Here is a 57671-nt window from a genome sequence, read left to right as displayed (position 1 = left end):
TTTATGCCGCCGCTACATGCGCCGAATTCGAGCCGATATAGTTACGGATCGTTTCGATGATCCGGTCCTGGTCAGCCTCGCTCAGATAGGGATGCATCGGCAGGCACAGGATGCGCTTCGGCAACTCTTCCGAAACGGCAAGGCCGGTCGGCGTGCGCGGATAATCGCGATAGGCAATCTGGCTGTGCAGCGGTTTCACATAGTAGATAACCGACGGAATGCCCTTTTCACCGAGATGTGCCTTGAGCCCGTCGCGTTTCGGCGTTTCGATGGCGTATTGCGCCCAGGCCGAGCGGCCGCCGCCCAGATTGCGCGCCGCCTTGACGATATCGCCGAGACCTTCGGCATAGCGATTGGCGACCGCTTGCCGCGCCACCATCTCGTCCTCGAGGATGGCCAGCTTCTCGATCAGGATCGCCGCCTGCAGCGTGTCGAGCCGCGAGTTGATGCCGACGCGGACATTGTCGTATTGCGTTTCGCCCTTGCCGTGGAAGGCGAACGAGCGCAACTGTTCGGCCAGCGCATCGTCATTGGTGAACATCGCACCGCCGTCGCCATAGCAGCCGAGCGGTTTTGCCGGATAGAAGCTGGTCGAGCCGACGGTGCCGAACGAGCCGCACATCTTGCCGTCAGCCGAGCCGCCGGTCGCCTGCGCCGCATCCTCGATGACCATCAGGCCTTCGCGGTTGGCGATGGCCATGATCGCCTCGTAATCGGCGGCGAGGCCGAACAGGTCGACGGGAATGATTGCCTTCGGCCTCAGCCGGCCTTCCGCCTTGATCATGGCAATCGCCGCCTCGAGGCTGGCGACGTCGATGTTGTAGCTGTCGGCATCGACGTCGACGAACACCGGTTCGGCCTTGGTCAGCGCCACCACTTCGGCCGTGGCGGCGAAGGTGAAGCTCGGCACGAACACCGCGTCGCCCTGGCCGATGCCGGCGGCAAACAGCGGCAGCAGCAGCGCATCGGTGCCGTTGGCGCAAGCGACCACATGCTTGGTGCCGATATAGGCGGCGAGCTTGTTTTCGAATTCGGTGACCTGAGGTCCGAGAATATAGCGGCCTTCGTCGACGACCCGGTCGATTGCCGCTTTCAGCCTGTCGCGGATGCGTTCGCGCTGCGCGCCAAGATCGATGAACTGCATGTCGGCCTCAAACGGTTTAGCCAGGTAACCGGCCGCTGGTAGCAGACTTGGCACGGCCGAGAAAGCCGCAGGGCAAAACCCTGAATTGCTCAAGTGTCGCAGCCTGTTACCTCTGGTTTCCGATCTGCCCTCTTAAACGCGAGGAAATCCGGGCTTCGGCATGCTTGATGTGGCCTTTGTATCCCGCCCCACTGGCTGGGCGAAACATAAAGTGATCGCCGGCAAGCGGTCCGCGAGGCTGTTGCCAGCCGGTCAGGCGATTTCATGCCGCCATGGCGGGTTGGCGCCGGCCCGCGATACCGTCACCGCCGCGGCTTTGGCGCCGAGCGTCAGCGCCTTGTGGATGGCTTCTTCCGGCAAGCTGGCGATTGCCGTCTTCGAGAGCAGACCCTGCTCGTGCAAGGAGGCAAGAATGCCGGCATTGAATGTGTCGCCGGCGCCGACCGTATCGACCACCTCGACCTTGTCCGGCACGACGGTGACCCGGTGCTGGCTGCTGTAACCGACCGCGCCCTCGCTACCATGGGTGACGACGATCAGCTTCGGACCGCGCTCCAGCCAGTTCCGGACGACGTCCTCATGCGAGCCGGCTTCGCCGAACCAGTTCAGATCCTCGTCCGACAGTTTCACGATGTCGGCCATCGCCATCATGTTGCGGATGCGCCTGAGGTGCTTGGCCTTGTCCGGAATGAAGTTTGGCCGGATGTTGGGGTCGAGCATCATCACGCGGCGCTCATGCTCGCGTCGCATGAACTCTTCATAGGCCGACCCGGCTGGCTCCGAGATCAGGCTGATGGCGCCGAACAGCATGGCCTCGATCTCGCTGCCGAGTTCCGGCAGGTCCTCGATGGTCAGCATGCGTCCGGCGGTGTTCTCGTCATAGAATGTATAGGTCGCCTGGCCGTTGGTGAGCCGCACGAAGGCGAGCGTGGTCGGACGCGGCGAGGTGTGCGCATAGGTGGAACTGACCTTGCTGGCCTCCAGCGCCTCTCTGAACTGGCCCCCGAACAGATCCGACGACAGGCCGGAGAAAAAGGCAGCGGGCCCGCCGAGCCGGCCAAGCGCAATTGCCGAGTTGAAGACGGCACCGCCGACATAGGGCGCAAAGGCCGGCTCGCCCTCCGTCGTGGTGCGCGGCAGCATGTCGATCAGGGCTTCGCCGCAGCAGAGAATCATGAAGTCTTGCTTTCCGGCGGATAGATCACGCCCTTGCGAATGATGATGTTGGCATAGAGCCGCGGCTCGCTTGTCGCGACGATCGCGTGCGCGGCCTTGACCCGTGCATAGAAGTCGGCGCCGGCAAGCGCAACCACCTTGCGGCCCGGCGCACGTCTGGCGCAGATCGCTTCCATCTCATGGTGAACCGGATCGGCGAGCAGGGGATCGCCTTTGGCCGAGGCGCGAAACAGCGCCTGCGGCACGGCGTCGTCGACAGGCAATACGCTCAATACCGCATCGAGCACCGGGACGAGATGATGACCGTCGGCGCGGATCAGCCGCTGTGCCTGCTGTTCGGCCGGGTAGTTGCCGTCGACCAGCGCGATCTCGTCGCCATGGCCCATGGCGCGCAACATCGCCAGAAGCTCCGGGCCGAGCAGCGCCGGGATACCGATCAGCATGCTCAGAAGCTCCGGGAAATCGTGGTCGAGCCGATGAGGAAGCGCTCCGACAGCGGCAGGCTGGCGCCACCCAGCGCCCGCGCATGGATGCCGACCGTTCCCTCGCGAACGGCCGGCAGCCTCAGGCCTTCGCCGTCGATCCTGCCGATCGCCTGGATGACGGCATCGACAAGCCGCCTGCGCACGCCGAGCGGCATCCATCCGTCGATCACCGCGGCTTCGAAATCGATGACGGACGACGCCGCAACGATGGCATAGGCGAGCGCCTGCGAGGCGCTGGCGATCCAGTCGTCAAGCTCGGCACCGATCTCGCCCCAGTCCCCCGGTGAGGTCCACAGATGCGAGGCCTCGACGCCGCGTGCGTTGAGCGCCTTCTCCAGCATGGCGATCGACGCCACGTCAATCAACTGCGTCGGCTTGCCGTCAGGCCCGGGCACCGGCATTGAGCCCAGCGCGCCGGCATTGCCGGTTGGGCCGCCAAACAGCCGGCCGTTCAGCACGATGCCGCCGCCGGCAAAGGCGCCGATGTAGAAATAGACGAAATCGCGCGCCGCGCCCGCCGCGTGGCCGAACACGAGCTCGGCGCCGCAGGCCGAGGTGGCATCGTTCTGCAGATAGACTGGAAATTCGCATTGCGCCTGGATGTCGGCGCGGATGTCGCGATGGCGCCATTCGTCCATGATTTCACGCGGCGCGCCGGCGGTATCGGCCCAGTTCCACAATTCGAACGGCATGGCGATGCCAAGCCCGGCGATGCGTTTGTCCTGCGCAGGGGTGAGTTCGCCGCGCATCTTCTTCATGCCGCTCGTGACGAATTCCACCGTCTCGCGCGGCGCCGGATAGCGGTACGAATGCTGCAGCATCGAGCGCACATTGCCGAGGAAATCGATCAGCACCAGCTCGGCGCTGCGGCGGCCGATCTTCAGGCCGATGAAATAGGCGCCGTCGGGATTGAGCGCCATGGGTATCGAGGGCTGGCCGATCTTGCCGCGCAACGGCGCCTGGCGGACGAGCAGGTCGTCCTCCTCCAGCTCGCGCATGATGACGGACACTGTCTGCGCCGAAAGGCCCGTCATGCGCGCAATATCGGATTTGGCCAGGCTGCCGTGCTGACGCACCAGCGACAGCACCAGCCGCTCATTGTGGTCCCGCATGCCGCTTTGATTGGTGCCGCGGTGCAGACGGCTTTCGGCCGCATCGGGCGAACCGTGCCTCGTAACGCCGGTCTCCACCCCTGTTCCTCCCGTCGTTTCCCCTCAATGCTTTTGGTCTAGAGTGGGTGAACAATCCTGCGATGTCAATAATAAATAAGAGTGATTTAATTATTGACAGTGCTGGCGGACTGGTGTCTCTTGAGATCGGCGTCGACACTGGGAGATTTCGTCGGACGCGCTGCAGGTGCCGGTTGGCCGGCATCCTAAATGGTTCCATGGGAGGAAAATCGTGACCACGTCAAAACTGTTGAAATCCACCGTGTTTGCCGCGGCCGGACTGAGCCTGATGGCCTTTGCGTCAACGGCATCGGCCGCCGGGGTCGGCGCCTGCTTGATCACCAAGACCGACACCAATCCCTTCTTCGTCAAGATGAAGGAAGGTGCCGCCGCGAAAGCCAAGGAAATTGGTGTCGATCTGAAGGCCTACGCCGGCAAGGCGGAAGGTGACAATGAGGGCCAGGTTGCGGCGATCGAATCCTGCATCGCCGACGGCGCCAAGGGCATTTTGATCACCGCCACCGACACTGCGGCCATCGTGCCGGCGGTGAAGAAAGCGCGTGATGCAGGGGTGCTGGTGATCGCTCTGGACACCCAGCTCGAGCCTGCCGACGCCGCGGATGCGACGTTTGCGACCGACAATTTCAAGGCCGGCGAGCTTATCGGCTCCTGGGCAAAGGCCACCTTGGGCGACAAGGCCAAGGACGCGCACATCGCCTACATGGATCTTATCGCCAGCCAGCCCTCTGTCGACGTGCAGCGTGATCAAGGCTTCATGAAGGGCTTCGGCATCGACCTCGGCGACCCCAACAAGATCGGCGACGAAACCGACGCACGCAATGTCTGTCACGATCTGTCGAGCGGCAATGAGGATGGCGGGCACACTGCCATGGAGAATTGCCTGCAGAAGGATCCGGATATCAACGTCGTCTACACCATCAACGAACCTGCGGCCGCGGGCGCCTACCAGGCGCTGAAGGCCGTCGGCAAGGAGAAGGACGTCCTGATTGTCTCGGTCGATGGCGGCTGCCCGGGTGTCAAGAACGTTGCCGAGGGCGTGATCGGCGCCACTTCACAGCAATATCCACTGCTCATGGCCTCGCTCGGCATCGAGGCGATTAAGACCTTTGCCGACAGCGGCAAGAAGCCTGAGCCGTCGCCCGGTCTGAACTTCTACAACACCGGCGTGACGCTGATCACCGACAAGCCTGCCGCCGGCATCGAATCCATCGACACGAAGCAAGGCCTCAGCAAGTGCTGGGGTTGATTTGATCCCCTGATCGGCTCAACTTCAAAAGAACAATAGAGAATGTGGAGCGGTTTCGGCCGCTCCACATCACAGGCGGGAGGTCGACTTGAGCGTCGAAACAACCAGGAGCAAGGGACCGCAGGAATTCGAGACGGTCCTGGCCACTAGCGACACCAGCGTCGCTTCATTCGAGACGCATTCCCGCTCGACGCTGGAGAGCATCCAACACCGCTTGCACAAAAGCCCTGCCATGGTGCCGCTGATCATCCTGATCATCTCGGTGGCTCTGTTCGCAGTCGTCGTCGGCGGACGCTTCTTTTCTCCTTTCACCCTCACCCTGATCCTCCAGCAGGTGGCGATAACCGGCATGGTCGGCATCGCGCAGACACTGGTGGTGCTCACCGCCGGCATCGACCTGTCCGTCGGCGCCATCATGGTGCTGAGCTCGGTCGTCATGGGCCAGTTTGCCATGCACTACGGTGTCCCAGCGCCGGTGGCCGTTGCCGTCGGGCTGCTTGTCGGCGCGATTTGCGGCTTGATCAACGGCATTCTCATCGCCTGGGTGAAACTGCCGCCCTTCATCGTGACGCTCGGCACCTGGTCGATCTACGCTGCCATCAACTTCATCTATTCCGGTAACGAGACCATCCGCAGCCAGGATCTCGAGACGACGGCGCCGCTGCTGCAGTTTTTCGGCGGATCGTTCAGGATCGGGGGCGCCGTCTTCACCTATGGCGTGCTGTTGGTGCTGATCATGGCGGCAATTGCCTGGTACGTGCTCAATCACACCGCGTGGGGCCGGCATGTCTATGCGGTGGGCGACGACCCGGAGGCCGCGGAACTGTCGGGTGTGCGCGTCAGCCGGATGCTGGTCGCGGTCTACACGCTGACTGGTATCATTTGCGCCATCGCCGGCTGGGCCCTGATCGGACGCATCGGATCGGTCTCGCCGCAGGCCGGGCAGTTCGAGAACATCAATTCGATTACCGCCGTGGTGATCGGCGGCACTTCGCTGTTCGGCGGCCGCGGCTCCATCCTCGGGACCATCTTCGGTGCGCTGATCGTCGGCGTGTTCGCGCTCGGCCTCAGGCTTTGGGGGACAGACCCGCAATGGACGCAATTGTCCGTCGGAGCCCTTATCATCATCGCTGTTGGTATCGACCAGTGGATCAGGAAGATCTCGGCATGAACCAAACTCACGAACCGATCCTTACCGCGCGCAGCCTGGTCAAGCGCTACGGCCGCGTCACCGCTCTCGACAGCGCAGACTTCGACCTCTATCCGGGGGAAATCCTTGCTGTCATTGGCGACAACGGCGCCGGCAAGTCATCGCTTATCAAAGCCATTTCCGGAGCGGTCACCCCGGACGAAGGTGAGATACGGCTTGAAGGCAAGCCCATTGCCTTCAAATCGCCGATGGAGGCCCGCGAGGCCGGCATCGAGACCGTCTACCAGAACCTGGCGCTGTCGCCGGCGCTGTCGATCGCCGACAACATGTTCCTCGGCCGGGAGATCCGCAAGCCGGGGTTCCTCGGTGAATGGCTGCGCATGCTCGACCGTCCGGCGATGGAAAAGCGTGCCCGCGACAAGCTCACGGAGCTTGGCCTGATGACGATCCAGAACATCAGCCAGGCGGTGGAAACGCTTTCGGGTGGCCAGCGCCAAGGCGTGGCGGTGGCGCGTGCCGCCGCCTTCGGCTCGAAGATGGTCATCATGGATGAGCCGACGGCCGCGCTCGGCGTCAAGGAGAGCCGCCGCGTGCTCGAACTGATCCTCGACGTCAAACGGCGTGGCCTGCCGATCGTGCTGATTTCACACAATATGCCGCATGTTTTCGAGGTGGCGGACCGCATCCACATTCACCGGCTCGGCCGTCGCCTCTGCGTCATCGATCCGAAGCAGTATACGATGTCCGACGCGGTCGCCTTCATGACCGGCGCCAAGGTGCCGCCGGAAGCGGCGCTGGCGGCCTGAGCAAGAACTTGAGGCCCGTCGCGGAGGGCGCCCAACGCGGTGTTTCACGGCCAAATTGCCGCAGGGCAACCCGGCTTGCGATCACCCGAATCGATTGAACATCCGGTGGGATGCACTAGCATTGGCAGAGATGGTGAAAGCCGCATGATCCTGGCAACGTCACGAGAGGCAGCATGACGCGCGCGATGACAACCGAAGCTCCTCTGCCCACGCTCAAAAACCCGGATCCCAAGACGCTCGCCGAGGAAGTCTTGCAAGCCCTCAAATACAGGGTCGGCAAGGGCACCAACGTTGCAACCCAGTACGATTGGCTCACCGCCTCGATCAAGGTTGTACGCGACCGCATAGTCGATCACTGGATGCAGGCGACCCAAGAGGCCTACGCCCAGCAGGAAAAGCGCGTCTACTACCTGTCACTGGAATTCCTCATCGGCCGCCTGATGCGCGATGCCTTCTCCAATCTCGGCCTGATGGACAATATGCGCGAGGCGCTGTCGTCGCTTGGCGTCGACCTCGACATCATTGCTGCGCTCGAACCGGACGCTGCCCTTGGCAATGGCGGTCTTGGCCGGCTCGCCGCCTGCTTCATGGAAAGCATGGCGACCGTCAATATCCCCGCGCATGGCTACGGCATCCGCTACGCCAACGGCATGTTTCGGCAGGAGATCCATGACGGCTGGCAGGTGGAGCTGCCCGAGACATGGCTCGATCACGGCAATCCCTGGGAGTTCGAGCGCCGCGAACGCTCCTTCGAGGTCGGCTTCGGCGGCTCGGTAGAATCGGTCACGTCGAAGGACGGCCGGCTCGAGCGCCACGTCTGGAAGCCGACCGAACATGTTCTGGCAGTCGCCTATGATACGCCGGTTGTCGGTTGGCGGGCCAACCGCGTCAACACGCTGCGTCTGTGGTCCGGCATGCCGGTCGACCCGATCCTGCTCGACAAGTTCAACGCCGGCGATCACATCGGCGCGCTCGCCGAAAGCAACAAGGCCGATGCGTTGTCGCGCGTCCTTTACCCGGCCGATTCCCACAAGGCGGGCCAGGAGTTGCGGCTCAGGCAGGAGTATTTCTTCTCCACCGCCTCGCTGCAGGACATCGTCCAGCGTCATCTCAGCCAGTATGGCGACCTGCAATCGCTGCCCGACAAGGCGGCGATCCATCTCAACGACACCCATCCGGCGATCGCCGTAGCCGAGCTGATGCGCCTGTTGATGGATGTCCACGGCATGGATTTCGACCAGGCCTGGAGCATCACCAAGCGCACCTTCGGCTACACCAACCACACGCTCCTTCCCGAAGCGCTGGAAAGCTGGCCCGTGCCGCTGTTCGAGCGGCTGTTGCCGCGCCACATGCAGATCGTCTACGCCATCAACGCCGAGGTGCTGCTCGAGGCGCGCGCCTCCGACCAGTTCTCGGACGAGCAGATCAGCCGCATCTCGCTGATCCAGGAAAATGGCGATCGCCGCGTGCGTATGGGCAATCTGGCCTTTGTCGGCTCGCACTCGATCAACGGCGTGTCGGCATTGCATACAGAATTGATGAAGGAGACGGTGTTTGCCGACCTCCACAGGCTCTACCCGGATCGCATCAACAACAAGACCAACGGGATCACACCGCGGCGCTGGCTGATACAGTGCAATCCCGGCCTCACTGCACTCACCCGAGAGGCGATTGGCGACGGCTTCCTCGACGACATCGACGAGATAAAGCGGCTTGATCCTTTCGCTGAGGACGCAGCCTTCCGCGACAAGTTCGCCGCCGTCAAACGGGCGAACAAGACGAGGCTTGCCAAGCTCGTTGCCGACCGGCTCGGCATCAAGGTCGACCCATCGGCGCTGTTCGACATCCAGGTCAAGCGCATCCACGAATACAAGCGCCAGCTCTTGAACATTCTCGAAGCGGTCGCGCTTTACGACCAGATCCGCTCGCATCCGGAGCGCGACTGGATGCCTCGCGTCAAATTCTTCGGCGGCAAGGCGGCGCCCAGCTATCACAACGCCAAGCTGATCATCAAACTTGCCAATGACGTCGCCCGGGTCATCAACCGCGACCCGGCGGTGCGCGGCTTGCTGAAAGTGGTATTCGTGCCGAACTACAATGTCAGCCTGGCCGAGATCATGATGCCGGCCGCCGATCTTTCGGAGCAGATATCGACCGCCGGCATGGAAGCGTCCGGCACCGGCAACATGAAGTTCGCGCTGAACGGCGCGCTGACCATCGGCACGCTCGACGGCGCCAATGTCGAGATCAAGGAATGCGTGGGCGACGACAATATCTTCATCTTCGGCCTGACCACCGATGAGGTCGCCGAGCGACGCAACAATGGTTACGATCCGCGCGCTGTGATCGAGGGATCGCCTGAATTGGCGCAGGCGCTGGCCGCGGTTTCATCCGGAGTCTTTTCACCTGACGATCCGGACCGTTATCGCGACCTGATCAACGGTCTTTACCAGAGCGACTGGTTCATGGTCGCCGCGGATTTCGATGCCTACGCCGCCACCCAGCGCGACGTCGATGCCGTCTGGCGCAACAGCCCGGACTGGTACGCCAGAGCCATCCGCAATGTCGCGCGCGTCGGCTGGTTCTCGTCCGATCGAACGATCCGCCAATATGCGAAAGACATATGGCACGTGCCCGCCTGATATGATTGCATGAGGCCACGAACAATGTGGTCCTAGTGGAGTGGATTTGACCCTCGCATCCCTTGGAGGGTAAGGCGGCATGCGAATGTCGAATTCAAAACTCCACTAGAAACATACACTTGGTGCCCGGGGAGGGTCACTGCCTGATGAGCAAGCCGCGCGCGACCGTTGCAACAAGCGGGCCGGACGGACTGGCGCCAGCCGGCGATGTCGCGGCGATTGTCGCCGGCACGCACGGCGATCCGTTTGCCGTGCTTGGCGTGCATGAGGCGGGAAAGGGCTTTGTCGCCCGCTGCTTCGTCCCTCATGCCGAGTTCGTCACCGCCTATACGCTGACCGGCAAGAAGGCCGGCGAGCTGTCGAGACGCGACGACCGCGGTTTCTTCGAAGGCAAACTGTCGCTGCGCAAACGCCAGCCGCTGCGCTATCACGCCAGGAATTCCGGCGGTGACTGGTGGCTGACCGATCCATATTCCTTCGGTCCCGTGCTCGGCCCGATGGACGATTATTACATCGCCGAAGGGTCGCATCTCAGGCTGTTCGACAAGCTCGGCGCCCATCTCATCGACCATGAAGGTGCATCGGGTGTGCATTTTGCGGTGTGGGCGCCCAATGCAAGGCGCGTCTCGGTGGTCGGCGACTTCAACGAGTGGGACGGCCGCAGGCATACCATGCGCGTCCGCCGCGACACCGGCATCTGGGAGCTGTTCATTCCCGACATCGGCGCTGGCCGCCCATATAAGTATGAAATCATCGGGCCGGATGGCGTGAGATTGCCGCTCAAAGCCGATCCGTTCGCCTTCAAGTCCGAACTGCGCCCGGCCACCGCCTCGGTGACGGCACTGCCGCCGGCGCATGAATGGGGTGACGAGGCGCACCGGAACTACTGGCGCAATGCCGACCACAGGCGCGAAGCCGTATCGATCTACGAGGTCCATGCCGGGTCATGGCGGCTTCACGACGACGGCAGCTTCCTGTCGTGGGATGAGCTCGCCGACAGGCTGATCCCTTACGTGGTGGAGACCGGTTTTACCCACATCGAATTCATGCCGATCTCCGAACACCCTTATGACCCGTCCTGGGGCTACCAGACGACGGGTCTCTATGCGCCGACTGCCCGCTTTGGCGATCCGGACGGTTTTGCCCGCTTCGTCGACGGCGCCCACCGTGCAGGCATCGGCGTCATCCTCGACTGGGTGCCGGCGCATTTCCCGGTTGACGAACACGGTCTGGCAAAGTTCGACGGTACCGCGCTCTACGAACATGCCGATCCGCGCAAGGGCTTCCATCCCGACTGGAACACCGCGATCTATAATTTTGGGCGCCGCGAAGTGATTTCGTTCCTGGTCAACAATGCGCTGTTCTGGGCCGAGAAATATCACGTCGACGGACTGCGCGTCGATGCGGTAGCCTCGATGCTTTATCTCGATTATTCGCGCAAGGCCGGTGAATGGATTCCCAACGAGAAGGGCGGGCGGGAGAACCTCGAAGCGGTCAGCTTCCTGCAGCGTATGAACAAGGAGGTCTACGGCCACCATCCAGGTGTGATGACCATCGCCGAGGAATCGACCTCGTGGCCGAAAGTCTCGCAGCCGGTGCATGAGGGCGGACTGGGCTTCGGTTTTAAGTGGAACATGGGCTTCATGCATGACACTTTGGAGTATTTCTCCAAGGAGCCGATCTTCCGCAAGCATCACCACAACGACATCACCTTCGGTCTGGTCTACGCCTTCAGCGAGAATTTCGTGCTGCCGCTGTCCCATGACGAAGTGGTGCACGGCAAGGGCACGCTGCTCAACAAGATGGCCGGCGACGACTGGCAGAAATTCGCGACGCTGCGCGCCTATTACGCGTTCATGTGGGGTTATCCCGGCAAGAAGCTGTTGTTCATGGGCCAGGAGTTCGCACAGCGCCGCGAGTGGAGCGAGGGGCGGGCGCTCGACTGGAACCTGCTCGATTTCCGGCTCCACCGCGGCGTCTGGCAGACGGTGCGCGATCTCAACTATCTCTACCGCTCGCGCCCCGCGCTGCATGCCCGCGACTGCGAGCCGGAGGGCTTTTCCTGGCTGATCGTCGACGACAGCGCGAACTCAGTATTTGCCTGGCTGCGCAGCGCGCCGGGCGGCAACCCGATCGCGGTCATTTCCAACTTCACGCCGGTGCCGCGCGACAATTACCGCGTGCCGTTGCCGCACGCCGGAAAATGGCGCGAGATCATCAACACCGATGCCACGGATTATGGCGGTTCCGGCAAGGGCAATAGCGGCGGCGTCGAGGCTCAGGCGGAAGGAGGAGGCATTTCGGCGACGATGCTTTTGCCGCCGCTGTCGACGATCATGCTCGAATTCGTCCCGGACTGAGCTATGTCTGGAGCATCTAACCTGGGAGGATAGGAATGGCTGAAATAAAACGAACACAGCCGCTGGCACGCGACGCCATGGCTTATGTGCTGGCCGGCGGCCGTGGCAGCCGGCTCAAGGAACTGACCGACCGCCGCGCCAAGCCGGCGGTCTATTTCGGCGGCAAGACCCGCATCATCGATTTCGCGCTGTCCAATGCGCTCAATTCCGGTATCCGCCGCCTCGGCGTCGCCACCCAGTACAAGGCGCATTCGCTGATCCGCCATCTGCAGCGCGGCTGGAACTTCCTGCGGCCCGAGCGCAACGAGAGTTTCGACATTCTGCCGGCCAGCCAGCGTGTGTCGGAAACGCAATGGTATGAGGGCACCGCCGACGCCGTGTACCAGAACATCGACATCATCGAGGCCTACGGGCCGGAATACATGGTCATCCTGGCCGGCGACCACATCTACAAGATGGACTACGAAATGATGCTGCGCCAGCATGTCGAGGCCGGCGCCGACGTCACCGTCGGCTGCCTCGAAGTGCCACGCATGGAAGCTACCGGCTTCGGCGTCATGCATGTCGATCCCAAGGACACCATTATCTCCTTCATCGAAAAGCCCGCCGATCCGCCAGGCATTCCCGACAAGCCGGATTTTGCGCTGGCCTCGATGGGCATCTATGTGTTCAAGACCAAGTTCCTGATGGAGCAATTGCGTCGCGATGCGGCGGAGCCCGGCTCGAGCCGCGACTTCGGCAAGGACATCATCCCCTACATCGTCGAGCACGGAAAGGCGATCGCCCATCGCTTCGCCAAATCCTGCGTGCGCTCGACCGCCGAGAACGAGGCCTATTGGCGCGACGTCGGAACGGTCGACGCCTATTGGGAGGCCAATATCGACCTGACCGACATCACGCCGGAACTCGACCTTTACGACCGCGACTGGCCGATCTGGACTTATGCCGAGTTGAAGCCGCCGGCAAAGTTCGTGCATGACGAGGATGGCCGCCGCGGGTCGGCCGTGTCGTCTCTCGTGTCGGGCGATTGCATCGTTTCGGGCGCTTCGCTGAAGCGAAGCCTGATCTTCACCGGCGCGCGCATCAATTCCTATTCGACGCTGGAGGAGGTCGTCATGCTGCCGGACGTCCATGTCGGCCGCAACGCCAGGCTGAAGCGCGTGGTCATCGATCACGGCGTCAGGATCCCGGAGGGGCTGGTGGTCGGCGAGGATCCCGTCCTCGACGCCAAGCGTTTCCGCGTTTCGGAAAAAGGCATCTGCCTCGTCACGCAGGACATGATCAACAGGCTGGGATCGTAGTGCATGCAGGTTCTGTCGGTGGCGCCCGAGATCTTTCCGCTGGTCAAGACGGGCGGGCTCGCCGACGTGACCGGCGCCTTGCCCGTGGCATTGGCCGGCAAGGGCGTCACCATGCGCACGCTCGTCCCCGGCTATCCTCAGGTGATGGGCGCCTTCAGGAAAAAAAAGCCGGTTCAGCAATATCCGTTGCTGCAGGGCGGCAAGGCCTCGGTGCATGCCGTCCAGATCGCCGGGCTCGACCTGTTCGTGCTTGACGCGCCGCATCTTTTCGACCGTCCCGGCGGCCCATACGGCAACGCGACCGGCGCCGACTGGCCGGACAATTGGCGGCGGTTCGCGGCCTTGAGCCAGGTAGGCGGCGATATTGCCGGCGGCGCAATCTCGGGCTACCTGCCCGATATCGTCCATGCCCATGACTGGCAGTCGGCAATGACGCTTGCCTACATGCGCTACGGCAAGGCGGTCGGCACGCCGTCGATGATCACCGTGCACAACCTCGCCTTCCAGGGGCAGTTCGGCGCCGGCATCTTTGGCGAGCTTGGCCTGCCGGCGGCGGCGATGGCGCTCGACGGCGTCGAATATTACGGCGGCGTCGGCTTCCTCAAGGCCGGCCTGCAGGCGGCGTGGGCGATCACCACGGTCAGCCCGACCTATGCGCAGGAAATCCGCTTGCCCGAATTCGGCATGGGCCTCGACGGCCTGATCAACATGCGCTCCGTCGATCTCCATGGCATCGTCAACGGCATCGATACCGAGATATGGAACCCGGAAACCGACAAGCATCTGGTTTCCAACTACACCGCAAAGACGCTCAAGGCACGGATGCCCAACAAGGCCGCGGTCGAGGACCGCTTCAGCCTCGATCGCGATGACAGCCCGATCGTTTGCGTCATCAGCCGTTTGACCTGGCAAAAGGGCATGGACATATTGGCGGCGGCCGTCGACGGCATCGTTGCAAGAGGTGCGCGGCTGGCGATCCTCGGCTCCGGCGATGCCGGGCTCGAAGGCGCATTGCTTGCCGCCGCAGCCCGCCATCGCGGCCGCATCGGCGTCGTCGTCGGCTATGACGAGGGACTCTCCCACACCATGCAGGGCGGCAGCGACGCCATCATTATCCCATCGCGCTTCGAACCTTGCGGGCTGACACAGCTTTACGGCCTGCGCTATGGCTGCGTGCCGGTGGTCGCGCGCACCGGCGGCCTTGCCGACACGATCATCGATGCCAACGAAGCCGCCATCTCTGCCGGCGTGGCGACCGGTTTCCAGTTTGCGCCCGCCAATGCCGGCGCGTTGCTGCACGCCGTCCGCCGCCTTGTCGAGGCGCATGCCAATCCCGCAGTGTGGACGTCGATGCAGCGGCAAGGCATGAAGGCCGACGTTTCGTGGGACAAAAGCGCCGAAAAATATGTCCAACACTATCGCTTGCTGCTTTCGAAAAGGGCTGCCTGACTGATGATCCGCACCGTCGCCACCAAACCCTATCCCGACCAGAAGCCCGGCACCTCCGGGCTGCGCAAGAAAGTCCCGGTGTTCCAGCAGGAGCACTATGCCGAGAACTTCATCCAGTCGATCTTCGATGCGCTGGACGGGTTCGAGGGCAAAACCCTGGTGATCGGCGGCGACGGCCGCTTCTATAACCGCGAGGTCATCCAGAACGCCATCGCCATGGCCGCGGCAAACGGCTTCGGCAAGGTGATGGTCGGGCAGGGCGGCATCTTGTCGACGCCGGCCGCTTCGCATGTCATCCGCAAATACAAGACCTTTGGCGGCATCATCCTGTCGGCTAGCCACAATCCGGGTGGCCCGCATGAGGATTTCGGCATCAAGTACAATGCCGGCAATGGCGGCCCGGCGCCGGAAAAGCTGACCGACGCGATCTTCGAAAAAACCAAGGCGATTTCAAGCTTCAAGATCGCCGATATCGGGCAGGTCGACATCGACACGATCGGCACGGTCAAGACGGGGGACATGACCGTCGAAATCATCGATCCTGTCGCCGACTATGCCGAACTGATGGAAAGCCTGTTCGATTTCGACGCATTGCGGGCGCTGTTCAAGTCGGGCTTCCGCATGCGCTTCGACGCCATGCATGCGGTGACCGGCCCCTACGCCAAGGAGATCCTCGAAAACCGGCTCGGCGCGCCCAACGGCACCGCCCGCAATTTCATTCCGCTGCCGGATTTCGGCGGCCATCATCCCGATCCCAATCTGGTGCATGCAAAACACCTCTACGACGAGATGATGGGGCCGGATGCGCCAGACTTTGGCGCCGCCTCGGATGGCGACGGCGACCGCAACCTGATCATCGGCAAGGGAATTTTCATCACCCCGTCTGATTCGGTGGCGATGCTCGCCGCCAACGCCCATCTGGCGCCGGGCTACAAGGCCGGGCTGAAAGGCATCGCCCGCTCGATGCCGACCAGCGGTGCTGCCGACCGGGTCGCCGAAAAGCTCGGCATCGGCATCTACGAGACGCCGACCGGCTGGAAATTTTTCGGCAATCTGCTCGATGCCGGCATGGCAACGATCTGCGGCGAGGAGAGTGCGGGGACCGGCTCCAACCATGTCCGCGAAAAGGACGGCCTGTGGGCTGTGCTTTTATGGCTCAACATCCTTGCCGTGCGCGGCGAAAGCGCCAAGCAGATCGTCACCCAGCATTGGGCGGCCTATGGCCGTAACTATTATTCGCGCCACGACTACGAGGAGGTCGAGATTGATCGTGCCAACGCGCTTGTCGACGAGCTGCGCGCCAAGCTCGGCTCGCTGCCTGGCACCAGCGTGCGCGGCATGACGATCGCCAGCGCCGATGATTTCGCCTATCACGATCCGGTCGACGGCTCGGTCAGCAAGAACCAGGGCATCAGGGTGTTGTTCGAAGGCGGCTCACGCGTCGTCTTCCGCCTGTCCGGCACCGGCACCTCGGGCGCGACGCTGCGGCTTTATGTCGAGCGCTACGAGCCGGACAAGAACCGCCACGATCTCGACACCCAGGAGGCGCTTGCCGATCTGATCGCGGCGGCCGACGACATTGCCGGGATTCGCAGCCATACCGGCCGCGCCAAACCGAGCGTCATCACCTGATGTCGTCGGGACTATCCGCCGGCTATCGTCCGCGATTTGGCGGGCTTGCCGGGGAGGGCGGCATCCGCTTCGCCGCATGGTCCTCGTTGGCTCGGCGCATCTGGGTTTCGATTTTCGACGAACACGGCAACCGCGAAATCGACCGGCTGGAACTCCAGTCGGAAGGCGAGGGCGTCCACGCACTTTTTGTTGCCGGTCTCGCCGCCGGCACCCGATACGGGTTCCGTGCCGATGGCGACTACGCGCCGGAACACGGTTTCTGCTTCGATCCCGACAAGCTGCTGGCCGATCCCTATGCCGTCGAGATCGACAGGCCCTATGCCTATGACGGCCGGCTCGCCGCGCGCCGGGGCGAGGGGGCCGACACGGCGCCGCTGATGCCGAAAGCCATCGCCGGCGCCCTGCCGGAACCCTTGCCTGCCTTGCCGCCTCTGTTTCGGTCCGGCGGCCTCATCTACGAGGTGCCGGTACGCGCGTTCACAAAGCTGCATAAGGATATTCCCGAGAAGCAACGCGGCACCATTGGAGCGCTCGCTCACCCCCTCGTTGTCGAGCATCTGCAAAAACTCGGCGTGGCAGCCATTGAGTTGATGCCGGTGACTGCATCGATCGACGAACGGCATTTACCGCCGCTCGGTCTGCGCAACGCCTGGGGTTATAATCCCGTGACCTTCATGGCGCTCGATCCGCGACTGGCGCCCGGCGGTCTGGCCGAGTTGCGCGGAACGGTCGCCGCGCTGCGCGAGGCCGGCATCGGCACCATTCTCGACCTTGTGTTCAACCACACCGGCGAAAGCGACCGGCTCGGCCCGACATTGTCGCTGCGCGGCCTCGACAGCCGCGCCTATTACCGGCACGAGCCGGACGGCGCTCTGGTCAATGACACCGGAACCGGCAATACGGTTGCGTGCGATCATCCGGTCGTCCGGGAAATGGTCCTCGACACGCTTCGCCACTTTGTCCAGCGCGCCGGTGTCGACGGATTCCGCTTCGACCTGGCGCCGATCCTCGGCCGCGTCGACGGCGTTTTCGACGCCGATGCGCCGCTGCTGAACGCCATTCGCAAAGATCCTGTTCTTGGCGACCGGGTGCTGATCGCCGAGCCTTGGGATATCGGACCGGATGGCTATCAGCTCGGCAATTTTCCGCCGCCCTTCCTCGAATGGAACGACAAATACCGAGACGATATCCGCCGCTTCTGGCGCGGCGACGGCGGCATGATCGGTGCGCTGGCGACGCGGCTTGCCGGTTCGTCCGACGTCTTTTCCAAAGCAGGCCAGACAATGAGCCGCAGCGTCAATTTCATCGCTGCGCATGACGGCATGACGCTGGCCGATATCGTCGCCTATGAGCACAAGCACAACGAAGCCAATGGCGAACAGAACCGCGATGGTCACGACGACAACCTGTCCTGGAACAATGGCATCGAGGGCGAGACCGGCGACCAGTCAATCGTTACGGCCCGTTTCGATGACCAGTGCGCGCTGCTGGCGACGCTCTTTGCCTCGCGCGGCACGATCATGCTGACGGCCGGCGACGAGTTCGGCCGCACGCAGGGCGGCAACAACAACGCCTACGCGCAGGACAATGACATTACCTGGCTCGACTGGGCCGGGCGCGACCTGGCGCTCGAGCACCATACGGCTCTGCTCGCCAGGATGCGTCGCGCCGTGCCGGCGCTCTTGGACACAGCATTCCTGACCGGAGAACAGCCTGCGGGCTCGGAAATACCAGACGTAGCCTGGCTGACGGAAACCGGCGTGCCGTTCGACGAGGCAGCCTGGCACGATGCCAGGCGGCACCGGCTGGTCATGGTTCTCGGTAGCGGTGAGAACAGTCGCCTTGCGGTGGTCATCAATGGCGACCGCCGGGCCTGCATGTTCACGCTGCCGGAACGGGCGGGTTTTCATTGGCGCCCTGCCATCGAAACGGATACTGGCGACATCTCACGGCCGGTGCCTGGGCGAACGGTCATGTTCATGATCGAACGCCGGGCCGCGCGGGTGGGCGCAGGGGAGAGCCATGATGGCTGACAATGCCGAATGGTGGCGCGGCTGCGTCATCTACCAGATCTACCCGCGCTCCTTCCAAGACACGACAGGCGACGGCAGCGGCGATCTCAGCGGCATCACCTCGAGGCTGGCCCATGTCGCATCGCTCGGTGTCGACGCGGTTTGGCTGTCGCCTTTCTTCAAGTCGCCAATGGCCGATATGGGCTACGACGTTTCGGATTACTGCGCCGTCGATCCGATGTTCGGCACATCAGAGGATTTCGACGCGCTGGTTGCCGAGGCACACCGGCTCGGCCTGAAGGTGATCATCGATCAGGTCTTGTCGCATTCGTCGGATCGGCACGAATGGTTCGTCGAAAGCCGCACGAGCCGCGACAACCCCAAGGCCGACTGGTACGTCTGGGCCGATGCGAATCCCAACGGCACCGCCCCCAACAACTGGCTGTCGCTTTTCGGCGGCCCGGCCTGGGAATGGGACGCAACGCGCAGGCAATATTACCTGCACAATTTCCTTGGCTCGCAGCCGGACCTGAATTTCCACAACCCGCAGGTGCAGGACGCCTTGCTGGAAACGGTGCGGTTCTGGCTCGAGCGTGGCGTCGACGGTTTCCGGCTGGATACGGTCAACTATTATGTCCACGACCGCTGGCTGCGCAGCAACCCGCCTTTGGCGGAAAGCGTCGCCGGCACCAATACGGCAACCAGCCCCTATCTCTATCAGGAGCATCTGTTCGACAAGAGCCAGCCGGAAAACCTTGCTTTCCTCAGGCGCTTCCGGGCCTTGCTTGACGAATATGAAGGCCGCGTCGCTGTCGGCGAGATTGGCGACGAAACTCGTTCCTTGCAGACACTCGCCGCCTATACCGGCGGTGGCGACAAGCTCCAAATGTCCTACACGTTCGACCTGCTCGGCCCGCAATTCTCGGCGTCGCATGTGCGTGGCTGTGTCGAGGCCTTCGAGAGTAAGGTGTTCGACGGCTGGGTTTGCTGGGCGTTCTCCAACCACGATGTCGTGCGCCATGTCAGTCGATGGACAAGGCCGGGCGGCGATCCGGACAGGGTGGCGAAATTCTCGATCGTGCTGCTTTCTTGGCTGCGCGGATCGATCTGCCTCTACCAGGGCGAAGAACTCGGGCTGGAGGAGGCCGAACTGGCGTTCGAGGATTTGCGCGATCCCTTCGGCATCCGCTTCTGGCCGGCAATTAAGGGACGGGATGGGTGCCGAACGCCGATGGTCTGGGAGGCTGGCGCCGACAATGCCGGCTTTTCGACCGGCAAGCCGTGGCTTCCGGTCCCGGCAAGCCATCGCGCCCAGGCGGTCGACGTCCAGGACGGCGAGCAAACCTCCGTCCTGGCGAGCTACCGGGCGATGCTGGCCTTGCGCAAGCAGCATCCGGCGCTGGTTCGAGGCTCGATCCGGTTCCTCGATGCCGAAGGCGACGTCCTTGCTTTCATTCGCGAAGGCGGTGACGAAAAGCTGCTCTGTGTCTTCAATTTCGCCGACGAGCCGGCCGGCTGGCAATTGCCACCGGATCTGGAAGCGATAGAGCCGATAGACCTTGGCGGTGCTGCCGGCGTCTTGCACGAAAGAACTCTGTCGCTGCCGCCGCTGGGCTGCTTCCTCGGCCGGATCGGCTGAGCTCTATTTCATTATCTCATTGAACGAGCACGGAGCGCCCGCAAGTCGCGCCGACAACCCGCACATCGGCCTCGCCGACATGCACGCCGACAGCTGCTAGCACGTTATAGACCAGTTCGTCGACCGGCGCCGTCACGCCGTTCAGAACCGTTACCACCGCCGGCTTAACCGTTCCGAGCAGGGCCGTCACGTCCAGCCCGAGGCCCAGTGCATTGACCGAGAGCGAGAGGCCGCTGACCAGCGATGTCGTGAGTGATTGCGTCAGGTTTTTTGTGGCGACAGTTTTTATCGTCTTGTTGGCGATATCGGTGCTGTCGAACGTCAATGCGGTCGGATCGTTGTTGGTGATGGCAAGTGATGAAGAACCCTTCACATCGAGCAGATTGAGGGTGAGCAGCAGAAGCTTCACGCTTACCTGGGCAATCGTGGCATCGGAGAACGATTGCGGATTGCTGAAATCGGCGAAGGCCGATGGATTGTTGTCGGCGTCGCTGGCGGCAAGGTGCAGCGAGGCCACGCCAGGCTGCGCGGCGATCGAGACCTTGATGCTATCCGGCCGGCCCGTCGGGCAGCTGATGTCGGTCAGCTTGGCTTCCGCATAGGCGACTTGGACATGCAGAGGCAGGTTGACGGACAGCAGACTGATGCCGCCGCCCAGATTGGAATTGCCGATGCCCACTGTGGTGACCAGCTTGATGCGCGTCTGCGCGGTGCGCACCACGGTGCCTTTTTCCCCGACGGCCAGCCAGGGTGAGTATTGCATCGGTTCACCGATGGCGATGGCGAGCGTGGTGGAGGTAAGTCCCGGAATAGTGGCGCCGAGATCGACCTGGACCTGGTTTGAGCCATTGGCCAGCGAGGCGGCGGCACCCAGCATGCCCATCGCGCTTGCGTCGACGGAAAAGCCGGGAGACTTTTGTCCGAGGCCGAGCTTACCGATCGAGCCAAGATCGATAAGATGACTGAGGGGTATCTTGACTGTGTTGGTGGCCCTCGACGCGATCGTCTGCAGCACAAGTTTGCTGGCGCTGCCCGACCCGGACGCATTGGCCATGGCGGTCGCGATCTGGCCTACCGTCGCTTTTGACGCCAGAACGTCGGAATAGCTGACACCTGTCAGTTGCAACTGTACGGCAAGGGCATCGACGAACGAAAGCACGTTTACATCGGCCGAGATCAGCGCGTTGTAGTCCATGACGCTGAGCGAAATGTTGGCGCCCAGCAACTTGCTGAGAAGCGCGTTGAGGATGCCGCCATTGACGCTGAGGAGCCTGGACCCGACCGAGAACATTGCTTGCGGGGTCACACTGGCAATGGCTTCGGTGCCGACAACCGGAGTAGGGATGAGCGAACTGGCGAAATACCGGGCGGGGATTTTTCGCAGAGTGACGCGAACGGCGTTGTAAGGCGTTTTGCCGGCTTCGAAGCGCTTGTCGACACCAACGGAGGACGCCGCTGAGTATCGGCCGCCGGTGACCGACACGACGGTTTTGCCAACCGTGGGAACAATTGTCTGACCTGCCTTTTGAACAATGATGCCGGGCATTCGGTTGTCACTGAGCGTGGTTACCGCCGCGGCTTCCATATTGTTGATGTTCGACGCCGCGGTGATCGCCGCCAGATCGGTCATCGCCTGGGCTTCCCTGCGCTCCGTGTAGATCGAACCTTCGTCGACAGCGAAGGCCGCCAACCCCAGCGCGAACGGTGCTATCAGCGCCGTCATGACGGCAAAGTTCGCCTTCTCGTCGCCAACCATCGAGCGAGCGATCCGCCCGATGCTCCTCAGCAAGAACTGCGACATTTCAAATGCCTCCAATCCTGATGGTCGACCTGCGCGACATCGTGGTTTGCGGCATCGCAAGGCTTGGTAACAGGTTCCAGATCGGCAGGTTGCTGGCATCGTACTGGATCGACACGACGAACTGATTTCCGTCGGCCGTGCTGTCCGTCGCCTGATAGGTCAGCTTGCCGGAATCGACGAACGGGTATCCACTGGCATTGTTTTTGACGAAACTCGCCACCAGCGCCTGGCGCTCGGTTTGATTCAATCCGGCAATTGCGGTGCGGGCGGCATCGGCGGCGATTTGCTGCAAGGAGTTGCTTGCACCAAAATAGATACCATATGCAACCATTCCGAGCAAAAGAAGGATAAAGATTGGGGAAAGCAGGGCGAACTCGACCGCGGAAGTTCCGGACTCTTCTCCAATTTTGCGTAGATTCGTCCGTACGTGGCGCAATATTTGACGCTTCAATGCGACAGTATTACTGTCTATCTTGTTCATTGCCCTTGCCCGTTGGAACCCAAGGTCGATGTGCCAATTCCATCGAAATTTGTAACCCTTGGTTGCCTAAGAACCAATTAATACAATCCGGTAAACTGAAATGATCGGCCAGATTATTTCCCAGATCGGCGTTCTGGCCAGGAAACCCAGTCAAACTCATGGTTTCGACCATTGATTGGCCGCCCGCAAAACGACTGCCCCGGCCCCCTTACTTTGGGTGACCCCGAGAGTCTGTTGAAATAAAAAATCTCCACGTTACTGTTTGGCCACCAGCTGCCGGAAAGGGAACCGGCTGCGCGCTCGAAAGGAACCAACCAATCGGTTTCGGAGCGTCAACACTTAGAGACGTGGCCGAAGGGCGACGTCATTAGGGAGAACTCCATGCTGAAACATGTGCTGAAGGCGACGGTACTCGCCACGACCATGGTCTTGGCCGCCGGTACGTTCTACACGCCGGCTTTCGCCGAGACCGTCTACAACCGCGGAGCCGCCGCCGAAGCGGAGACGCTCGATCCGCACAAGACCTCGACGGTCTACGAAGCCGATATCATACGCGACCTGTTCCAGGGCCTCGTCATGCATGACCAGAAGACGAATCTCATTCCGGGCGCCGCCGAAAGCTGGACGGTGTCCGACGACGGCAAGGTCTACACATTCAAGCTGCGCAAGGACGGCCTCTGGTCGGATGGCAGCCCGGTGACGGCTGACGACTTCGTCTATTCTTTCCGTCGGCTGGAAGATCCGGCCACCGCTGCCGAATACGCTTCCATGCTCTATCCCGTCAAGAATGCGGAGGAGGTCAATACCAAGAAGGGCAAGCCGGAGGATATGGGCGTCAAGGCGATCGATGCTAACACCCTGGAAGTGACGCTGAAGGCGCCGACGCCGTATTTCCTGGAGATGCTGACCCACCAGGCGACCTATCCGGTCAACAAGGCGTCTATCGAAAAGCTTGGCGCCGACTGGATCAAGGCAGGCAAGCTGGTCTCCAACGGGGCCTTTACAGCGGCGGAGTGGATTCCCAACGACCATCTGAAGCTGGTCAAGAATCCGAAATTCTGGGATGCCGCGAGCGTCAAGTTCGACGTGGTCAACTACATCCCGACCGAGGATCGCTCGTCAGCGATGAAGCGCTTCGAGGCCGGCGAACTCGACAGTTACGGTGACCTGCCGACGGAACAGCTCGGCGACCTCAAGGCCAAATTCGGCGAGCAGGTCCGTGTCGGGCCATATCTCGGCATCTACTATTATGCGATCAAGACCGATAAGGCGCCGTGGGATAATGTCGAGCTGCGCAACGCCATCTCGATGGCGATCGATCGCGACTTCCTGGCGGAGAAAGTCTGGCAGAATTCGATGCTGCCCGGCTATTCCATGGTGCCTCCCGGCATCGAGGGCTATACGCCGGCAATGGCCAAATACGCCGACATGCCGCAGATCGACCGCGAGGACGCTGCCAAGAAGATCCTCGAGAAACTCGGCTATACACCCGAGCATCCGCTGAAAATGCAGATCCGCTACAACACTTCGGAGAACCACAAGAACACGGCAGTCGCGATCCAGGAACAGCTGAAGCCGCTTGGCGTCGAGATCACACTCCTCAATACCGACACCAAGACCCACTACTCCTTCCTCGAGCAGAAGGGAGACTATGACGTGGCGCGCGCCGCCTGGATCGCCGACTACAAGGATCCCGAAACCTTCCTCGGCATCTCCCGCAAAGCCAGCGGCAACAACTATTCGGTCTACAACAGCCCAAAATACGAGGCGGCGATGGACAAGGCGGCGGCCGCCGGCGGCAACCCTGCAGAACGCATGAAGGAACTCGCCGAGGCCGAGCGCATCCTCATCGATGACGTCGGCGAGATCCCGCTTCTCTACTACAGCTACCACGATATCGTTTCCTCGAAGCTGCATGGCTTCGACGACAATGTGATGGACATCCACCCGTCCCGCTTCATCAGCAAGGACTGATCCCTGGCCCGGCCACCGCGCATCGAATGCGCGGTGGCTTGCCGTCGCATCGGACCTCCGTGAATCGGATCGATTTTCGGAAAGCCCGATGCGAAGATTTGAAGGCTAGAGCGCAATCGTCCAGCCGGACGCGCGTTGTTCTGGATCAAGCGGGGCACCGATGCTGCGTTACGTATTCCGGCGGCTTCTGACCGCCATTCCGACGCTGTTCGTCATCGTGACCATGGCGTTCTTTCTGATACGCGTCGCGCCGGGCGGCCCGTTCAACCAGGAGCGGGGCCTGAGCCCCGAGATCAGGGCCAATCTCGAAGCCCAGTTCGGCCTCAACGATCCGCTCTGGTTGCAGTACCTCCACTATCTAGGCAATCTTCTGCGCGGCAATTTCGGCCCCAGCTACAACATGCCGGATTTCACCGTCGGCGAGCTGTTCAGGGAAGGCCTGCCGATCTCGATCCAACTCGGCGCTTCGGCGCTCATTCTGGCGCTGCTCCTCGGCAGCGTGCTCGGCACTGTTGCCGCGCTCAACCAGAACAAGCTTGCCGACTATTCGGTGATCGCGCTGGCGACCGCCGGCAGCACCATTCCAACCTTCGTCATCGCCCCGGTGATCCAGCTTGCATTCGGATTGACCTGGAGGCTGCTGCCGATCGGCGGCTGGGGCGATGGAGCCCTCATCAATAAGGTCGGCCCGGTGCTGACGCTCGCTCTTCCGCAGATCGCCATCGTCGCCCGATTGATGCGCGGCTCAATGATCGAATCGCTGCACTCGCATCACATCCGCACCGCGCGCGCTCTCGGCCTGTCCGACTGGTCGGTCATCGTCAAGCATGCACTGCGCGGCGCCATCCTGCCGATCGTCTCCTTCACCGGTCCGGCAGCCGCAGCCCTTCTCACCGGCTCGGTCATCGTCGAGACCATCTTCTCTATCCCGGGCATCGGCCGCCATTTTGTCGTTGCTGCACTCAACCGCGACTACACACTGGTGATGGGGACGGTGGTGGTCATCGCGCTCTTCACCATTGTCTTCAACCTGATCGTCGACGTCCTCTATGGGGTCGTTGATCCGAGGGTGCGCTATGACTGATATCGCAGTTGCCGCACCGGTCGTCGGCCGGTCCCTGTGGGGTGACGCCTGGGCGCGCCTCAAGGCCAATCGCGCGGCCATGTTCAGCCTGTATTATCTTGCCTTCATCGCCGTCATCAGCGTGTTTGGGCCCTATCTCGTGCCGCACAAATACACCACCATCTATGCCGACTATGTCCGTACGCCGCCGAGCTTCTCCGCCTATCCGAAGGCCGACATGATCGAAGGCGCTCTCGATGAGGCGATCAGGCGAATGCGCGTCGACATCAAGGAGTGGCGGCAGGAGGACAGCCGTGTGTTCGTTACCGTCAAATCGTCCAAGCCGATCGATGACCGCAACATTCGCTACCTTGATCGTTCCGATACCTTTGATGACACAAAGATCGAGAGCAAATCGCCGGACGGTCTCGAAATGGTGATGAGTGCCTCGATCAAGCAGCAATATTTCCTGTTCGGCACCGACAATACCGGCCGCGATCTCCTGTCCCGAACGCTGATGGCCGGGCGCATATCGCTGGCCATCGGTCTGCTTGCCGGCATTGTGGCCGTGGTCATCGGCGTGCTCTACGGCGCCACCGCTGGCCTTGCCGGCGGCAGGGTCGATGAGGTGATGATGCGTGTCGTCGACGTGCTTTATTCTTTGCCGTTCATCTTCTTCGTCATCATGCTGGTGGTGTTCTTCGGCAGGAACTTCGTGCTGATGTTCCTGGCGGTCGGCGCGGTGCTGTGGCTCGACATGGCGCGCATCGTGCGCGGACAAGCGCTGTCGATCCGCCGGCAGGAATATGTCCAGGCGGCGGAGGCGATGGGCGTCGGCCAGCGCGGCATTCTGCTGCGCCATGTGATCCCCAATTTGCTCGGGCCAGTGGTGATCTACATGACGCTGCTCGTTCCGCAGGTCATCATCCTGGAGAGTTTTTTGTCGTTCCTCGGGCTCGGCGTCCAGGAGCCGATGACCAGCTGGGGCGTGCTGATCTCGGTTGGCGCCCAGAACATCGGCTCGGCCAACTGGCTGCTTCTGTTCCCGGCCTTCTTTCTCGTCTCCACGCTGTTCGCGCTGAATTTCGTCGGCGATGGGCTGCGCGACGCGCTCGACCCGAAGGATCGTTGAGATGGCCGCTTCCGAAACCATCCTCAGCGTCAAGGACCTTCGGGTGCGCTTCCGCACCCTCGACGGTGTGGTGGAGGCGGTGAAGGGCATCAATATCCACGTCAAATCAGGCGAGACCGTCGCCGTCGTCGGCGAATCCGGTTCCGGCAAGAGCCAGACGATGATGGCGGCGATGAGCCTGCTCGCCTCGAACGGCGAAGCCACCGGCACCGTCGATTATCGCGGCCGCAATCTTTTGACCTTGAGCAAGCCCGAGCTCAACAAGATCCGCGGCCGCAAGATCAGCATGATCTTCCAGGAGCCGATGACGTCGCTAGACCCGCTCTATTCGATCGGCAACCAGCTGATCGAGCCGATCCGCAAGCATCGCGGACTTGGCGCCGCCACGGCGCGCGAGGAGGCGCTCAAGCTGCTGCGGCTGGTCCATATTCCCGATCCGGAGCGGCGGATGAAATCCTATCCGCACGAGTTGTCGGGCGGTCAGCGCCAGCGCGTCATGATCGCCATGGCGTTGGCCAACGACCCCGACATACTGATCGCCGACGAGCCGACGACCGCGCTCGACGTCACCATCCAGGCGCAGATCCTCATGCTGCTCGCCGAATTGCAGCGCAAGCTCGGCATGGCGATCGTCTTCATCACTCACGATCTCGGCATCGTCCGGCGCTTTGCCGATCGGGTCTATGTGATGCGCTATGGCGAGGTGGTCGAGGAGGGCGAGGCGGAAGCGATCTTCGCCAACCCGCAGCACGGCTACACCAAGATGCTGCTTGCCGCCGAACCGACCGGCACCAAGGCGCCGCCGCCTCCGAATGCCCCTGTCCTGCTTGAAGGCAGGAACGTCGAGGTGACCTTCAAGATCGGCGGCGGATTTCTTGGCGGCGAGCCGCTGCTGCTGCGCGCCGTCGATCGCATTTCGATACGGCTGAAGCGCAACCAGACGATCGGCATCGTCGGCGAATCCGGCTCGGGAAAATCGACGCTCGGCCGCGCCTTGCTGCGGCTCCTGCCCAGCGACGGTATCATCCGGCTTGGTGACCGCGACATTTCCCACGCCGACCGCCAGGCGATGCGGCCGCTGCGGCGCGAATTGCAGCTGGTTTTCCAGGATCCGTTCGGCTCGCTGTCGCCACGCATGACCGTCGGCCAGATCATCACCGAGGGGCTCCTGGTCCATGAGCCCAATCTGTCGGGCAGGCAGCGCGATCTCCGCGCGGTCGATGCCTTGCTCGAAGTCGGGCTCGACCCGAACACGCGCAACCGCTATCCGCATGAATTCTCCGGCGGTCAGCGGCAGCGCATCGCCATTGCGCGCGCCATGATACTCAAGCCTAAAGTGGTGGTGCTGGACGAGCCGACCTCGGCGCTGGACCGCTCCGTGCAGAAGCAGATCGTCGAATTGCTGCGCAAGCTGCAGGCCGATCACGAACTGTCCTATCTGTTCATCAGCCACGATCTCGCCGTCGTGCGCGCCATGGCCGACTACATCATCGTCATGAAGCAGGGCAAGATCGTCGAGGAGGGACCGGCCGAGGCGATCTTCAGCAATCCGCAGGCAACCTATACGCAGACACTGATGGCCGCGGCCATCGACGTGACGCGATTTCGCCTGAGCGCATAGCGCGATTGGTCAGAACTGCGGCGGATGGTGGTTGTTTCGGGAACAAAAACAGCTAAGCCGCTGTTTTTTCTGGTCGGAGTGGCAGGATTTGAACCTGCGACCCCATCGTCCCGAACGATGTGCGCTACCAGGCTGCGCTACACTCCGTGACCAGACCGCGGGCTTATAGCCGCCGCGTTTGGTTACTGCAAGCGCCAATGGCAGCGCTTCTGTCGCATTTCTTTCGCTTTCGCCGCCACGTCATACAGGTTTCAGTTTCCTGTCGCACAAACACGGCTTAAAGGGCTTCTGGGTAACCGTCCACTTGCCTCGAAGCACCTGATTCAGCCGCCTGGAGTTTGCAGCCTTGTCGATGAAGATCGTTAGCGATGTCAGACCAAACACTTTTGAGTTTGAAAACTCGGCGCTGATCAAGCCGTCCGGGTTTCGCGAATATGATGCGCGCTGGTGGTTCGGCCATCCCGGCTCGAACGAAACGCCGGAACTCAATCTGATCGGCGTCCAGGCGCTCGGCATGGGGCTCGGCACGCTGATCCGTCGCCTGGGTGCCGGACCCGACATCGTCACCGGTCACGATTTCCGCTCCTATTCGCTTGCCATAAAGCTGGCCCTGGTTTCCGGGCTGATGGCGGCCGGCGCACGGGTCAAGGATGTCGGGCTTGCGCTGTCGCCGATGGCTTATTTCGCCCAGTTCGCGCTCGACACGCCCTCCGTCGCCATGGTCACTGCCTCGCACAACGAGAATGGCTGGACCGGCGTCAAGATGGGCGCGGCGCGCCCGCTGACTTTTGGTCCGGAGGAGATGAGCGCGTTGAAGGCAATCGTGCTCTCAGGCGATTTCGATCTTGTCGGTGGCGGCTCCTATGACTTCGTTGCGGACTTCCGCAAAACCTACCTTGACGATCTGACAGCAGGAAAGGGTATCTCCAGGAAGCTCAAGGTGGTGGCCGCCTGCGGCAACGGCACCGCCGGGGCTTTCGCTCCCGAGGCACTGGAAAGGATCGGCTGCGAGGTGATCCCGCTCGACGTCGAGCTCGATCATACGTTTCCCAATTACAATCCCAACCCCGAAGACATGCAGATGCTGCACGCCATTCGCGACAAGGTGCTGGAAACGGACGCCGATGTCGGGCTAGGCTTCGACGGCGACGGCGATCGCTGCGGCGTGGTGGACAATGAAGGCAACGAGATTTTCGCCGACAAGGTCGGCGTCATGCTGGCGCGCGACATTTCGCACCTCTATCCCGGCTCGACTTTCGTCGTCGACGTCAAGTCGACCGGATTGTTCATGACTGACAAGGTGTTGCGGGAAAATGGCGCAGTCACCGACTATTGGAAAACCGGTCACTCCTATATCAAGCGGCGCGTCGCCGAACTCGGCGCCGCCGCCGGTTTCGAAAAATCGGGCCATTTCTTCTTCAATCCGCCGATCGGCCGCGGCTATGACGATGGCCTGATCACGGCCATCGCCATATGCCAGATGCTGGATCGCAGCCCGCAAAGCAGCATGGCCGACCTCTATCGCGATCTGCCGCTGACCTTCGGCACGCCGACCATGTCGCCACACTGCGCCGACGAGCTCAAATACGGCGTCGTCGAGCGCGTCGTAGGCGATTTTCGCAAGATGAAGAACGACGGCGCGATCTTCGCCGGCCAGAAGATCGCCGAACTGATCACCGTCAACGGCGTCAGGGTCGTGGCGGAGGATGGTACCTGGGGGTTGGTGCGCGCATCATCGAACAAGCCGGAGCTTGTGGTGGTGGTGGAGAGCCCGGTATCGTCCGAGCGGCGCCGGCAGATGTTCGAAGCCGTCGATGCGGTGCTGCGCCGCAGCCCCGAAGTCGGCGCCTACAATCAGACCTTTTGAGCACGAGGCTTGTTTTCATGACCGAACGGATCGTCAGTTTTGTGATGAGCGGCGGCGTCGGCTCGCGGCTGTGGCCATTGTCGCGCGAGGACAATCCCAAGCAGTTCCATGATTTCTCCGGCGACGGCTCAATGCTGGCCAAGACGCTGCGCCGGCTGACGGCGCGGCTGGAAGGCGAAACGCCGGTTTTCCTGATTGCCTCGGAAAGGCATGCCGACCGCGTTCATGCCGACATTGCCGGTCACGAGCTTTCCGGCGGCGGCCCGCTGTTCGAGCCGACCGGACGCAACACCGCCGCGGCCGTCGCCTTGGCAAGCCTGCGCACGCTGTCGGAATTCGGCGACAGCCTGGTGCTGGTGGTGCCGTCCGATCATGAGATCGCGACGCCACAGCAATTCTGGCGGAGCATCGAGGCCGGCACGGCGGCCGCGCGCGAAGGCAGGCTGGTGGTGTTCGGCATCAAGCCCGCCCAACCCGAGACCGGTTACGGCTACATCGAGGTGGCCGGCGAGCGCGATGGCATCTGCGATGTCTCGCGTTTCGTCGAAAAACCCGATCTCGCCACGGCGCAGAGCTATCTCGAGGCCGGCAATTTCTACTGGAACACCGGCATCTTCCTGTTTCGCGCCAGTGCCATGCGCGACGCGTTCATGGCCTTCCAGCCCGACATCTGGAGCGCCACAGAGGCTGCCTACCAGGCTGCGACATCGGATCTTTCCGGCCTCTACATGCCTCTGGAGCTCTATGCCGCCATCCCATCGACATCGATCGACTATGCGATCATGGAGCGCGCCAGCGGCATCGCCATGGTGCCGGCCAGCTTTCGCTGGAACGATCTCGGCTCCTGGCAATCGCTGCTCGATGTCGGCCCCTCCGACAGGCAGGGCAATGTCATCGTCGGCGATGTCGTCGCCATCGATTGCGAGAGCTCCTATATCCGCAGCGACGGCCGCCTGCTGTCGGCCATAGGGCTGAAGGACGTCGCCATCGTGTCGACCGCCGACGCCACTTTCGTTGCTCCGGTCAGCCACAGCCAGAACGTCAAGAAGATCGTCGAGCAGCTCGAAAAAAGCGGCCGCCTTGAGACCAGGTTCACGCCCGCCGACGACCGCGTCATCGAAAGCGGCGCCTGGCAGCGCCGCGTGCACCATTGGCTGTTCGAGGAGACGGTGCCGTTGTGGTCGACGGTCGGCGTCGATGAGCGCCATGGCGGTTTCCACGAGGCGCTCGGCTTCGATGCCGCCCCGCTGATGAAACCCAAGCGCATGCGCACGCAGGCCAGGCAGATCTACGCCTTCGCCGTCGCCAAGGCGCGCGGCTGGAACGGCCCGGCCGATCGGCTGATCAGCCACGGCCTCGAATTCATGGCCAGGCACGGACGTACCGACAATGGCGGCTGGGTACGCACGCTCAACGTCGACGGCACCGTCGCCGACGCTGCCGAGGATGCCTATGACCATTCCTGCGTGCTCCTGGCGCTGGCGCATGCCCATATGTGCGGCAATCCCGATGCGTTGCGGCTTGGCCAGGAGACCTTTGCGTTCATCGACGCGCATCTCGAGGACGAACGCCTGACCGGCTTCCGCGAGACCTCGAGCGGCGAGGGCGAGCGCCGCTCCAACCCGCACATGCATCTGCTCGAGGCATTCCTGGCCTGGCATCAGGCGACCGGCGAGCGCGCCTATCTTCGCCGCGCCGCGCGCATCGTCGATCTGTTTCGCAGCCATTTCTTCGACCCGGAAAGCTGGACGCTGGGTGAGTATTTCGACCATGAATGGCGGCCGGCCCCTGGCGAGAAGGGCACGTGGACGGAACCCGGCCATCATTTCGAATGGGCCTCGCTGCTGGTCGACTTCGCCGGGCGCAGCGGCCAGAGCGGCTTGACCGGCCTTGCCCGGAAACTTTATGCGTCGGCGATTGCCAATGGCCTGAACCGCGCCACGGGCCTCGCCTACGGCGCGGTCTCGCGGCAAGGACTGCCGCTCGACCGCGTCTCGCGCAGCTGGCCACAGGCCGAAGCGATCAAGGCGGCGATCGCGCTGGACGGTTCGGGCGGTCCGGACCTGAAGCCGGAGATCGAGGCGCGCGTCGGCCGGCTGTTCCGCTGGCACATCAATCCGGCACCGCTCGGCCTGTGGATCGACCGCATCGACGAGCGTGGTCGCTCCTTGGCGAGCGAGGTGCCGGCCAGCATCTTCTATCATCTCGTCTGCGCGCTGACGCAGTATCTGGACGGCACGGCGCCCAAGGATCAGTACGGGCTGGCGACATCCCCGGTCTCGACATAGACCGACTTCAGCTGCGAATAGAGCGCCAGTGCCGCGAGCGAATTCTCGCGTCCGATGCCGGACTGCTTGAAGCCGCCGAAGGGGATTTCGACCGGCGTCAGATTGTAGGCGTTGATCCAGCAGGTGCCGGCCTGCAGTTCGGCGATGACACGATGGGCGCGCGCCAGGTCGCGGGTGAACACGCCGGCGGCGAGGCCGAATTCGGTGTCGTTGGCGCGCTCGATCACCTCGTCCTCGCTGTCGAATTTCAGCACGCTCATGACCGGCCCGAAAATCTCCTCGCGGGCGATGCGCATCGTGTCGACGACACCGGTGAACACCGTCGGCTCGACGAAGAAGCCGCCCTGAAAACCCTGCAGCGAAGGCACGTTGCCGCCGCAGGCGAGCACCGCGCCATCCTGCTTGCCGGCCTCGATGTAAGAGACCACCTTGTCGTGCTGCGCCTTCGAGACCAGCGGCCCCATCTGCGTGTCCGGATCGAGTGGATCGCCGATGCGGATTTTCTTCGTCCGTTCGGTCAGCCTCTCGACGAAATGGTCATGGATGCCGCTCTGCACGAAGACCCGCGTGCCGTTGGAGCAGATCTGGCCGGTCGAATAGAAATTGCCGAGCATCGCGCCGCCGATGGCATTTTCGAGGTTGGCGTCTTCGAAGACGATCAGCGGCGACTTGCCGCCGAGCTCCATCGTTGCGTGCTTCATCTTCGAGCCGGCGAGCGACAGCACTTTGCGGCCTGTCGGCACCGAGCCGGTCACCGAGACCTTTGCGACAACATCATGGCCGACAAGGCCGGCGCCGACATCGCCAAAACCCTGCACGACGTTGAACAGCCCGTCGGGCAGCCCGGCCTCGGTGTAGATTTCGGCGAGCGCCAGCGCTGAAAGCGGCGTGTTTTCCGATGGTTTGAAAACCATCGCATTGCCCATGGCGAGGGCGGGTGCGGATTTCCAGCCGGCGATCTGGATCGGATAGTTCCAGGCGCCGATGCCGACGCACACGCCGAGCGCCTCGCGCCTGGTATAGGCAAAGGGTCCGCCGAGATCGACGGCCTCGCCATTAAAGGTGGTGACGGCACCGCCGAAATATTCGAGGCAGTCGGCCGCCGACGGGGCGTCCGCAACCAGCGTCTCCTGGATCGGCTTACCGGTATCCAGCGTCTCGATGCGCGCCAGATCGGCATTGCGCGCGCGCAAAATGTCGGCGGCACGGCGCAGGATGCGGCCGCGCTCGACCGGCTTCAGCCGAGCCCAGGCCGGCTGTGCCGCACGCGCGGCCTCGATCGCGAGTTCCAGCACGTTCGGCGTCGCCGAGCGCAGCATGGCGATGGTCTCGCCGGTTGCCGGATAGATAACCGGCAGCGCTGCGCCGCGCTCGTCGTCGATATAGCGGCCGTTGACATAATGCGATGCCGTTGGCTGGGCGCGCATGACTGTTCTCCAAATCGTCTTGTCGCGGCATGCGGAATATGCGTCCGCCGGATCATGGCCTATCTGTCCGACACCTGCCAGCGCGGATTGATCCATGGTTCCTGGTTGGACGGTGGCAGCGGCGTACGCCCGAGAATGTGGTCGGCGGCCTTCTCGCCGGTCATGATCGACGGCGCGTTGAGATTGCCGTTGGTGACGCGTGGAAAGATCGAGGAATCGGCGACCCGAAGCCCTTCGACGCCAATGACGCGGCATTCCGGATCGACGACGCTCATCGCATCATCGGCACGGCCCAACTTGCAGGTGCCGCAAGGGTGGTAGGCGCTTTCGGCGTGGTCGCGAATGAAGGCGTCGAGCTCTTCATCCGATTGTACATGCGAGCCCGGCGACAGTTCCTTGCCTCGGTACGGATCGAAGGCCGCTTGCCCGAAGATCTCGCGGGTCAGCCGGATGCAGTGGCGGAACTCCGTCCAGTCGTCCGGATGCGACATGTAGTTGAAGCGGATCACCGGCTTCGATTTGGGATCGGGCGAGCGCAGCGTGACCGAACCGCGCGACTTCGACCGCATCGGCCCGACATGCGCCTGGAAACCATGCGCCTTGGCCGCCGCCTTGCCGTCATAGCGGACCGCGGCCGGGATGAAGTGATACTGGATATCCGGATAGTCGACGCCGGCGCGCGAGCGTACGAAGGCGGCCGCCTCGAAATGATTGGTGGCGCCGAGGCCGGACTTGAAGAACAGCCATTGTGCCCCGATCAGCGCCTTCGAGAACGGGTTCAGCACCGAGTTCAGCGTGATCTGCTTCGTCGATTCCTGCTGGATGTAGAGTTCCATATGGTCCTGCAGATTGCGACCGACGCCGGGCCGGTCGACAATCACCGGAATGCCGTTCTCCCTAAGGTGCTGGCCGGGGCCGATGCCGGACAGCATCAGGATCTTGGGTGAGTTGATCGAGGACGCGGCAACGATCACCTCGCGCCGCGCTCTGATCACCTGAATTCGTTTGCGCACTTCGATCTCGACGCCGGTGGCGCGTTGATTCTCGATGATTACCCGCCGGGCGAAACCCTTGACCAGGCTGACATTTTTCCGCCTCAGCGCCGGCCTCAGATAGGCGCTCGCTGCGGACCAGCGACGGCCGCCGCGGATGGTCTGCTCCATCGGCCCAAAGCCTTCCTGCTTCGCGCCGTTATAGTCGTCGGTCAGCTCGAAACCGGCCTGACGGCCTGCCTTGACGAAGGCGCCGTAGAGTGGGTTCGTCCTCGAGCCGCGCTGCACAGTCAGCGGGCCGCCGTGGCCGCGCCAGCCATTCTCGCCGCCATTGCTGTCCTCCATGCGCTTGAAGTACGGGAGCACATCGGCAAAGCCCCAGCCGGTCGCGCCCTGTTCGGCCCAATGGTCGAAGTCGCGGGCATGGCCGCGCACATAGACCATGCCGTTGATCGACGACGAGCCGCCGATGACCTTGCCGCGCGGCGTCGCCAGCACGCGGCCGCCGAGGTGCGGCTCCGGCTCGCTGGCAAAGCCCCAGTCATAGAGGCTCATATTGAGCGGGATCGACAGTGCCGACGGCATCTGGATCAGCGGGCCGATATCGCTGCCGCCATATTCGATGACGATCACCGAATGCTTGCCGTCCTCCGACAGCCGGTAGGCCATGGCCGAACCGGCCGAGCCGGAGCCGATGATGACGAAATCCGCTTCAAGCATGGTTCATGCGCGCCCGTGGTTCATATGCGCAATGAAATCGGCCAGCGAGACGTTGCCGCCGGTTGCCATTACGAGAACGGTCTTGCCGGTGACGTCGACCTTGCCGCCGAGCAACGCCGCCAGCGAAGCAGCGCCGGATGGCTCGAGCACCAGCTTCAGCCGCTCGAAGGCGAGGCGCATGGCGCGCCGCACCGAAGCATCGTCGACGGTGACGCCGCGAACGCCGGCGGCCTTCACCGCTGCGAACGGCGCGTCGCCGGGCCGCCGCGACATCAGCCCGTCGCAAATCGATTTCGGCCCGATCGGCATGGTTTCGATGGCGCCATGCGCCAGCGACGAGCCCATGCCGTCAAAACCTTCCGGCTCGACACCGATGATCTTCGTGGCTGGCGACAGGTAGTGAAAGGCCAGTGAAACACCGCCGATCAGGCCGCCGCCGCCGACCGAGCAGAACAAGAGATCGGCCTCCGCTTGCCTGGCGGCGATCTGGTCGAGTGCCTCCAGCCCGGCACCGGCTTGGCCGGCGACGATCTCCGGATCGTCGAACGGGTGTAGCAGCGCCAGGCCTTCGCTCGCAGCGATCTCGCGCGCCTTGGCGGCGGCGACTTCCTCACGCGCGCGCTCGCCATGGTCAGTCAGCACCACGCGCGCGCCGTAACCCAATGTGGCGTCGCGCTTGGCGGCCGGCGCGTCGATCGGCATGACGATGGTGACGGGAATGCCAAGCGCTTGGCCAGCCGCCGCTAGCCCCTGCGCAAAATTGCCGGAGGAGTAGGCGACGACGCCCTTTTTGGCTTCGTCAGGCGAGAGCTTCTTCAGCCGCCAGTAGGCGCCGCGCACCTTGAACGATCCTGCCCATTGCAGCGATTCGGCCTTGACGAAGACGCGGGCGGCGCCGGTCTCGCGCGCGAGTGCCGCCGATTCCAGCAGCGGCGTGACCTGCGTCGCCTTGGAGGTGACGGCATAGGCCTGCCTGAGATGGTCGAGCGAGGGGACGAGACTATCTGCCATCATTCGCCTCGCGGAAAGCGCTTCTGCTCTTCGAGCAGGTCGAGGTTCATGTGGTTGCGCATGTAGCGCTCCGATGCCTTCTGCAGCGGCTGGAATTCCCAGGGATAATGGGTGCCGTTGCGCAGCGCCGGGTAGACCACCCAGCGGCGTGCCTGGCTGGCACGCACCGCCGCGTCGAAGGCCGCCATGTCCCAGCGCGCCCGCACCTTGTCGGTGAAAGCGGCCACCAATGCCGCATTGGCCGGATCGGCGGCGAGATTGGTCAGTTCCTGCGAATCCGATTCAAGATCAAACAGTTGCGGCGGATCGATCTCGCAATGGATGAATTTGTAGCGGCCCTCGCGCATCGCCACCATCGGCGCATTGGAGCCTTCGGCGGCATATTCCATCAGCACCAGCGCGGAGCGTTTCTTTCCGTTCAGCAACGGCAGCAGCGACTGGCCGTCGGTCCACGGCGCAATCGCGCTGATGTCGATGCCGGCGAGGTCGCAAAGCGTCGGCGTCACGTCGAGATTGGAGACCGGCGTGCCGATCAGGCCGGCGGCGATGCCCTTGCCGGCGATCATCAGCGGCACCCGCGCCGAACCTTCGAAAAAGCACATCTTGAACCACAGGCCGCGCTCGCCCAGCATGTCGCCATGGTCCGAGCAGAACAGGATGATCGTGTCGTCGAGCATGTGTGTGTGCTCGAGCACCGACATCAATTCGCCGAGCTTGTCGTCGAGATAGGAGATGTTGGCGAAATAGCCGCGCCGTGCGCGGCGTATCTGCTCAGCGGTGATGTCGAACCTGTCATAGTCGCTGGCGCGGTAGAGCCGCTGCGAATGCGGGTCCTGCCTGTCGTAGGGAATGAAGCCGACCTCAGGCTCGAGCGCCGGGCAATCCTCGTAGAGGTCCCAGTATTGCCGCCGTGCGACGTAAGGATCGTGCGGATGGGTGAAGGAAACCGTCAAGCACCAGGGCCGATGTGCGGCATCGTCGGAGACGCGGGCAAAATCATAAAGCTTCTGCACCGCATGGAAGGCGACCTCGTCGTCATATTCCAGCTGGTTGGTGATCTCGGCAGTACCGGCGCCGCTGACGGAGCCGAGATTGTGATACCACCAGTCGATGCGCTCGCCGGGTTTGCGATAGTCGGGTGTCCAGCCGAAATCGGCCGGATAGATGTCGGTGGTCAGCCGCTCCTCGAAACCGTGCAACTGGTCCGGCCCGACGAAATGCATCTTGCCGGAGAGGCAGGTGTGATAACCTGCGGCGCGCAGATGATGGGCAAAGGTCGGGATCGAAGACGCGAATTCGGCGGCGTTGTCATAGACTCCGGTGCGTGACGGCAACTGGCCGCTCATGAATGCGGCGCGGCCCGGCGCGCAGAGCGGCGAGGCCGTGTAATTGTTGCAAAAACGCGCCGAACGCGCGGCGAGCGCCTTCAGATGCGGCGCGTGCAGGAAGTCCGCCGGCCCATCCGGAAACAGCGTTCCGTTGAGCTGATCGACCATGACGATCAGGATGTTGGGTCGCTTGGATGTCACTGCTTCTGCCGTCCGCTGAGCTTCGTTTCGAGATAGTCCTCGACCAGTGCAATCGCGGTCGCGGCATCAGGAACACCGTCCTTCAGCGCGCGCCTGATATAGAGCCCGTCGATCAGCGCCGCGGTCGCTTCGGCGACCCGGTCGGCCTCGCTTCTCGGCAGGATGCCGGCCAGCCCGCTGAGCAGATTGGAATGCAGCCGGCGCGCATAGACCTTGAGCAGCCGGCGGAGTGCTGCCGATTTCTGCGCCTCGACATAGAAGGCGAGCCAGGCGGCGATCGTTTCGGGCTGGAACTGGATGTCGGAGAAATTGACCGCGACCACCGCCGAGACGCGCTGGCGCGCCGTGCCGGCCGCGCGAAGTGCACGGCGCGTATCGGCGGTGAGCTCGCTCAGGATGTGCCGCATCGTCGCCAACAGCAATTCGTCCTTGACGCCGAAATAATGGTGGGCAAGCGCCGAGGACACGCCGGCGCGCCCGGCGATTTCCGACATCGTCACATCAAGCGAACCGCGCTCGCCGATCGCCGAGATCGTTGCGTCGATGAGCGCCCTGCGGCGCAACGGCTCCATTCCGAGTTTCGGCATTCCTGCTCCGGCCTGTTGGGACAAGATTATTTTTTATTGACGCATCAATCAACAAAAATCCGGCCTGATTTGCTGGCAAAAGCCAGGCACTATGACCAGATGATCAAGATCAAGCGATTGTGCGGTTCTGGCCCCTTCACGAGGCCGGCGAAACGGTTCATGCTTGAACAATGCTGATGCGCGCGCAGTATCGCGTAGCCCGGGTCCACAGGATGGAGATCGCCATGACAGCATGCATCGTCGGTTGGGCGCATTCGCGCTTCGGCAAGCTCGAAGGCGAGACGCTGGAGGGCCTGATCACCAAGGTGGCAGTCGAGGCGCTCGATCATGCCGGCATCGGTCCGGATGACGTCGACGAGATCGTGCTCGGCCACTTCAACGCCGGGTTTTCCGCCCAGGATTTCACCGCGAGCCTGGTCCTCCAGGCCGATGACCGGCTGCGCTTCAAGCCGGCGACCCGCGTCGAGAACGCCTGCGCCACCGGCTCGGCGGCGGTCAGGCAAGGCATCCGCGCCATCGACGCCAATGCCGCCCGTATCGTGTTGGTGGTCGGCGCCGAGCAGATGACGACGACGCCCGGTCCCGAGATCGGCAAGAACCTGCTCAAGGCCTCGTATCTGCCGGAGGACGGTGACACGCCGGCAGGCTTCGCCGGCGTCTTCGGCAAGATCGCCCAAGCCTATTTCCAGCGCTACGGCGACCAGTCGGATGCGCTGGCGATGATCGCCGCCAAGAACCACAAGAACGGCGTCGACAATCCCTACGCGCAGATGCGCAAGGATTTCGGCTACGAGTTCTGCCGGCAGGAAAGCGAAAAAAACCCCTTCGTCGCCGGTCCGCTGAAGCGCACAGATTGCTCGCTGGTTTCGGACGGTGCCGCCGCGCTTGTCCTTGCCGACACGGCCACGGCGCTGAAGATGCGCCGCGCCGTCGCCTTCCGCGCCAATGAGCATGTTCAGGATTTCCTGCCGATGTCGAAGCGCGACATTCTCGCCTTCGAAGGCTGCGAGCAGGCCTGGAACCAGGCGCTGAAGCAGGCGGGCGTGACGCTCGGCGACCTGTCCTTCGTCGAGACGCATGACTGTTTCACCATCGCCGAACTGATCGAGTATGAGGCGATGGGCCTGGCCAAGCCGGGCGAGGGCGCCAAGCTGGCCCTGGATGGCGAGACGGCGAAAGATGGAAGGCTGCCGGTCAATCCGTCCGGTGGACTGAAGGCCAAGGGCCACCCGATCGGTGCCACCGGCGTATCGATGCATGTGCTGAGCGCCATGCAGCTTGTCGGCGAGGCGGGCGGCATCCAGGTGCCGGGAGCAAAACTCGGCGGCATCTTCAACATGGGTGGTGCCGCGGTCGCCAACTACGTTTCCATTCTCGACCGGATCAGATAAACCCGCCCGCATTTGCGGGAGGTGACATGACAAATCCGGTTCTGGTCGAAGTCTTGCGCGGCGCGATCGTCGAGAGCGCCCATCGCGGTGCTGTTGCCGTCTTCGACGCCGACGGCAAGCCCGTCTGGGAGATCGGCGACACGGCACAGCCGGTGTTCCCGCGCTCGGCGGTCAAGGCGATCCAGGCGCTGCCGCTGGTCGAGAGCGGCGCTGCCGATGCCTACGGCTTCGGTGACCGGGAGCTGGCGCTGGCCTGCGCCTCGCATTCCGGCGAGCCGCCACATGTCGAGCTCGCGCGCGCCATGCTGGCGAAGGCCGGCCTGGACGAGACGGCACTCGAATGCGGCGCGCATTGGCCGTCGAGCCATGGAGCGACGCTGGCACTTGCCCGCGCCGGCCGTGCGCCGAACACCTTGCACAACAATTGTTCCGGCAAGCACTCAGGCTTCCTATGCACCTGCGTTCACAGCGGCATCGCCCATCGTGGTTACGTCAAGGCTGGCCATGCTTCGCAGGAGATGGTGCGCGAAGCGATGCAGGCGGTGACCGGTGCTGCCCATGACGCCGATCACCGCGGCACCGACGGCTGCTCGATTCCGACCTATGCCGTGCCGTTGCGCAGCTTTGCCCTTGGCTTTGCCCGCATGGCGACAGGTGCCGGCTTCGAGCCGGTGCGCGCCCGGGCGGCGAAGCGGCTGCTTTCTGCCTGCATGGCCGAGCCGTTTTTCGTCGCCGGCACGGGCAGGTCCGATGTCGCGATGATGGAGGCCGCGCCGGGCCGGATTTTCGTCAAGGGAGGCGCCGAAGGTGTTTTTTGCGCCGCCGTTCCGGAGCTCTGCCTTGGCATCGCGCTGAAATGCGACGATGGCGCCGGCCGCGCCGCTGAAGTGATGGTCGCGGCCGTGCTGGCAAAGCTGCTGCACGCCGACCACGCGCTCGCTGCGAAACTGACCGAACAAGCAAATCCGCCTATCGAGAGCCGGATCGGCGCCAAAGTCGGCGCGCTCCGACCGACGGCCACCCTCAACTGACGTGGTTGCGCTCGACGGTCAAATGCGCATAGCCGGCATTGCCTGATGCGGCGAGGTCGCCGGTCACTCGCTCGGCCCAGCGTTGGCCGACGATCGCGCCGTTCTGGACTCCGTCGATGACATTGTCGGAGATGATTGCCGTTCCGGCACCTTCAACCACGCTGACGACGATGCCGGTTCCGGCCTTGCGGACGATGTTTCCCGTGGCGACCACATTGCGCATGAACGGTCCCCAGCCGATCTGCATGCCGTAGAGCGGCGCATTCTCGACGACGTTGCCGGAAACGGTGGTGTCGGCCTCGACGCTGATGCCGACGCCGAAGCCGGGCGCGTCCGCAGGGTAGGGGCCGCTGGTCGCCAGATTGCGGACGATGTTGCCGGAGCACACGCCCATGCGGCCGCCTTCGTTGAAATTGACGATCGAAATACCGTTCGCAGCACCATCGACGATGTTGTTGCCGATGACGGCGCCTTCGAACGAGAATTCGGAATACACGGCCGTCTCCCCCGAACGCGAGCAGGTGTTGCCGGTGATCTGCAAATTGCGGGAACTGTTGGCGCGGATCGCCGAGAACGCGCAATCCGAAACAATATTGCCGGAGATGATGACGTTACCGGCGCGGAAGGCGTTGATACCGTTGCCGTTCTGGCCGGTTCCGCCGCCGCGCGCCTGGATGCGTTCGATCCGGTTGCCGCTGATGATGGTGCCGTCTTCCGCTGCCTGCCAGCGGTGCACGAGGATGCCGCCATTGGCGCAGTCGGAGACGCTATTGCCTGATATTTCCAGGCCATCGGCCTCGACCGAATAGATGCCGGCATCGGCCGCACCGGATATCTCCGAGCGCTGGATGCGGCCCGAGGCGTGTTCGAGCGCCAGACCGTTCTTGCCGCTGCCGGTCATCTGGCAGTTGTCGACGACCAGATGGGCGATGCGGCGCAGATCGAGCAGGCCTTGCGTGTAGTCGCCCATCCAGCGGTTGCTGCCATCGAACACCAGCCCGCTGAGTTCGATATGCTCGGCCCGTTCGGCCATGATGAGATGGCCATTGCCGCCATAGACGATCCGCGATGCGCCCGGCACGCCGGACAGGCGCACCCGGCCGGGCAGCGACAGGTTGGAAACGATATAGATCCCCGGCGGCAGGAACACCGGCATGTCGCGGTCGTGCGCGTCTCGCAGCAGCTTGGTGAAAGCCTTGCTCTGATCGTCTAGCGCGCCGGGCCGGACGCCGCGCTCGGTCGCGTTGATCGCGCAACGCATCGCGGCTTTCTCAATGCCGGGAAGGTTCTTCGCCGCTGCCTTGCCGAGCGAAAGCCCCATGACGGCAAAGCCGGCGGTCTGCGCAAGCAGCGTTCGTCTGTTCAACATCGGCACAGATCCCTTGCGTCCAACGCTCACGCCGCAGGATTCGTGCCAGACTAGCCCGGTCGAACTCGTGGTGAAAATCTGACGCTTGGCCCCTATTCGATCCTCGTTGGCTCAGCGATCACCGCATTTACCCCGTTGAAGGCAAGTTGCAGGAATATCTGGTCGATCTCCGCGGGAGACAGCTTCGTATCCCTCTCAAGCCACCAGTGCATCACTTCAAAGAACGCGCCAACGATGAAGCGTGTGGCGATCTCAAGTCTGACTCCGCCTTCATCACCTCGGATATTCGCCAACTCATGGCGAACCTGCCTGCTTATCCAGCCGCGGATCTCTTCTGGCATTTCGCGCTTTTTCCCGCCCATCAGCGCACGGTGCATCTCCCGCGTGGCAAGAGCATGCTCGAACACCGGACCGCTGAAGGAAAAGCCCTTGGCATTTCTCTGCGAATGGCGTTCGGCACCACGTGCCTGCAAGCCCTTCATATGCTCGTCGATCGTTGCTTTCCTCAAGTAGTCCTTGTCGGGATAGTGCGTGTAGAAAGTCGAGCGGCCGACATCGGCTTCCCTGCAGATATCCTCGACCGTGATCGCCGTATACCCCTTCTCGGCGGTCAGTCTGAAAAGCGCCTGCTGCAGTCGGCTGCGGGTCCTGGCGACCCGACGATCGATCGATCCGGCTGGCATCGGCAACGTCCTTTTCCGGTCATAGGACACCAAATCGTCCAGTATTGGGCGCGTCGGTGCTATGTGGCCAGTAAAACCGATACTGGACACACTGTCCAGTATCATATGCTCTTGCGGAAGGCCCGGCGCGATGCACGGCTGGCCGGAGATAAAGCAATGCACCAACGTATTTTCGGAATAATAGTCGGAGGGCATGCGCTAGTCGCGCTCGTCAAAGTGGCCGTGGTGCTCGCGGCATTTTTCTCGTTGGGACAGGCAAATGCGGTCTTTTCCTTGGGAGTTCCCGTCCTCCTGCTTCATGCTGGTGCACTCGTCGTAGTCGCGAGCTTATTGATATGGCAAAGCGCTCACGGGCGGCTGTCCGCCAAGGACCGCAGACCGGCCGCCGGCGAGGAGAAGGCGCCGCATGTCGGCATCACGCTTCATTCCGCCGCCCTGTACGATATGCTGGCGTGGCTTCTGACCTTCGGTCGCGAACGTGCTTTTCGCGAAAGGATATTAAGCTTTGCGGAGCTGAATCCGGGAGAAGTGGTCCTGGATGTCGGGTGCGGCACCGGCACCACCGCGCTCCTCGTCAGACAGAAGGTGGGGCCGGAGGGGCGTGTGGACGGCGTCGACGCCTCCGCCGAAATGGTTGCGCGCGCAACGGCAAAGGCCCGGCGGGCAGGGTTACAAGTCGGGTTCTCGACCGCCACCGCTCAGGAACTGCCTTTCAAGGACGGGGAATTTGATGTCGTCCTCAGCACGCTGATGTTCCACCATCTTCCAAAGAAGGGCCGCGAGGAATTCGGCAGAGAAGCCTTCCGCGTCCTGAGGCCGGGCGGTCGTGTGCTTATCGTCGATTTTGCGAAACCGCCGCGCCGGAAGAGCACCTTTCGGCTCCACCGGCATGGTTACGTCGATTTGGACAAAGTTGCAGCGGATCTCGGTCGGCACGGCTTCAATATCGTTGAGCAAGGCGACGTCGGAACCAAGGGGCTCCGCTACCTAGTTGCGCAACCGGACCCCAAGCGGCTGTTAAACGTCGGGTATTGAACCCAGATTTCCGTCACCATCCTCTTCTTCAGCAATGGCTTGTGGAGTCGTCGCGCCGGGCCTAAGTTCGTCGGATGAGCAGGGCCTTCACCCGCGAGGAAGACAGCGAAAACGCCATTGCCGGCATCGGCGAGCGGCCGATCAGCCATCACCGCAATCTGGTCACGGAACGCGGCATGGCGCTGATCGATGCCGAGGTGGCCGCTCTGCGTGACGAACTGGGCAGAGCCGAGAAGAGGGCCGACCGCGAGCGCATCGCGCTGGTCTCGCGCGATCTCCGCTATTGGACGGCACGGCGGGAAAGCGCCGAGCTTTCGGTGCCGGAACCGGGCAGCGACCTGGTTCGTTTCGGCATGGGTGTCACCCTGGAAAGCGACGACGGCAAGAAGGTGCACTGGAAGATCGTCGGCGAGGACGAAGCCAATCCGGGCAAAGGGACAATTTCCCATATGTCGCCGATGGCGATGGCGCTGTTCGGCAAGAAGATCGGCGAAATTGCCGTGGTCAACGGCAAGGAATGGGAGATCGTCAAGCTCTCCGACAGTTAGTCTTCGAGCTTGACGACATGATCGCGGAAGAACGCCGCGGCACCAGCTTCGTCGATTTCGCCGGCGGCGACGCCCATGACGAATTCGTAAAGCATGCCGTTATTGGCCGTCAGGGCATAACCATTCACAATCAGAAATGCGCCGGCAGCGACAATGGCCGTGCGTTTGTTGCCGTCGACAAAGGCATGATTTCTGGCAATGCGGAAGACATAGGCGGCTGCGAGTTCCTCAACCGACGGGTCTCCGTAGTTGGCCTTGTTTTCGGCGCGAGCGAGCGCCGATTCGAGGGCATTTTCATCCCTCAAGCCTTGTGCTCCGCCGTGTCGGCGCAACTGCTCCGCGTGCATGGCTTCGACTGCACGCCGCGTCAGAAACTCCCAGCTCATTCGGCGAGCTTCTGAAGCGCGACCTTGTATTTGTCCATCACCTCGCGGGCAGCTTTCATTTGCCGCTCGAAGCTGTCGTCCACCGGCTTCAGCGCAAGACCGTCACCTGTTTCAACGATTTGAAGCTGGTCGCCGGCCTTCAGGTTCAGACGATCGAGAAGCTCCCTCGGCAGGATCACGCCTTCGGAATTGCCGATCTTGCGAATGGTCGTCTTCATGGTGAGGCATCCTGTTGCAACGCTGATTATAACTCAGTGTGTTTCTTGTTACAACAGACATTATAACAAAGCGTCAGCCGACCTGCAGCAGCCGGTCCATCAGCCGCTCCGCCGCTTCCGGGATAACCGTGCCGGGCGGGAAGATTTCAGTGGCGCCTGCCTGCCGGACTGCGTCGTAATCCTGCGGCGGGATGACGCCGCCGGCGACGATCAGCATGTCGTCGCGGCCCAACTTCTTCAGTGCAAGCCTGAGTTCGGGAATGAGCGTCAAATGGCCTGCTGCCAGCGACGAGGCGCCGACGATGTGCACGTCATGCTCGACGGCCAGCCTGGCGATCTCGTCCGGAGTCTGGAACATCGGCCCGACGGTGACGTCGAAGCCGAGGTCGGCAAAGGCGGTGGCGATCACTTTCTGGCCGCGATCATGGCCGTCTTGCCCCATCTTGGCGACCAGAATGCGCGGCTTGCCGCCGGACTTCTCCTCGAACGCGACGATCTTGTCCTGCAGCCGGTCGACCACCGGATTGTCGCCGAGCGCGTTGCGATAGACGCCGGAGATCGTCTGCACCGAGGCGACATGGCGGCCGAAAACCTTTTCCAGCGCCAGCGAAATCTCGCCGACCGTGGCGTTGGCGCGTGCGGCCCGGATGGCGAATTCCAGCAGGTTTCCGTTACGCCCGGCAGCACGGGTAAGCGCATCGAGCGCGCTCTCGACGGCGGCGACGTCACGCGTGCCTTTCAGCCGCTGCAGCTTCGACAATTGCCGCGCCCTGACTTCGGCATTGTCGATCTTCAGCACGTCGACGTCGATGTCCGTGCCGGGACGGTGAGCATTGACACCGACCACGATCTGTTCGCCTGAATCGATGCGCGCCTGGGTGCGCGCGGCAGCCTCTTCGATGCGCAGCTTCGGTAGGCCCTTTTCGATCGCCGCGGCCATGCCGCCGAGGCTCTCGACCTCCTCGATATGCGCAAGCGCACGCGCCGCCAGATCATGCGTCAGCCGTTCGAGATAGGCAGAGCCGCCCCACGGGTCGATAATCCGCGTCGTGCCGGATTCCTTCTGCAGGATGAGCTGCGTGTTGCGGGCGATGCGGGCTGAGTGGTCGGTTGGCAGCGCCATTGCCTCGTCGAAGGAATTGGTGTGCAGCGACTGCGTGTGGCCTTGAGTGGCGGCCATCGCCTCGATCATGGTGCGGATGATGTTGTTGTAGGGATCCTGCGCCGTCAGCGACCAGCCCGAAGTCTGGCAATGGGTGCGCAGCGACAGCGAGCGCTCGTCTTTTGGCGAAAAGTTCTTCAGCATCAGGCTGGCCCACAAAAGGCGCGCTGCTCTCAGCTTCGCGACTTCCATGAAGAAATTCATGCCGATCGCCCAGAAGAAGGAAAGGCGCGGCGCGAAACGGTCGATGTCGAGACCGGCCGCGACGCCGGCGCGCGCATATTCGATACCGTCGGCAATCGTGTAGGCGAGCTCGAGATCCGCCGTCGCTCCCGCCTCCTGCATGTGGTAGCCGGAGATCGAGATCGAATTGAACTTCGGCATGTGCTTCGACGTGTAGGAAAAAATGTCCGACACGATCCGCATCGAAGGTTTTGGCGGATAGATGTAGGTGTTGCGCACCATGAACTCTTTCAGGATGTCGTTCTGAATGGTCCCAGTGAGATCCTTCTGCGCGACGCCCTGTTCCTCCGCCGCCACGATATAGAGCGCCATGATCGGCAGCACCGCGCCGTTCATCGTCATCGATACCGTCATCTCGTTAAGCGGGATGCCGTCGAACAACTGGCGCATGTCGAGAATGGAATCGATGGCGACGCCGGCCATGCCGACATCGCCGGCGACGCGCGGATGGTCGCTGTCGTAGCCGCGATGCGTGGCGAGATCGAAGGCGACCGACAGGCCCTTCTGGCCGGCGGCAAGGTTGCGACGGTAGAAGGCGTTGGACTCTTCGGCCGTCGAGAAGCCGGCATATTGCCGGATCGTCCAGGGTTGCTGGACATACATCGTCGGATAGGGGCCGCGCACGAAAGGCGGCAGGCCCGGATAGGTATCGAGGTGCGGCAAGCCCTTGAGATCGCCCTGGTTGTAGAGATGCTTGACGGCAATGCCTTCCGGCGTCATCCGCTGGCCTTTGACCTCGACCGGCACCCGCCGTGGCGGCGACCAGCCGATCTGGCTGAAATCCGGGATCATGGTACGGCTCCGATCGACTGATCGATGCGGATCGGAAATAGCGGCTCGCACACCGCAACGCCTTCGGTGAAGGCAGGCCGCCGCTCCGCCGCCAGCGTCTCGACCGGACGCTCAGTCTTCGACGGGTGCAGCGTCGTGCCGACGATCGCCCGTTCGCCCGCCTGGTAGGCAGTGTTGCGGCGGGCGGAAGCTGCCTGGACGCGTTTCTGGATATGGCCTTGCTCGAGGCTGGACAGCACGCCGCCTTCCGCCTCGATCTGCTGGAACTCTTGCCAGGCCGCCGCGCAGAGCTCCGAAGTCAGCGCCTCGACGGCGCCCGAACCGCAAACCGGATCGGCGACGTGGTCGATGTGGCTTTCATTGGCCATGATCAGTTGCGCGTTGCGGGCAACGCGGCGAGCAAAACCCGCGGGTAGGCCGTGCGCGATCGTGTGCGGCAGGATGGCGATCGAATCCGCGCCGCCGGCGGCAGCCGCGAAAGCGGCGATGGTGGTGCGCAGGATGTTGGTTTCCGGGTCGGCCGCCGTCATCATCCGGAAGGAGGTTTCGGCATGGATGCTGGCGGTGGAGGGCGGTATCGAGCAGGCCTCCTGGACACGCGCCCACAGCCTGCGCAACGCCCTGACCTTGGCCGTCGAAACGAACTGGTCCTGGTCGACGCTGAGCGCAAAACCGATATGCGGCGCCGCGTAGACGAGCGGCTGGCGCGCCTTCTCGAACAGCCTCAAATAGGAGACGGCCGAGGCGAGCATGGTGCCAAGCTCCTGCGCCTCGGTGGCGCCGGCATTGTGGAATACCCGCCCGTCGGCCTCCAGCAGCACGCCGGGCACACCCATCGAAAAGAAATGCGCCAGCGACTGCGGCATCGAAGCCTGCAAAGCCTCGATCGACATGCGCAGCCTGCCGGTCCCGGCAAATATCGCCGCCGGATCGATGCCGAAGGAGAGGTTGAGCTTTGCCGGGTCGGAGCGGCGCTTGGTCAAAAACGCCACCAGCCAGTCGGCCACGGCACGGCTCCAGGGATGGGCGTCGATGCGGATCTGGATGCGGTTGAGCGGCACGCCGTCGAGCACGCCCTCCAGCGCCTCCGCCGTCCTCGGCAAGCCATAGCCGAAGGCGTTCGGCGCACCCTCGAAGACAAGCGACAGTCCGGTGGCACCCTGCGCGACGTCTTCCAGCGCCTGCGCACTGGCGCGGCCTATGTCCGGATCGTCGATGCGCTGGCTGACGATCCACGGTGATCCCGGGTTGGCGCGCACGACAGGCTCGGCGGTTACCGAACGCTCGTAGAGCGGCTCGATGCGGATGGCGTCGTCCGTATGCGAGACGAGCTTTTCCTCGAAGGACCCGCCGGCCAGCGCCTTCTCTGCCAGCGCCAGCCATCGTTGCCGGTCGACGTTCGGAAGTTCGGCATCCTGGGTCAAGGCACCGGCGCCCATCGGTTCTCCTCGTTCTAGCGGCCGCAGCGGCCGACTATGTCAGTCTACGGTCCCCGGTCCCATATCACAATGCAGCACACATGCCGTGCAACACGCCTTTCGTGACGGCGACCGTCAACCGATTGCCAAACATGGGCAGGTTCCGCAAGCTCCAAAAGCCATTTTCGACGGTGCCCATTGTCGCTGCGCAATGGCCTCACTATACCTGCGGCGGGGCTCCCTTTTCTTCAAGGGATCAGGGCATTCAACCCTATAGGTTTGCGGAGACCGGACACATGGCCGACGATACCAGTATCTTCATAGGGGCCAGCCGCAAGCCGGACGACAGCTATCAGCGGCCCGAACAGCTTTTGCTGCAGTATGGCAATCGTCACGGCCTGGTCACCGGCGCGACCGGCACCGGCAAGACGGTGACCCTGCAGATATTGGCCGAGGGTTTCTCCAATGCCGGCGTGCCGGTATTCTGCGCCGACATCAAGGGCGACCTGTCGGGTATCGCCATGATGGGCACAGCGCAGGATTTCCTGGTCAAGCGGGCCGAGCAGGTCAAGCTCGATCCCTATGAATTCCAGGAATTCCCGGTCATCTTCTGGGATCTGTTCGGCGAGCAGGGCCACCCGATCCGCGCCACCATCTCGGAGATGGGGCCGCTGCTTCTGTCGCGGTTGATGAACCTTTCCGAGGCGCAGGAAGGCATCATGAACATCGCCTTCCGCATCGCCGACGAGGAAGGCCTTCTGCTGCTCGATTTGAAGGACCTGCAGTCACTGCTGGCCAATATCGCCGACCGCGCCCAAGAGATCGGCGCCCGCTACGGCAATGTGACGAAACCTTCGGTCGGCGCCATCCAGCGCACGCTGCTGGTCCTGGAGCAGCAGGGCGCTGCCAATTTCTTCGGCGAGCCGGCATTGCGGATATCCGACATCATGCGCACCACGCGCGATGGACGCGGCGCCATCAGCGTGCTCGCCGCCGACAAGCTGATGATGAATCCGCGACTCTATGCGACGTTCCTTCTATGGCTGATGTCGGAGCTGTTCGAGGAACTGCCCGAGGTCGGCGACCCGGACAAGCCGAAGCTGGTCTTTTTCTTCGACGAGGCACACCTTCTGTTCGACGACGCGCCGAAGGTGCTGATCGACCGCGTCGAACAGGTGGTCCGGCTGATCCGTTCGAAGGGCGTCGGCGTTTATTTCGTCACGCAAAATCCGCTGGATATCCCTGAAACGGTGCTGGCCCAGCTCGGCAACCGCGTGCAGCACGCACTCCGTGCCTATACGCCGCGCGAACAGAAGGCCGTCAGGACGGCGGCCGAGACGTTCAGGCCCAATCCCGATTTCGACTGCGCAACCGTTATCACGCAGCTCGGCACCGGCGAGGCGCTTGTCTCGACGCTGGAAGCCAAGGGCGTGCCGTCCATGGTACAGCGGACGCTGATCCGCCCGCCGTCGTCGCGGCTTGGCCCGATCACGCCCGAAGAGCGCCGCAAGCTGATCACCGAGAGCCCGGTTGCCGGACAGTACGACCAGACCGTCGATCGCGAATCGGCTTTCGAGATACTGCAGAAAAAGGCTAAGGACGCCCAGGAGGCACAGGCGCAGCAACAGGACAGCGGCCGTTCGCGCTGGACCATTCCCGGTTTCGGCAATGACGATCCCGCTCCTCAGCCCAGCGGTGGCCGGCGGGCGCCGCGCCCCTCCAACCGGCAGACGGTGGCGGAGGCGGCGATCAAATCCATCGTGCGCTCGGTCGGCTCGTCGGTCGGACGGGCGATCATCCGCGGGATTTTGGGGAGCCTGTCCAGGGGCAGGTGAGGGGCATCGGACCCGAAGGCGGGCGTCGGTGTCGGTAATTCTGTCCTGGCATCAAGCGCCGGTGGCCAGATCTGGAGGACAGCGGACGGCGGCTATCCGCCATTTGCCGACCTTCATTGCGTTTCTCCAAACCTGCCGTTCGCGCTACAGCCTGATACGACCATCAGCGGGCATAGCTGCGTCCTTGGCTCGGCGCTATCAGTAATCAGTGCCGCTATCGCTTGGTTACGTCAGGGTAAAAATCTGATGCTGGACATCAGAGGTCGAACGGTCGGAGTCGACCACCCAAAACCGAAGTTCAATCCGCGACACTATCCAATTGCCCGTCGCTTGTAATCAAGAGGTCATTGGCCTAATCTGAACTGAGGGGATGAGCAGTCTCCCCTTCAGACGGCTTCCGTCAAGCACTGCGCAAGATCCTATTGAGGGATGGCGCGCGTGGATGGCAGGTTCCTTTCAATTGCACTTCACTTATTGTCGCGAATTGTCGCAACTGCTTTGATGGCTGCGGCAAACCTGCCGGTTGCGACGTTTGACGCTGCGGGCCAAGGCACGGAGCCGCCATTACGGCTCGAGGCCAGAATCCCACTCGGAGATGTGCGCGGCCGCATCGATCACATGGCGATCGACTTAAAGAGGCGGCGCTTGTTCGTTGCAGAACTCGGCAACAACAGCATGGCGGTGGTCGATCTCACCCATCGAACCGTGCTTCGCACAATCAAGGGATTACGGGAACCACAAGGTGTCGGCTACCTGCAAGGGACCGACACCCTGTATGTCGCGAATGCCGGCGACGGCTCGGTTCGATTGTTTCGAGGAGCCGATTATGCCGCTATCGGCAAAGTCGACCTAGGGGAAGATGCCGACAATGTTCGCGTGGATAGCGCGACCAATCGGGTCTTTGTGGGGTATGGCAGCGGTGCGCTGGCTGTCATCAATCCCACGACTAACCGGAAAACCGGCGATGTGCCGCTAAAGGCGCATCCCGAAAGTTTTCAGCTCGACGCGAGGACGAGCCACGTCTTTGTGAACCTGCCGGACGTTCATTCAATCGCAGTCGTCGACCGTACATCACTGGCTCAAATCGCAAGCTGGCCGACCGCCGGTTTGGCCGGTAATTTTCCGATGGCGTTGGACGACCCTCACCAGCACGTCCTTATAGCTTTTCGCCACCCTGCGTGGCTCGGCATCTTCTCCATGGGAGACGGTTCGCTCGTCGCGACTGCGAAGATTTGCGGTGATGCCGACGATGTTTTCGTCGACTCGAAACGGCAGCGAGCCTACATCAGCTGCGGAGACGGATTCATTGACGTGCTGGATACCCGGGACCCGCCATATCGACGCATCGCGCATATTCCGACTGTGTCCGGTGCACGCACTTCGCTCTTTGTTCCCGCGCTTGACCTGCTTCTTCTCGCGGTTCGAGCGGGCGGAGAGCAGCTGCCGGCAATCTGGGCGTTTCGTCCAACACCTTGAGGTGCGCACCCGTGTGGACGACGTTTTCCTGTTGAGCTGCATACCGATTGCCTATTCGGCATCGGGCGGAGATGCTTCAATGGCCAGGAGCTCTAAGCACTCAATCTCTTGCATCACCTTTCCAGCGATACCTTGCAAATCGCCGTACATGCCGACGGTCGACTCGATTACGCCTTGTTGGATGATGCTGAGCTCTATTGGATCATGCAAAACGGCATTAAAATGACCGGGATGCCTGCGTTTGGTTCAACGCACAACCAGGAAGAGCTATGGGCGATGGTGGCCTTTACCCGATGTCTTCCAGAGATGTCGCAATCGGAATACGAGAAAATCACCGAAGCCTCTGAAGGGCATCATCAGGCTGGAGGTGAAGACCGTGCACCGGCTGCGTTTCGCAAGTGAGTCGTACAGGGACTGCGGAAGGGCGGTCGTGATCGCTATCCGGTCGTGGCGACAAAGGGCCGCCTGATCCTCGGCTGTAGATCGTGTTCGCGCATCAGGCGACGAATCTTCCCTGCCGCCCAGGGCGGTGACGCTTGATAGCCAGGTTCGAATTTGTCGCGGAGGGCGCTGCTGGGATCACCGGTCCTAACTTGGTAAGACGTGGGTAGGTTGGATTGTCCGGTTCAATTGGTCATGACTGCCACGCAACGTCCGCGTCCGCGACTACGATCTGACGGAACTTCTTCCGCGATGGCAGCCTTCTTTTCAGGTTGCGACAGACGCAGGACATCTTCGAGACAGAGCGCGCCGCCATCTCCGCTGCCGCCGTCCCGCGCCGCGAATTCACGCGGGCCAACTTGAGGACTACCTGAGGACAACCGGGGCGACGCGTTGGTGTATATGACGCTCGGCACGGTGAAGTGGGTGGAGCTTGGTGTCCGCACGTCCTGTATGCAAGGTCACGGGCAGGTTCTGACCCTATTCCCGACCTTGACAGCCAAGCGCAATATGCGCCAGTTGCGTCTTCGGTCGTTGCAAGCCTTGACACGATATGAATCAGCATTGTTGGGCGGCAGCCTGAGGATTGAAACCGATATTCGCCTCGCTGGAATGTCTAACGCGACTCCGTCATGATCTTCCGGCCCTGTCGAGCGACGCTGCCAAAGCCGGTGACGCCAACGCAGGTGATGAGGGCAGGCTAGATCAGTGCAGCAGATCCGCCCGGCGACTTTTCTTTTTGCGGCCCGAGCCTTGCGCGACATGGGCGACGGCTTTGTGGCCGTTCTGTTGCCGGTCTATCTCCTCGCATTAGGCTTCGCGCCTCTGCAGGTCGGCATCATAGCAACCGGATCGCTGCTCGGTTCAGCGCTCTTAACCATCGCCGTCGGACTCCTTGGTGCCCGACACGATCACCGCCAACTCCTGTTTGCCGCCGCCAGTCTGATGGTCGCCACGGGTGTGGCCTTTGCTGTGGTCCACGACTACGCGCTGCTTTTGGTGATCGCCTTCGCAGGCACCATCAACCCGTCGGCCGGCAGCGTCAGCGTATTCGTGCCCTTAGAGCATGCCGTGCTCACACGCGAAGTTACCGACGCCGCGCGGACCAAGATGTTCGCGCGCTACAGCCTTGTGGGTGCGCTCGCAGCCGCGGTTGGCGCGCTCGCTTCGGTGACACCTGATCTTCTGGCTCCAGCCGGCCTCGATCAACTCACCGGCATCAAGGCGATGTTCGTGCTCTATGCGTTGCTGGGCCTGCTCGGCGGTCTCCTTTACGCGCAGATCCCGCAGCGCCGTCCAACGTCGGACTCCGGCAGCACGTCCGCGCTTGGCCCCTCGCGGAATATCGTTTTCAAGCTTGCGGCCCTTTTTAGCCTTGATGCCTTTGCCGGCGGCTTCCTCGTCCAGTCGCTGCTTGCCCTGTGGCTTTTCGAAAAATTCGACCTGTCGCTTTCGGAAGCGGGCTTTTTCTTCTTCTGGTCGGGCGTGCTTTCGGCGTTCTCATTCCCCGTTGCCGCCTGGCTGTCGCGGCACATCGGGCTCATCAACACGATGGTGTTCACACACATTCCGTCCAGCATCGCCCTGATGTTGGCGGCGCTTGCGCCGACGCTCCCTCTGGCGCTCGCCCTGCTGCTGATCCGTGCCGCGCTTTCGCAGATGGACGTCCCGACGCGCTCATCTTACGTTATGGCGGTCGTCACGGAGGCGGAGCGGGCAGCCGCCGCGAGCTTCACATCGGTCCCGCGCAGCCTGGCTGCCGCAGCCAGTCCCGCCCTGGCGGGCGCTCTGTTCGCTGCCTCGTTCCGGGCTTGGCCCCTCCTCATCTGCGGTGCACTGAAGATCGCTTACGATCTGCTGCTGCTGATGCAGTTCCGGCACCTCAAGCCGCCGGAGGAACGCTGATATTTGGGTGCTTGACCGGGAGGGGTCAATCGCGAAGGCAAATGTTGGAAAGGTCGTCGATCACTTCGGTCTGACTCCGGACTTGTCGAATGCCTAATGTGACCCGACATCCTCGACGCGATGCCTGCAGACCATCACCCGCAGCGCAGCAGACAACGAAAGTCTCCGCTGGGCTCTGCCGATCAGGCAGGCCGTGCTTTGTAAAAGCGGCACCAACCATCGGGGCTGATTTCACCCGCGACAATCTAGGATGCATTCGGCTTCAGGAAATGGGTGCACCCGGCGCAGCGGCGACCTTTGTTTGGAACATCCTAATAAAGCGCCACAGGCTTTGGGGTTGTTTCGGCGCCGCGCGCCGCAGGCTGACCTGTCATGCAGGAAGCAAGCCCACCTGCACCGGCAAATCGCCGCGCCGGTCGTCGACGCCTTAAGAAATTTCCGGCGAGACAGCGCTTGGCCTGGCTTACGTTGTGCCGACCCGCAATTTATCTCACCACGATCTTCTTTAATGGTCTTTCCTCCCAATCGAACCCAAAGAAGCGCCGAGTGCTGATCAGATCGATTTGAGGTACTCGATCAGATCACTCTTTTCCTGATCGGTCAGATCAAGGCCGAGATGGCCGTCATAGTGCTCCTTCTGCGCAAGACGTCGATCGGTTCCACTCCTCCTGCCAGGGGTCGATCAAGTTTAAGGACCCGACGTCTCCTCCCGGCTCGAGGTCTATTTCAATAAAACCGTACGTCACCGTCCTGCTTCCTTGATCCCTTGCCTTCCCTTACAATCCCTTCCGGACACAGAGGAGTTCCGCCATGAGCGAAGACGCCGTCAACATGTCGATCCGCAAGTTCCTGAAGGAAGTCGGCGTCACCTCACAGCGCAAGATCGAGGAGACGGTGCGCGAAGGGCAAATCGGCGGCAAGAAGCTGAAGGTCCGCATGACGCTGACGGCGGAAGGCACCGGCCTCAACCACGTGGTGGACGGCGAGATCGAACTTCCATAAGCCGGGCGAAGCGACCTAGCGAAACGTCCAACGCGGCCGAAAGCCGTCGAGACGGATCAGCGGTTGGAATGGCGTCTGGCCGGGTCGATGTAGTACCGCTCACCCCACGCTCTTGCGACTCTGAGGGAACGCGAAAGACCGACCCAACCAAGCCGTTTGACCCGCGCTGGCAGCTGCTGAGTAGGCGAAGTCAGCATCGCCTCGATCGCGCCACGAACGGTCATTGGTCAGCTACTAACGGAATGTCTCGATCCCATTACTTGCCGTTCGATAGCGCGGACGGACATAACAGTCACGTGGCCTCCTTGCGATCATGAGGCGTGCACCCTACCATTTGCCTGGCGGCCTTTAGGGGTCATCACCGTCGGGGGAGGCGTCTGCGCTGCCACCTTCTAAAACGTCGTCGCTTGCGACGCGGTTCTACTTACCGGCGTTGCTCAAGCTGAACAGATCGACGCGATCACGAGAGGGTAGCTCCGGCTGGTCCGCAACGACGAAAGCAGTCTTGTTCCAGCTAACGTCGAATTGGTCGAGCTTACTCACTAGCTTCCTGCGCTCTGCGGCGGAATGCAGCGCTTTGAGTGCCTGCGTTTCATCGGTGCTGATCCCGAGCAACCTTCCACCCGTGGCAGTAAGGTAGGCCAGCAACCAGCCAATAACGAAAGAAGCCGCTCGAATTATTGGCGTTGTGTCCAACAGCAGCGGAACAGAGAAGATCGAGCCCAAGACCACACCAATGCCGATTCTGACGGCTCTGTTGCGGCGAAGGGTCCCCTCGACATCAGTGCAAAGGGCCTCAATCGCATAACGGTCCTCACGGTGCTTGGCCTCCAGCTTTGCGCCCAAGATTGTTGCTTCTTGCTCCCTCTCCTTCTGTATCGTCTCAATTCGTTCATTGACCTTGTTTAACCGTTTTTTCCCTTCGGCTTTTGCCTTGTTGACCGCTTCCAGCCCTTTCTGACGTTCCTCTTCGAGGTGCGGATGCAGCATCTCCTGCCACAAAAGCGGGAGGTTTTCCTCGGTCACGACGTTGGACACACCTAGCGTTTTATCCATGAGGGCCTGCGCGCTGCGATCCTGCGAAATCAGCAAATCGAGCTGGCGGCTCTTGTCGTCATCCCCCAGCGCATCAGTGAGCCGCTTCACGGCCGCTACCACTCCCGGACGGATCGCGAGCACATGTTCGCAGCTTGCCAGCAGCGTAAGCGCTATTTTCGCTGCACGTTGACGCGAGCGCTTTCGACGGATGGCCTTCGAATCGGGAACGGTATCTGGTCTGATCAGGCTGCTGTTGCTTTGGCGAAGTTGAAGGGCAGCAGATCCTCGATGGCTGCGTTCTCGGGGCGCTGAGGTAGTTCAGTGAGGACGTGGCGCAGCCACGCTAACGGCTCGACGCCACAGGCGCGGCAGGTCAACATCAGGCTGTAGATGACGGCGCTGGCCCTGGCTCCGTCGACGGTATCGCTGAACAGCCAACTTTTCCGGCCAGTGGCAAAGATTCTGATGTCACGCTCGAGAAGATTGTTGTCGATCGGCATGCTGCCGTCCTCGGTGTAACGAGTCAGATATCCCCATTGGTTCAGGGTGTAGGAGACGGCGTCGCCGAGCTTGCTGTCCGGCAAGACTTTTGGGGCGATGTCGTCGAGCCATGCCTTGAGAGCATGGAGGATCGGGACACTATGTTGCTGGCGGAAGTGGCGAATGCAGTGATCTCGCGTTTCGCCGTCATCGGGGATTTCGTTCCGCGCCTGCCTTTCAACCCGATAGAGCTGTTCAAAGAACCGGAGCGCCTGTTCCGGCGGGCCGCCGCCTTTCTTCCTCGCCTTTAGGGCATCGACGAAGCGCCGCCTGGAATGGGCCATGCAGCCAAGATGCGTTGCCCCTTCCAGCGTGCGCCAGGCGGAATAACCGTCACTCATCACGATGCCGCGGTAATCGCCCAAGAAGGTCTGCGGGTGTATCTGGCCGCGACCCGGCTGATAATCGAGCAGCACGATCGGCTCGTCACTGT

At 62.4% G+C, this 57671-nt stretch carries 44 protein-coding genes and 1 tRNA gene; 25 read left to right on the top strand and 20 right to left on the bottom strand.

Annotation, left to right across the window (positions count from 1 at the left end):
* Position 1 precedes the first annotated feature (1 nt).
* The 4 genes from NKI54_RS26210 to NKI54_RS26195 all read right to left on the bottom strand — a co-directional run bounded on the left by NKI54_RS26210 (position 2) and on the right by NKI54_RS26195 (position 3995).
* Positions 2 to 1144 carry a DegT/DnrJ/EryC1/StrS family aminotransferase gene (locus NKI54_RS26210; protein WP_352569913.1) on the bottom strand — a complete coding sequence of 381 codons (1143 nt, stop codon included), beginning with the start codon at positions 1142 to 1144 and terminating at the stop codon, positions 2 to 4.
* A 252-nt stretch (positions 1145 to 1396) separates the two neighbouring features.
* Positions 1397 to 2320 carry a carbohydrate kinase family protein gene (locus NKI54_RS26205; RefSeq protein ID WP_352569912.1) on the bottom strand — a complete coding sequence of 308 codons (924 nt, stop codon included), beginning with the start codon at positions 2318 to 2320 and terminating at the stop codon, positions 1397 to 1399.
* Positions 2317 to 2763: an RbsD/FucU family protein gene (locus NKI54_RS26200; RefSeq protein ID WP_352569911.1), complete on the bottom strand. Its 447-nt coding sequence runs from the start codon at positions 2761 to 2763 to the stop codon at positions 2317 to 2319. Before NKI54_RS26200 ends, NKI54_RS26205 begins: the two co-directional genes overlap by 4 nt.
* 2 nt (positions 2764 to 2765) lie before the next feature.
* On the bottom strand, positions 2766 to 3995 hold the full coding sequence (locus NKI54_RS26195; RefSeq protein ID WP_352636383.1) for an ROK family transcriptional regulator: 1230 nt from the start codon (positions 3993 to 3995) through the stop codon (positions 2766 to 2768).
* Between the two features lie 229 nt (positions 3996 to 4224).
* Here NKI54_RS26195 and NKI54_RS26190 point away from each other — a divergent pair, with 229 nt between their 5' ends.
* The 10 genes from NKI54_RS26190 to bglA all read left to right on the top strand — a co-directional run bounded on the left by NKI54_RS26190 (position 4225) and on the right by bglA (position 20232).
* Positions 4225 to 5241 carry a sugar ABC transporter substrate-binding protein gene (locus NKI54_RS26190; RefSeq protein ID WP_352449223.1) on the top strand — a complete coding sequence of 339 codons (1017 nt, stop codon included), beginning with the start codon at positions 4225 to 4227 and terminating at the stop codon, positions 5239 to 5241.
* Between the two features lie 88 nt (positions 5242 to 5329).
* Complete coding sequence (locus NKI54_RS26185) at positions 5330 to 6412, top strand: ABC transporter permease (RefSeq protein ID WP_023679302.1); 1083 nt, start codon at positions 5330 to 5332, stop codon at positions 6410 to 6412.
* Entirely contained in the window at positions 6409 to 7197 is a 789-nt protein-coding gene (locus tag NKI54_RS26180; RefSeq protein WP_023679303.1) for an ATP-binding cassette domain-containing protein, read from the top strand. The genes NKI54_RS26185 and NKI54_RS26180 overlap by 4 nt, the downstream gene beginning before the upstream one ends.
* Before the next feature lie 173 nt (positions 7198 to 7370).
* Positions 7371 to 9839 carry a glycogen/starch/alpha-glucan phosphorylase gene (locus NKI54_RS26175; protein WP_023679304.1) on the top strand — a complete coding sequence of 823 codons (2469 nt, stop codon included), beginning with the start codon at positions 7371 to 7373 and terminating at the stop codon, positions 9837 to 9839.
* Positions 9840 to 9985: 146 nt separating this feature from the next.
* Complete coding sequence (gene glgB / locus NKI54_RS26170; RefSeq protein WP_352692674.1) at positions 9986 to 12199, top strand: 1,4-alpha-glucan branching protein GlgB; 2214 nt, start codon at positions 9986 to 9988, stop codon at positions 12197 to 12199.
* Positions 12200 to 12234: 35 nt separating this feature from the next.
* Complete coding sequence (gene glgC, locus NKI54_RS26165) at positions 12235 to 13500, top strand: glucose-1-phosphate adenylyltransferase (protein WP_352490794.1); 1266 nt, start codon at positions 12235 to 12237, stop codon at positions 13498 to 13500.
* Positions 13501 to 13503: 3 nt separating this feature from the next.
* Positions 13504 to 14949 carry a glycogen synthase GlgA gene (glgA, locus tag NKI54_RS26160; RefSeq protein ID WP_352636386.1) on the top strand — a complete coding sequence of 482 codons (1446 nt, stop codon included), beginning with the start codon at positions 13504 to 13506 and terminating at the stop codon, positions 14947 to 14949.
* Positions 14950 to 14952: 3 nt separating this feature from the next.
* A complete protein-coding gene (locus tag NKI54_RS26155) occupies positions 14953 to 16581 on the top strand; it encodes an alpha-D-glucose phosphate-specific phosphoglucomutase (RefSeq protein WP_352636387.1) in 1629 nt (542 codons plus the stop codon).
* The gene (gene glgX / locus NKI54_RS26150) at positions 16581 to 18614 is read left to right on the top strand and encodes a glycogen debranching protein GlgX (RefSeq protein ID WP_352636388.1); all 2034 of its coding nucleotides are present in this window, start codon (positions 16581 to 16583) and stop codon (positions 18612 to 18614) included. Before NKI54_RS26155 ends, glgX begins: the two co-directional genes overlap by 1 nt.
* A complete protein-coding gene (bglA, locus tag NKI54_RS26145; RefSeq protein WP_352692673.1) occupies positions 18604 to 20232 on the top strand; it encodes a beta-galactosidase BglA in 1629 nt (542 codons plus the stop codon). The genes glgX and bglA overlap by 11 nt, the downstream gene beginning before the upstream one ends.
* Before the next feature lie 16 nt (positions 20233 to 20248).
* Here bglA and NKI54_RS26140 read toward each other — a convergent pair whose 3' ends face one another.
* Both NKI54_RS26140 and NKI54_RS26135 read right to left on the bottom strand, forming a co-directional pair.
* Positions 20249 to 21988, bottom strand: a complete 1740-nt coding sequence (locus tag NKI54_RS26140; RefSeq protein ID WP_352692705.1) for a pilus assembly protein TadG-related protein — start codon at positions 21986 to 21988, stop codon at positions 20249 to 20251.
* 46 nt (positions 21989 to 22034) lie between these two features.
* Positions 22035 to 22514 carry a TadE family protein gene (locus tag NKI54_RS26135; RefSeq protein ID WP_352636391.1) on the bottom strand — a complete coding sequence of 160 codons (480 nt, stop codon included), beginning with the start codon at positions 22512 to 22514 and terminating at the stop codon, positions 22035 to 22037.
* A gap of 381 nt (positions 22515 to 22895) precedes the next feature.
* On the opposite strand from NKI54_RS26135, the gene NKI54_RS26130 reads away from it, so the two are divergent.
* The 4 genes from NKI54_RS26130 to NKI54_RS26115 all read left to right on the top strand — a co-directional run bounded on the left by NKI54_RS26130 (position 22896) and on the right by NKI54_RS26115 (position 28304).
* Positions 22896 to 24488 carry a peptide ABC transporter substrate-binding protein gene (locus tag NKI54_RS26130; protein WP_352692671.1) on the top strand — a complete coding sequence of 531 codons (1593 nt, stop codon included), beginning with the start codon at positions 22896 to 22898 and terminating at the stop codon, positions 24486 to 24488.
* A gap of 160 nt (positions 24489 to 24648) precedes the next feature.
* Positions 24649 to 25572, top strand: a complete 924-nt coding sequence (locus NKI54_RS26125; RefSeq protein WP_352636393.1) for an ABC transporter permease subunit — start codon at positions 24649 to 24651, stop codon at positions 25570 to 25572.
* The gene (locus NKI54_RS26120; protein WP_352636394.1) at positions 25565 to 26683 is read left to right on the top strand and encodes an ABC transporter permease; all 1119 of its coding nucleotides are present in this window, start codon (positions 25565 to 25567) and stop codon (positions 26681 to 26683) included. Before NKI54_RS26125 ends, NKI54_RS26120 begins: the two co-directional genes overlap by 8 nt.
* A gap of 1 nt (position 26684) precedes the next feature.
* Positions 26685 to 28304 (top strand): ABC transporter ATP-binding protein, encoded by a 1620-nt coding sequence (locus tag NKI54_RS26115; protein ID WP_352636395.1) that lies wholly within the window; start codon positions 26685 to 26687, stop codon positions 28302 to 28304.
* 70 nt (positions 28305 to 28374) lie between these two features.
* On the opposite strand, the gene NKI54_RS26110 is transcribed toward NKI54_RS26115, so the two are convergent.
* Positions 28375 to 28451 (bottom strand) — tRNA-Pro (locus NKI54_RS26110).
* 205 nt (positions 28452 to 28656) lie between these two features.
* Here NKI54_RS26110 and NKI54_RS26105 point away from each other — a divergent pair.
* Together NKI54_RS26105 and NKI54_RS26100 are read left to right on the top strand one after the other, a co-directional pair.
* On the top strand, positions 28657 to 30171 hold the full coding sequence (locus tag NKI54_RS26105) for a phosphomannomutase/phosphoglucomutase (RefSeq protein ID WP_502898249.1): 1515 nt from the start codon (positions 28657 to 28659) through the stop codon (positions 30169 to 30171).
* Positions 30172 to 30188: 17 nt separating this feature from the next.
* On the top strand, positions 30189 to 32459 hold the full coding sequence (locus NKI54_RS26100) for an AGE family epimerase/isomerase (RefSeq protein ID WP_352692669.1): 2271 nt from the start codon (positions 30189 to 30191) through the stop codon (positions 32457 to 32459).
* Here NKI54_RS26100 and betB read toward each other — a convergent pair.
* From betB to betI, 5 genes are read right to left on the bottom strand one after another with little or no spacing between them, the layout of a single operon-like run.
* Positions 32423 to 33886, bottom strand: a complete 1464-nt coding sequence (betB, locus tag NKI54_RS26095; RefSeq protein ID WP_352591574.1) for a betaine-aldehyde dehydrogenase — start codon at positions 33884 to 33886, stop codon at positions 32423 to 32425. The genes NKI54_RS26100 and betB overlap by 37 nt on opposite strands.
* Positions 33887 to 33945: 59 nt before the next feature.
* Positions 33946 to 35598 carry a choline dehydrogenase gene (gene betA, locus NKI54_RS26090; RefSeq protein WP_352591577.1) on the bottom strand — a complete coding sequence of 551 codons (1653 nt, stop codon included), beginning with the start codon at positions 35596 to 35598 and terminating at the stop codon, positions 33946 to 33948.
* Between the two features lie 3 nt (positions 35599 to 35601).
* A complete protein-coding gene (locus NKI54_RS26085) occupies positions 35602 to 36609 on the bottom strand; it encodes a threonine/serine dehydratase family protein (protein WP_502897384.1) in 1008 nt (335 codons plus the stop codon).
* Positions 36609 to 38138, bottom strand: coding sequence for a choline-sulfatase (gene betC / locus NKI54_RS26080; RefSeq protein WP_352618566.1), 1530 nt, complete (start codon positions 38136 to 38138; stop codon positions 36609 to 36611). Before betC ends, NKI54_RS26085 begins: the two co-directional genes overlap by 1 nt.
* A complete protein-coding gene (betI, locus tag NKI54_RS26075; protein ID WP_352454288.1) occupies positions 38135 to 38725 on the bottom strand; it encodes a transcriptional regulator BetI in 591 nt (196 codons plus the stop codon). The genes betC and betI overlap by 4 nt, the downstream gene beginning before the upstream one ends.
* Positions 38726 to 38949: 224 nt before the next feature.
* Here betI and NKI54_RS26070 point away from each other — a divergent pair, with 224 nt between their 5' ends.
* A complete protein-coding gene (locus NKI54_RS26070) occupies positions 38950 to 40116 on the top strand; it encodes an acetyl-CoA acetyltransferase (protein ID WP_352454289.1) in 1167 nt (388 codons plus the stop codon).
* Positions 40117 to 40142: 26 nt separating this feature from the next.
* Positions 40143 to 41147 carry an asparaginase gene (locus tag NKI54_RS26065; protein ID WP_352576889.1) on the top strand — a complete coding sequence of 335 codons (1005 nt, stop codon included), beginning with the start codon at positions 40143 to 40145 and terminating at the stop codon, positions 41145 to 41147.
* Here NKI54_RS26065 and NKI54_RS26060 read toward each other — a convergent pair.
* Both NKI54_RS26060 and NKI54_RS26055 read right to left on the bottom strand, forming a co-directional pair.
* Complete coding sequence (locus NKI54_RS26060; protein WP_352692668.1) at positions 41140 to 42516, bottom strand: TIGR03808 family TAT-translocated repetitive protein; 1377 nt, start codon at positions 42514 to 42516, stop codon at positions 41140 to 41142. The genes NKI54_RS26065 and NKI54_RS26060 overlap by 8 nt on opposite strands.
* Before the next feature lie 92 nt (positions 42517 to 42608).
* The gene (locus tag NKI54_RS26055) at positions 42609 to 43199 is read right to left on the bottom strand and encodes a TetR/AcrR family transcriptional regulator (RefSeq protein ID WP_352636400.1); all 591 of its coding nucleotides are present in this window, start codon (positions 43197 to 43199) and stop codon (positions 42609 to 42611) included.
* A gap of 156 nt (positions 43200 to 43355) precedes the next feature.
* Between NKI54_RS26055 and NKI54_RS26050 the strand changes: the two genes are divergently transcribed.
* Together NKI54_RS26050 and NKI54_RS26045 are read left to right on the top strand one after the other, a co-directional pair.
* Entirely contained in the window at positions 43356 to 44234 is an 879-nt protein-coding gene (locus tag NKI54_RS26050; protein ID WP_352636401.1) for a class I SAM-dependent methyltransferase, read from the top strand.
* Positions 44235 to 44308: 74 nt separating this feature from the next.
* On the top strand, positions 44309 to 44782 hold the full coding sequence (locus tag NKI54_RS26045) for a GreA/GreB family elongation factor (RefSeq protein WP_352449075.1): 474 nt from the start codon (positions 44309 to 44311) through the stop codon (positions 44780 to 44782).
* Here NKI54_RS26045 and NKI54_RS26040 read toward each other — a convergent pair.
* From NKI54_RS26040 to NKI54_RS26025, 4 genes are all read right to left on the bottom strand, one after another.
* Positions 44779 to 45168 carry a type II toxin-antitoxin system death-on-curing family toxin gene (locus NKI54_RS26040; RefSeq protein WP_352576897.1) on the bottom strand — a complete coding sequence of 130 codons (390 nt, stop codon included), beginning with the start codon at positions 45166 to 45168 and terminating at the stop codon, positions 44779 to 44781. The genes NKI54_RS26045 and NKI54_RS26040 overlap by 4 nt on opposite strands.
* The gene (locus NKI54_RS26035) at positions 45165 to 45386 is read right to left on the bottom strand and encodes an AbrB/MazE/SpoVT family DNA-binding domain-containing protein (protein WP_352636402.1); all 222 of its coding nucleotides are present in this window, start codon (positions 45384 to 45386) and stop codon (positions 45165 to 45167) included. Before NKI54_RS26035 ends, NKI54_RS26040 begins: the two co-directional genes overlap by 4 nt.
* 73 nt (positions 45387 to 45459) lie before the next feature.
* Positions 45460 to 47583, bottom strand: a complete 2124-nt coding sequence (gene scpA, locus NKI54_RS26030) for a methylmalonyl-CoA mutase (protein ID WP_352636403.1) — start codon at positions 47581 to 47583, stop codon at positions 45460 to 45462.
* Positions 47580 to 49022 carry a methylmalonyl-CoA mutase subunit beta gene (locus NKI54_RS26025; RefSeq protein ID WP_352569883.1) on the bottom strand — a complete coding sequence of 481 codons (1443 nt, stop codon included), beginning with the start codon at positions 49020 to 49022 and terminating at the stop codon, positions 47580 to 47582. Before NKI54_RS26025 ends, scpA begins: the two co-directional genes overlap by 4 nt.
* A gap of 275 nt (positions 49023 to 49297) precedes the next feature.
* Between NKI54_RS26025 and NKI54_RS26020 the strand changes: the two genes are divergently transcribed.
* The 5 genes from NKI54_RS26020 (at position 49298) to NKI54_RS26000 (ending at position 55660) form a co-directional block, all read left to right on the top strand.
* Positions 49298 to 50836 carry a helicase HerA-like C-terminal domain-containing protein gene (locus NKI54_RS26020; RefSeq protein WP_352636404.1) on the top strand — a complete coding sequence of 513 codons (1539 nt, stop codon included), beginning with the start codon at positions 49298 to 49300 and terminating at the stop codon, positions 50834 to 50836.
* A 438-nt stretch (positions 50837 to 51274) separates the two neighbouring features.
* Positions 51275 to 52312, top strand: a complete 1038-nt coding sequence (locus NKI54_RS26015) for a YncE family protein (RefSeq protein ID WP_352636405.1) — start codon at positions 51275 to 51277, stop codon at positions 52310 to 52312.
* A 132-nt stretch (positions 52313 to 52444) separates the two neighbouring features.
* Positions 52445 to 52714, top strand: coding sequence for a c-type cytochrome (locus tag NKI54_RS26010; protein WP_352692667.1), 270 nt, complete (start codon positions 52445 to 52447; stop codon positions 52712 to 52714).
* 801 nt (positions 52715 to 53515) lie between these two features.
* Complete coding sequence (locus NKI54_RS26005) at positions 53516 to 54658, top strand: MFS transporter (RefSeq protein WP_352636436.1); 1143 nt, start codon at positions 53516 to 53518, stop codon at positions 54656 to 54658.
* A gap of 810 nt (positions 54659 to 55468) precedes the next feature.
* A complete protein-coding gene (locus NKI54_RS26000; RefSeq protein ID WP_023679340.1) occupies positions 55469 to 55660 on the top strand; it encodes a DUF6494 family protein in 192 nt (63 codons plus the stop codon).
* Between the two features lie 420 nt (positions 55661 to 56080).
* On the opposite strand, the gene NKI54_RS25995 is transcribed toward NKI54_RS26000, so the two are convergent.
* Both NKI54_RS25995 and tnpC read right to left on the bottom strand, forming a co-directional pair.
* Positions 56081 to 56806 (bottom strand): hypothetical protein, encoded by a 726-nt coding sequence (locus NKI54_RS25995; RefSeq protein WP_352692666.1) that lies wholly within the window; start codon positions 56804 to 56806, stop codon positions 56081 to 56083.
* A 134-nt stretch (positions 56807 to 56940) separates the two neighbouring features.
* On the bottom strand, positions 56941 to 57671 hold a 731-nt coding region (gene tnpC, locus NKI54_RS25990), incomplete at its 5' end, for an IS66 family transposase (RefSeq protein WP_352692665.1).

Origin of the sequence: Mesorhizobium sp. M0663 (assembly GCF_040320585.1) — a bacterium.
Classification (GTDB): Bacteria; Pseudomonadota; Alphaproteobacteria; order Rhizobiales; family Rhizobiaceae; genus Mesorhizobium.
Note: the sequence above shows the minus strand (reverse complement) of the source record. Positions and strands in the feature narration are given on the sequence as shown.

Coding starts and splice junctions, on each gene's coding strand:
- NKI54_RS26210 (WP_352569913.1), bottom strand. CDS start 1,144: ATGCAGTTCATCGATCTTGGCGCGCAGCGCGAACGCATCCGCGACAGG.
- NKI54_RS26205 (WP_352569912.1), bottom strand. CDS start 2,320: ATGATTCTCTGCTGCGGCGAAGCCCTGATCGACATGCTGCCGCGCACC.
- NKI54_RS26200 (WP_352569911.1), bottom strand. CDS start 2,763: ATGCTGATCGGTATCCCGGCGCTGCTCGGCCCGGAGCTTCTGGCGATG.
- NKI54_RS26180 (WP_023679303.1), top strand. CDS start 6,409: ATGAACCAAACTCACGAACCGATCCTTACCGCGCGCAGCCTGGTCAAG.
- NKI54_RS26175 (WP_023679304.1), top strand. CDS start 7,371: ATGACGCGCGCGATGACAACCGAAGCTCCTCTGCCCACGCTCAAAAAC.
- glgB (WP_352692674.1), top strand. CDS start 9,986: ATGAGCAAGCCGCGCGCGACCGTTGCAACAAGCGGGCCGGACGGACTG.
- glgC (WP_352490794.1), top strand. CDS start 12,235: ATGGCTGAAATAAAACGAACACAGCCGCTGGCACGCGACGCCATGGCT.
- glgA (WP_352636386.1), top strand. CDS start 13,504: ATGCAGGTTCTGTCGGTGGCGCCCGAGATCTTTCCGCTGGTCAAGACG.
- NKI54_RS26155 (WP_352636387.1), top strand. CDS start 14,953: ATGATCCGCACCGTCGCCACCAAACCCTATCCCGACCAGAAGCCCGGC.
- glgX (WP_352636388.1), top strand. CDS start 16,581: ATGTCGTCGGGACTATCCGCCGGCTATCGTCCGCGATTTGGCGGGCTT.
- bglA (WP_352692673.1), top strand. CDS start 18,604: ATGATGGCTGACAATGCCGAATGGTGGCGCGGCTGCGTCATCTACCAG.
- NKI54_RS26140 (WP_352692705.1), bottom strand. CDS start 21,988: ATGGTTGGCGACGAGAAGGCGAACTTTGCCGTCATGACGGCGCTGATA.
- NKI54_RS26135 (WP_352636391.1), bottom strand. CDS start 22,514: ATGAACAAGATAGACAGTAATACTGTCGCATTGAAGCGTCAAATATTG.
- NKI54_RS26130 (WP_352692671.1), top strand. CDS start 22,896: ATGCTGAAACATGTGCTGAAGGCGACGGTACTCGCCACGACCATGGTC.
- NKI54_RS26125 (WP_352636393.1), top strand. CDS start 24,649: ATGCTGCGTTACGTATTCCGGCGGCTTCTGACCGCCATTCCGACGCTG.
- NKI54_RS26120 (WP_352636394.1), top strand. CDS start 25,565: ATGACTGATATCGCAGTTGCCGCACCGGTCGTCGGCCGGTCCCTGTGG.
- NKI54_RS26115 (WP_352636395.1), top strand. CDS start 26,685: ATGGCCGCTTCCGAAACCATCCTCAGCGTCAAGGACCTTCGGGTGCGC.
- NKI54_RS26105 (WP_502898249.1), top strand. CDS start 28,657: ATGAAGATCGTTAGCGATGTCAGACCAAACACTTTTGAGTTTGAAAAC.
- NKI54_RS26100 (WP_352692669.1), top strand. CDS start 30,189: ATGACCGAACGGATCGTCAGTTTTGTGATGAGCGGCGGCGTCGGCTCG.
- betB (WP_352591574.1), bottom strand. CDS start 33,886: ATGCGCGCCCAGCCAACGGCATCGCATTATGTCAACGGCCGCTATATC.
- betA (WP_352591577.1), bottom strand. CDS start 35,598: ATGCTTGAAGCGGATTTCGTCATCATCGGCTCCGGCTCGGCCGGTTCG.
- NKI54_RS26085 (WP_502897384.1), bottom strand. CDS start 36,609: ATGGCAGATAGTCTCGTCCCCTCGCTCGACCATCTCAGGCAGGCCTAT.
- betI (WP_352454288.1), bottom strand. CDS start 38,725: ATGCCGAAACTCGGAATGGAGCCGTTGCGCCGCAGGGCGCTCATCGAC.
- NKI54_RS26070 (WP_352454289.1), top strand. CDS start 38,950: ATGACAGCATGCATCGTCGGTTGGGCGCATTCGCGCTTCGGCAAGCTC.
- NKI54_RS26065 (WP_352576889.1), top strand. CDS start 40,143: ATGACAAATCCGGTTCTGGTCGAAGTCTTGCGCGGCGCGATCGTCGAG.
- NKI54_RS26060 (WP_352692668.1), bottom strand. CDS start 42,516: ATGTTGAACAGACGAACGCTGCTTGCGCAGACCGCCGGCTTTGCCGTC.
- NKI54_RS26055 (WP_352636400.1), bottom strand. CDS start 43,199: ATGCCAGCCGGATCGATCGATCGTCGGGTCGCCAGGACCCGCAGCCGA.
- NKI54_RS26050 (WP_352636401.1), top strand. CDS start 43,356: ATGCACCAACGTATTTTCGGAATAATAGTCGGAGGGCATGCGCTAGTC.
- NKI54_RS26045 (WP_352449075.1), top strand. CDS start 44,309: ATGAGCAGGGCCTTCACCCGCGAGGAAGACAGCGAAAACGCCATTGCC.
- NKI54_RS26040 (WP_352576897.1), bottom strand. CDS start 45,168: ATGAGCTGGGAGTTTCTGACGCGGCGTGCAGTCGAAGCCATGCACGCG.
- NKI54_RS26035 (WP_352636402.1), bottom strand. CDS start 45,386: ATGAAGACGACCATTCGCAAGATCGGCAATTCCGAAGGCGTGATCCTG.
- scpA (WP_352636403.1), bottom strand. CDS start 47,583: ATGATCCCGGATTTCAGCCAGATCGGCTGGTCGCCGCCACGGCGGGTG.
- NKI54_RS26025 (WP_352569883.1), bottom strand. CDS start 49,022: ATGGGCGCCGGTGCCTTGACCCAGGATGCCGAACTTCCGAACGTCGAC.
- NKI54_RS26020 (WP_352636404.1), top strand. CDS start 49,298: ATGGCCGACGATACCAGTATCTTCATAGGGGCCAGCCGCAAGCCGGAC.
- NKI54_RS26005 (WP_352636436.1), top strand. CDS start 53,516: ATGGGCGACGGCTTTGTGGCCGTTCTGTTGCCGGTCTATCTCCTCGCA.
- NKI54_RS26000 (WP_023679340.1), top strand. CDS start 55,469: ATGAGCGAAGACGCCGTCAACATGTCGATCCGCAAGTTCCTGAAGGAA.